Source organism: Mariniflexile soesokkakense (assembly GCF_039650365.1).
In the GTDB taxonomy this organism is placed as follows: domain Bacteria; phylum Bacteroidota; class Bacteroidia; order Flavobacteriales; family Flavobacteriaceae; genus Mariniflexile; species Mariniflexile soesokkakense.
Genome location: NZ_JAZHYP010000010.1, coordinates 57,672 through 101,598, shown reverse-complemented (window position 1 = coordinate 101,598; position 43,927 = coordinate 57,672). Strand labels below are relative to the sequence as shown.

The window sequence follows — 43,927 nt, the reverse complement described above, 5'->3', positions numbered from 1 at the left end:
GTTCTTTCTGTTTATATAATTAAATTTAAAACTTTATTAATAAAGCTAACTTAAGTTATACATAAACGTTACCCAACATTTGAAAAAAGCTACTTACATACAATTTAAAGTTCCAAAAACGGAACAAAAAACTCAATCAGACGGAATTGTTAAACGGACTTTTAAAAGTGCAATCGTCGGAATTTTGACCTTTATAATTCCCAAAGCGAATCCTGATTTTGAAAATAAAATTGACCTAGTAGAAAACTGGCTCATTGAATTGGATTTTGAAACTGGAATCCCAGAACGCGAAATCGGATTAAATAAAAATGGACAAGTGATTTTGAAAATGCCATTTAAGAATAATTATGGATATTGGACTGACAACAACTTAATGTTAAAAGATTTCAAAAAACATTTTAAAACTTCAGAAATCAATAATACGGATTTTGAAAAGTATTGGAATTTATTTGACCAAATAGCGGACAAAAAAAACGTTGGGTAACATTGTATAAAAATAATGCGTAAGTTTATTCCTAAATCTAAAGTTAGTGCTTGTTTGCTTGCATCTGATTTTCCTTCGGAAAATCCTCGCACTCAAACTACGCACTATTCTTATACGTAACCGTTAGCATTAATTTGATGAAAATCCTCAACTACTACAGAAAAGCTCTAAGTTATTTTTCAATTATAGTTTTCTCAATTTTATTATCGACTATAATTACTGGGAAATTTAATATGGGAATTGACGGATTTACTAATCTACTAATGTTAATTATAGGCTTATCCATTTTTCTTGGAACTTTACTCTTTATTTATGATAAATACTTTGGACCAAAACAACGGACTAAAAAATTAAAAACTGCAAAGTTTACTGATTTCCTCAAAGTTGGATTCAAAACAGAAAAGGATTATTTGATTGGAAAAATTAATGGTTATACTGTGATTATTAGCTACAATTGGAGAAACAAAAACGGAACAGAAAGTTTGATTACAATAATTCTTTTTGACCCCAGGATAAATGGCAAACATTTGAACAGTTACTTCCTCAACAAATGGCAAGAATCAATCAAAGACGATTATAATTATTGGGAATATGGAAGGCTTTTTACAGATTGGCCATATTTAAATGGAAATCCTAATCTCAAATCAGTTCTAAAAAAACTAGATAAAAACACTAAATTGATTTCAAGTAAAGGTTTACAAAAAATAGAATATTCGGAATGGGAAACTGAAATCAAAGATTATATCAATAAAATAGAAAAAACTAATGCTAACATTGTATAAAAATAATGCGTAAGTTTATTTCTAAACCAAAAGTTAGTGCTTGTTTGCTTGCATCTGATTTTCCTTCGGAAAATCCTCGCACTCAAACTACGCACTATTCTTATACGTAAACGTTGTGAGCAATATGAAAAAAACGCTATCGATATTAATTTTACTTCTGACTTTCTCTTGTACGCAAAGGAAATATAAAACAATTGACTTCGGACAATTTGAAATAAATGTTCCCGAAAATTGGAACGAATATGAGCGAAAAGGAATTGATAGTTATGTTGGGGGAATAATAACGGATACAAATGACAGTCTGAAATTTGATTTTGGTAGATATTCGGCTGATTTAAGTACACAAGATTTACCTATGGTTTATGACTCAATCGGATTAGCCGAATTGACCAAAAAAGAGCTTGAATTATTACCAAAAACCAAACATTTAATTGTAGACGATTTATTCAAAACAAACGTTGAATACAAAGAATATTTGAAATATCAATTTGAATTTGAATCAATTGACTGTTTTAAAGCAAAAATTATAACGCCAACTAACAAAGGTTATGGAGGAACTGGAATTTATATTGACAGTCTGAATGGAAAAGATTTAAGCATAGGGTTTTATGGCTGGTATCTGAACGATGCGGTTCAATCGGAATTTATAAAAGCTCTGAAAACACTAAAATTCAAAAAATACTGTGAATAAAATACTGCTCACAACAATATATAACCGCAATTACGGCGGATTCGACTACGTCCGAATCCACTCGAAATTGCTAAGGTCAGTGCTAAACCGAAAATTAACGCATATTAACCCGTAACTGCGGTTATACGAGCCGTTGTGCACAAGCTAAAAAACTGAATGAATAATAAAATAGGCCTACTAATATTAACCATATTTCTCTCTATAATTTTAGCTTCTATTTATGGAGTAATTCATAACCAGATTTCTTATTTAATATCTGAAGAATATTTTATAAATTTTAAATTTGAACAATTTGGATTATGGGAAAATGGTTATGGAGATGAGAGATTAAAAGTCTCTTTTGTTGGTACTTTATCAACTTGGTGGTTCGGTCTGATTTTCGGAATTATAAATGGATTAATCGGACTTACACAAAGCACCTTAAAAACAATGCGTGAAAGCATTTTTGGAGCTACGCTTCGGATTTTTATTTTCGCCACTTTATTTGGTTTAATTGGAGTTTTAATTGGTTTTTTTATAATTCCAAAATTTGGTTTTGACTGGAATATCCCAACCGACCTATTTGACCGACAAAGTTTTTTGACCGCTGGAACAATGCATACATTTAGTTATATTGGTGGAGTTATTGGAATAATATTCGGAATCAAATATCAATTAAAAATAAAAAAAGCCAGTGCACAACACAGTATATAAAAAATTGCTAGTTTTAGCTAAACCAATGTTAGTTGCTCGTTTGCTAGCTTCTGATTTTCCTTCGGAAAATCCTCGCACACAAACACGCAACGTTCCTTACACAAACACGTTGGCAACAAGCTGAAAAAACAGATGAACACAAGAAAATACATTTGGTTAATTATTATTTTGAGTTTAGTTTCCTGCAATTTTGACCATCCTCGAAAAAGTGACAAAATTAACGCTGATTTTATCCTCAAAATAAACGAATCCGAATTAAAAGATTTTGATAGTATAAACAGACTTTTAATATACAACAAAACAGATTTAGTTCCTCGATTAGAAAAAGATAATCCAGTTCCATTTGGAAAAGTTACTAATCATTATTTCACTAAAGTTCTTTTAAACAAATACCTTCCTGACAGTACTATAAATAAAGGATTTTTAAAACGTCATAATTTTTCTGTCAATCCAGAGAACACAATCAAAACCAAACCAAACCTAAATCTATTTTATTTACACTTCAATTTTGAAACAAATAAAGCAACATACACTTTATGGAATTCAAAAACAATAAGAGGAGAAAGAAGTTCTACTGAACCCGAAAAAAATTTTAACTACAGCATAGAGCAAAAACTATTGTTTAATTATAATTGTGATACAATTCAAAAAGAAAGAAATAATTTACTCTATACTAAAAAAATAAACAATGATTGGATTTACGTTATTGACTACATAAAAGTAGGTGACGATGATTATTATAAAGCAACAATTAAAGAAACAGAATATTTAAAAGAAAAGTATTTTAATTTTGATAAAAAAGAAAGCATAAAATAAAAAGCCAGTTGCCAACACAGTATATAAAAAATTGCTGTTTTGTGCTTAACCAATGTAAGTTGCTCGTTTGCTAGCTTCTGATTTTCCTTCGGAAAATCCTCGCACACAAACACGCAACATTTCATATACATAAACGTTGTAAAACATTTTGACCCGTCCTGAAATAAGGCTACATAATTTTAAACATTATGTACAAAAATGACAAAATAATCAGACGGTATTCAGAACCTTTTAAACTGAAAATTCTGGACGAAATCACAACGGGTAAACTAAACAAAAACCAACTGGGTAAACTTTACGGCATCGCTCCTACCACCATTAATGAATGGATCAGGAAGTACAACCGTAAAGACCTCATGAACACCAGAGTAAAAGTGGAAACAAAAGACGAGATAACACGAATCAAAGAGCTTCAAAAAGAGATTGAACAGCTTAAAAAGCTTCTCTTAAAAAAGGATCTGGATGCCATGGTATTGGATTCGTACCTGGAAGTAGCTGCCGAAGATCTAGGGTACAAATCTGTGGCTGAACTAAAAAAAAAGCTAAGTATAAAGCCTTAATCAAAGCCAAAGAAAAGTCTAAGGGATTTGCTTCTTTAACGACCATAACCAATTGTTTCGGACTTAAACGTGATGCACTGTACAAGTATAAACGTAGAGCTGATAAGCGTTTAAAACAAGAACAACGGATTGACCCGTCCTGAAATAAGGCTACATAATTTTAAACATTATGTATAGAAATGACAAAGTAATCAGACGGTATTCAGAACCTTTTAAACTGAAAATTTTAGACGAAATCACAACGGGCAAACTAAACAAAAATCAACTGGGTAAACTTTACGGCATCGCTCCTACCACTGACCCGTCCTGAAATAAGGCTACATAATTTCAATTATCCTATTAACTATCTTTTTTCCGCTTCTTTTAAATCGTAATCATAAATAAACTTATCTCCTGTTCCTAAAAGAAAAAAAAATGTTTTAAAATTTTAATTCACTAATTTTTGAGCTTATCAATCCGTTTTTATAATCTTTAGGGTTACTGGTTCTGTTAAATTAATTTTTAAGAAATACATCCCAGCAGGTTTATCTGTTATATCTAGTCCAAAGTTCTTTCCATTAAACTCATGTTTTTGACTTGAAATCAATGCCCCATTAATGTTATATAATTCGCTATTGATATCATTAATAGAAACAGGTAAATTTATATTGAAAATACCATTGGAAGGGTTTGGATAAATATTTATGCCTTCTGATATTTCCCTTTGAACAACGTTTAACGGCCCACCTGCATTTACCAATTGAATATTAGGAGATGGTGGTGTATCCATTCCGCCACCAAAATAAAACCCAAGATTTGGAGGCTGGTTATACGAATTGTTCTGCCATGCAATAGCTAACCTATAGTTAGGATCATGCATTAAAGTGTACATTCTTTGGTTAGTAGCGAAAGGACTAACAAAAACAATTAAACCTGTGTTGTCAGTACGTCTGTATATAACTTCTTCCCGCCAGTCACCCAAAATATCGGCCATAAGGCAAGGATTCGATTTAGTTGAATTATTATCGGAAATAGGTGCTACATTATACAATGTGGCTACCCTGTCGGTGCCGCTTCCATTCCATTTAGTTATTACCGTTCTGTCGAGTATTTCACGTTGAACATCACCATCCCACCAAACACCAAAATTATAAGAAGCCCCATTACCCGCAGTAGTTGGTATGGCATTTGATATAAGTTGACCTGTACAGCTGCGAAGGCCAGAACCATCAGACCCCCATATCTCCATACCAGGATAGTTTGGGTCTACATCGGCAGCCATACTTCTTCCAATATCGCCACTTGACCAATTGGCCCATTGTATGGTACCGTTCTCAGCATTTCTTAATGATAAACCCGGGATTGTTGTACCGTTAGCATACTCTTGACAGCTAAAATACTCCAAACCAGGAGTATCAGGATTAATATCTGCTAAATGAGCAGCATCGCCGTGACCAAAACCGGTAGAGTAAAGCCCATTACCATATTCATCAACCGCCATACCTCCATAAGTTATCTCGTCTCTCCCATCACCATCAACATCACCGGCAGCAAGATTATGGTTCCCTTGTCCGTGATAAGCAGTGGCTACACCATTAGGACTGCTATCCCAGGCCCACTCCTGTGTTAAAGTTCCGTTTCTAAAGTGCCATGCTTCAAGTTTTATGCGTTCATAAATTCCTCTGCCGATTACAAAGCTAGGATTTACACCATCAAGATAGGCCACTGCCCACATGCATTTGGTAGCCCTGTGGCCCAGTTGAGAAGCGTTTTGACCCGGACGCCCCCATTGTGCTATTGGTTCAAGACTGATGTAATAATCCCAGGCAATTTCTCCACCTGTTTCTCCATCAAATATTGATATGTAATCGGGCCCTTCGGTTCTGAACCAAAAAGGACCATTTTGTGCCGCTGAAGAACGATAATTGATTTTTCCGTCGCCATTTCTGTCGCCAATATTATTACCTAAGCCGTCAATCATACCATCTGAAGTTCTGGTAACAACTTCTGCCTTTCCATCGTTATCAAAATCGTATACCAAAAAGTTCACCTCTACCGCGTGTAACAAATTAGGTCCCAAATCAATGGCCCAAATAAAGGTGCCATCAAGTTCATAAGCTTCAAGATAGTGATTATGGGGTGAGGTAGGAGATTCATCATTTGAGAGTCTTTTTATAACAATTTCGTATTCCCCGTCTCCATCCAGGTCGCCAACAGAGGCATCATTCAGATTATGGGTAGTGTAACCACCGTTAATCGATCTGACCGGAATAGTGAAATACTCACGTCCTCTAATGCCTGTTGCAGCAGAAAGTGCTTGCTCTGTTCCACCAATAACAGCAGCTACACTATATGAATAATCAATACTGGTTGCATCAACATAATTTGAAACACTAAGATTGGAAGCAATTAGCGTTGACCCACGATATAGGTTGTAAGTAGCATTCTGGGTGTATTCGTCACCGGGAATTCGCCAACTTATTAGCACTGAATTAGTATTGGTTCGCATGGCAATTAATCCTCGATCAAGGTTTTCCATGTAACGTTGTCCGAAAAGTGAGCAACTCCAAAGAGTCATGATACTAATTAAAGATAGGCTCACAAACAACTTGTTCTCAAATATTTTTTTAACCGTGAATTGATGGACTAACAAGATATTTTTAACGGAAAGCTTTGTTTTCATAATTAGTTTAATTGGTTATTTTTTAAGCTGAAGTTTGGTTTTTCATAAATTTAAACAACACACTTATTAGAATGTAAACAAATATATTTTTAATATCTATTATAACTATCCTGTTCTTACATGTACAAAAAACGGGCATACTATACCACTAAGCTAACCCAAAAACCGAACTGTTTAAAACTTGTGAGGGTTTTTAGTTATTTAATCTTTAATTCCCCTCTAAACAAGAGCCACTTATCCTTATCACCATTTATAATATAGGTCTCTACTTTTTTTGGCAATGCAGTAAATCCTCCAATTATGCCTCCCCCAAGAGCTCCAATCCCACCAAATATGACAGCTCCTTCACCCGCTGTATATGGCAGAAACCAATCATCAGGGTCTGCTGATGATGCTCCTGCGATAGCACCAATAGTAGTTCCAGCTAATACACCAATAAGCACATTACTCCCAGCGGACCTTTTCGTTTTTATAAATCCAATTTCTTTTAAACTTATTTTTTTCTTTTCAATGCTGTTTTTCAATCCTAGAATAGAGTCGTTAATAAAAACAATAGAGCCTTTACTTATTTTTTTACCTTCCAAATTATACACTCTAACAAAAATGCTATGTGTTTTTAATTCATTTTGAGCATATATCCCCATGTTAAACATTAAAACAATGGTAAATACCAATATTTTAATTTGTTTTATTAGTGTTTTCATGATACTACAGTTTTTAAATTTGATTTTATTCTGGCAAATCTTTTAAATTAATGGTTACTGTGATTGTTTTTGAATCGAGTGTTTCTGTACTAAAATCTAATTTATATCTAACTAAATAAACAGTGACAGCAGATTTTATTACAGGGTTTGTTTCAAAATCAAAAAGGGCTGCATCGTTAACATATATTAAACCTGTTTCTGGGTAGTTAAGAATACTAATGGCTTTATCTGTTGCGGGAGACATTATTGAATAAATCAAAAATTTACTCGGGTCTACTTTACTTGAAATCTTACCTATTAATGAATTCGCTATTGGATTTTCATCAATAGTAATAGTAAAATCATTTACAATAAATAAGTCTGAAGAATCATCAGGCGAGCACGAGCTTGTTAGCCAAAAAATAAATAAACAGCTTAAAATAAGTTTTAAAATTGTTTTCATAACTGATAGTGTTTAAAATCACGAACTATAGTTAAAAATTCGCAATTGGTTAGTGATATAAATGTACTTTCTGAAATTCCAAAACCATTTGACTAAAACACAGATAATTAGAAAAAAAATTCTTAAATTTCACAAAGTCTTCCAAAAACCTACTTGTAATTTCTCGAAAAATGCAAGAGCAATTTATTAAGTATCTAAAGGAGAAAACACAAAACAACACCTCATTTGTTGACGAAATTGCTAGTGTTTTAGACATCGGGTACGACGCTGCTTACAGACGCATAAATTCGAAAACTAGCTTAACACTTGAAGAGGGCGTTAAACTTGCAAAACATTACAAAATATCATTAAATAATTTATTTGAGGTAGGTAGCCAAAACTCCATTCTTACAGAACTTTCACCACCAATACATAACAAAGAAGGTCTTGAACTCTACTTTAAGCAATCCCTTAGTAACGTTTTACCTTTAACACAATTGAAAAGTGCCTCCATAATTTATTCAGCCAAGGATATTCCGCTTTTTCACACGTTAAAAGATTCCTTTTTATCGCGTTATAAAATTTACGTTTGGTTAAAAGATGTTGATACTAATATGACTAAAAGCAAAGTTACTTTTGAAGATTTTATAAAAACCATTCCCGATTCTTTGCTAGAAAGTGCCTATAAATTAGGCGAAGTTTATAAAGACATAAATATTACCGAAATATGGAACAACACTACAATTAATGGTACAATACAACAAGTATTATATTATTTTGAATCTGGAACACTATCAAAAGAATTAGCCTTACTTATTTGCACGGACATCGAAGATGTTATTCGGCACGTAGAAAAACAAGCCATCCAACAGTCTATAATTGGTTCAAAAAACAAAGCCATTTATAACTTATATATTAATGACATTCATACCATGAGCAATACTATTATGGTAAAAACACCTTATAAAAAAGTATTCTTTACACCTTTTACAGTAATAAGTTATTTTAAAATAGAGCATCAACCAACCTGCGAACTTATGCACGAGTTTTTTGAAAAACAAATGAGCATTTCGAAGCTGTTAGTAAATGCCGGAGAAAAGGACCGATCGTTATTTTTTAATAGAATGCATCAAAAAATCAATAGATTAAGAAATCGCATTAACTTAAACAATGAAACTTTTGATTTTTAATAAAAAGTCAATCAAACGTTAAATGCTGTTAAAAATTTGTTTTTCTACTCATTTTCATTATATTATAAGCTATGATATATGAAGACAAAGCAAAATACTCAGCCATTTTAGAAAACTCCATCTCCTATTTACAAAATAGAGGTTTTGAAAATATTAAAGCAGATCTTAAGGGTTACGAAACCCCAAAATCTTATTCAAAATCGGGAAGCGATATTACTATCACACCAGACATTGTTGCAGAAAAGGAGGGTAGAAAACATTATTTTGATTTGAGCTTGAAATCTGAAAAGCCCAAACTATTAAAATCTAAATGGCTATTTCTTAATACATTGAGCACTTTAAAATCGTCTAGATTTAGACTTATCACAGCTCGTGGACATTATGCTTTCACTAAAGAAATGTTAGAGGCCATCAATCTAAATAACAAAACATTAATTAAGATTTAAGACTATTTTTTTACCACACACCGCATTAGGGATAGTATTGAAAAGCTTTTGGCGAGCGGACGCTTCGAGCCAAAACTTGTAAAGGATAGCCCGCCTTTTTGTATATCTACAAATTTATTGAACTGCTCTAATTACATTTACAAAAAGGAATGCCGTTAATATATCTATGCATAAAACACTAATTTATAGTGACTTTTTAAAAATCATGGAGTCCTATAAAGCATGATAAAAAAAATAATATAAAACTTTTTGTAACATTTTTTAATGTAGTTACGTATAACTACTGAATAACAATATTCAATTCAAAACTTAGAGGAACTTTAGATGAGACAACTTAAAATTACGAAGCAGGTTACCAATAGAGAAACCGCATCGTTAGACAAATATCTACAAGAAATTGGAAAAGTTGACTTAATTACCGCAGACGAAGAAGTAGAATTAGCACAACGTATTAAAGCTGGCGACCAAGCTGCTTTAGAGAAGTTGACCAAGGCTAATTTACGTTTCGTTGTATCGGTAGCTAAGCAATATCAAAACCAAGGTTTAACATTGCCCGATTTAATTAATGAAGGTAATTTAGGTTTAATTAAAGCGGCACAACGTTTTGATGAAACCCGTGGTTTTAAATTTATATCGTACGCCGTTTGGTGGATTCGTCAATCGATTCTTCAAGCTTTGGCTGAACAATCGCGTATTGTACGTTTGCCTTTAAACAAAATTGGCTCTATTAATAAAATCAATAAAACATTTGCGTTTTTAGAGCAAAGCCATGAGCGCCCGCCAAGTGCTGAAGAGATTGCAAAAGAATTGGACATGACTATTAACGATGTTAAAGAGTCTATGAAAAATTCTGGACGTCACGTAAGTATGGATGCCCCTTTAGTTGAAGGTGAAGATTCTAACTTATACGACGTATTAAATAGTGGCGAATCGCCTAACCCAGATAGAGAGTTATTACACGAATCGTTACGTACAGAAATTGAGCGTGCTTTAGAAACATTAACACCCCGTGAAGCAGACGTTATTCGTCTATACTTTGGTTTAGGAAACCAACACCCAATGACTTTAGAAGAAATTGGAGAAACGTTCGATTTAACCCGTGAGCGTGTACGCCAAATTAAAGAAAAAGCTATTAGAAGATTGAAACATACTTCTAGAAGCAAAATATTAAAAACATATTTAGGTTAGTAAGCTTTTTACAACTAAATTACAGTAACAAACAGTTACACATAACTGTTCGTTTTTTGATTGATGAAAGAACCCCCGGCTGATTACCGGGGGTTCATTTTTTTTTATCATCACCCTAAATCCCCCTCCAAAGGAAAGGGACTTTGAAAAGAGTTTTTCTATATTTGCAAAAACTTAACAAAACTTCATAATCTAATGGGTTCTAAACTAATTGCTCCTTCTTTACTGGCTGCGGATTTTGCAAACTTGCAGCGTGACATTGAAATGGTAAACCAAAGTGATGCCGATTGGTTTCATATTGATATTATGGATGGTGTTTTTGTGCCAAATATTTCTTTTGGCATGCCTGTTTTACAAGCTATAACGAAATACACAAAAAAGACGGTTGATGTGCATTTAATGATTGTTGATCCAGACAGGTACATAAAAACATTTGCAGATTTAGGAAGTAATATTTTAACGGTTCATTATGAAGCTTGTCCACATTTACACAGAACTTTACAAGCCATTAAAGCCGAAGGCATGAAAGCAGGTGTTTCATTAAATCCGCACACAAATGTGAGCTTATTGGAAGACACCATTTGCGACATAGATTTAGTGCTTATTATGAGTGTAAACCCTGGTTTTGGCGGCCAAAGCTTTATTGAAAACACGTATGATAAAGTAAGGCAATTAAAAGAATTAATTATACGTAAAGGTGCTTCAACCATTATAGAAATTGATGGCGGTGTAACAACCGCTAACGCCAAAGCACTAACCGATGCTGGTGCTGACGTTTTGGTTGCCGGAAGTTTTGTTTTTAAAAGTGACAATCAAATTGAAACTATTAAGCAATTAAGAGCTGTTGCAAACTCTTAAAACTGTTTTAGCAAATACTTTATAAGGTCCGTAGTGGTTACAATACCAACCAGTTTATTATTATCTACAACAGGTAAAGCATGAAACTCTTTGCTTGCTAATATTTCTGCTACGTCTTTTATTGAATTTGAAGTTGAAACTGTAATTATTTGCTGCTTCATTACCTGTTTTATTGTAAACATATTATAGACCATGGCATCGGCATTAGCATCAGAATCTGGGTTATCTGTAACATCTGCGAAACTAAGTCGAAGTAAATCTGTATAACTTAACATACCCACCACAACATTATCATTAACAACGGGTATATGCCTTATATGGTGTTTTTTAAAAAGTCGTTCTGCTGTTTCTAAACTATCCTTCTTTTTTAATGTAATAACAGGAGCGGTCATTATCATTGAAATTGGTGCTTTACGTATCATGTTTTTTAATTTCGTTTTTACTTTTACTAAAAGTATAAAATGGAGCCCTAAAAAAGTATGACAAAAATCATGTAACGCATTTAATAACCAGCCATAGTAAAATTCAGCATCTGTTTTACTTTACTGTACACATAAGGAAATTGTGCCTTAAAAGTTTGAGGGGTTTCTATAAAACTTTCAATAATAACTGCTAAAAACTCAAACTGATTGGTAAAGGCATATTTTCTAAAGTAATCCGATTCCATTAACTTATTTCTAAGTGTTTCATTTGAGGCCAACATAGATGACAATTCTTTAAACGAATCACTAAAAATAGTTGAACTTACATCGCGCTCTTTCATACTATTAATATGTATGGCATGGGTAAACTCATGTATTCCTAAATTAATATTATCTCTATGATTGCTAAACCCATTTTTAAAATCTTCCCATGAGAGCACCAAAGCGGCTAGTCTTGGGTTAAACTCTCCTTTATGATACGCTTTGTTAGTATTAGAATAAAATGCGCTTGGATATACAACGATTTTAGAAATTAAACCAATATAAAAATCACGAAACCCAAACGTAAGCATAACAGCTGTTGCAGAAATTAAAACCCTTATCTCGTCATTAATTACTATACCATCTCTACCAATAAAATCTTTATCTTTAATGAAGGATGCTACACGATGTTCAAAGTATCTTTTTTCTGTATTATTAAGTTTTTTATAAAAGGAAAATTGTTGTTGTAAAATATCCTTTTCGTTTTGTTTTAAACGTCTTAATCGGAAATAGAAATGGTTGTATAAAGGCTTTTTTTGCTTTAACACATAACCCATTTCTATCATTTTAAAGACATAGTTCAAAATAATATAGAACAATACGGCAACCAAAATTCCAATAATGATTTTGTTGCCCAAAGTGAAGTCTTTAGTAACCAGTAGGTTTAACATGAAGTAAAATCGCCTATTTCAAAAATAATTACACATTAAAACTTAAAAGTACAAAACCTGAGCTTAAAATATTAGATTTTATTTTAAGGTTTAAGTTATTACAAATTGCAGCGAGGTTGATTTATGGTTTCTTAAATGCATCGTTTTAAAAAAAAAAAATGACTTTTTATAAGGAGGACTATCTAGTTACTTATGGCAGTGTGTCTATAGATGTACTTTTGAATATTTATATAAGTTATTGGTTGGAGACAACTGCCCCTATTGCAAAAGGAAAAAAATATCAATATTAATTCTGGAAGCAAAACAACTAATAATATATTTACTGGTTATAATAAAAAAACATTGCTTACAACTAAACCAGACAAGCCTGTTTCACTAAAAACAAACGTAAAAGGAAATGAAAAGTAAAAAAAAAAAAAAAAAATGATTTATGCTTTGAGAATGTTTTAGAAGTGCATTTAAATAATTAATCTTTTATATATTAACACAAAAATGTTTATACAAAACTAACAACTTGCTAAATTATATTATTTTGAAAAAGAAAACCCTATTTAAAATTATTAGCATTTCACTGCCTTTCATATTCGTTTTACTTATGGAGCTCATCCTAAGGATAACGGGCTATGGAGATAATTATCAACTATTCAATAAGGTAAAAGTTGAGAACAGACCAGAATATCTTATTATGAATTCTGGTGTTTCTAAGAAATATTTTAAAAACACCAGATTTCATTCAGATAATCAATCCGACTTATTTCTTAGAACAAAAACAGACAGTACATTTAGAATTTTTGTACAAGGAGCTTCAACAGTTGTTGGCTTTCCTTTTTATCACGGTGGCTCTTTTCCTCGTTTGTTAAAACAGAGGTTATCTGAAACATTTCCAGAGAAAAACATAGAAGTTGTAAACACAGGAATTACAGCAGTAAACTCTTATACTTTATTGGATTTGACAGATAAAATAATAGACCAAAAACCAGATCTTGTTATCATATATGCCGGCCACAACGAGTATTATGGTGCATTGGGAGTTGGTTCGGCTAGCTCTTTTGGAAGTCATCCTGTGGTGGTAAGATCCTTTCTTTTTCTTAAAAATTTCCGTTTCTTTCAATTATTAGACAACACTTATACTAAGCTTTTTAGCCAAAAAAAAGACACCCCTAAAGTTACTGAAACAACCTTAATGGAAGTTATGGCAAAGGAGCAGCGTATCCCTTTAAATTCGGAGGTTTACCATGCAGGAACAAACCAATTTGAGGGTAATTTGGAAAAAATTTTAAAGACCTACAAAAAAAATGATATCCCTGTTATTATTTCTACAATTGTATCTAATGAGAAAGATATAAAGCCTTTTATTAGCGATGCCATTGAAGATGAAACTAAATTTAATAAAACTTTACAAGATGGTAATTTTGAAGCTAACAAAATGGCAAAGAATAATGCCATGGCTGCATATACACTTGGTCGTTATTATCTTTACAAAAACCAAGATACTGCAAAAAAATACTTGCATCTAGCTAAAGAATTAGATTTTTTAAGATTTCGGGCACCAGAAAAAATGAATGAGGTCATTAAGAATTTATCAAAAAAATACAATTGTTCTTTAGTAGATATGAAAGCTATTTTTTCATCTCATTCTTCAGAAGGTATAATTGGAAGTGAACTACTTACAGAACATTTACACCCTAATATCAAAGGGTATTTTATAATGGCAGATGCTTTTTATAACAAAATGAAAGAATTAAAATATATAGGCAATTGGGATAATTACATATCATATGATGAGGCTTTTGAATATATTCCAATAACACAAATTGATTCTCTTAGGGGTAAATTTCTTATCGATGATTTAAAAAAATCATGGCCATATGATTTAAGTATGTCTAAAAATCGACCATTATCTTCTTATCATTATATACAAAACCCTTCGTATGAAGAAAGAAGAGCCATAGAAATTCATACAAATCAAGTAATAGACTGGAGAGATATTATGTATGAATCTTATAACAGATACAATCGTGAAAAAGCATATAAAAAAGGCCTTCAAGTAGCACAATCTTTAATTTTTGAATTTCCAGAAGAGGCAGATGTTTATAGGCTAGCTGCAAATATGTGCTTGAAACTAGCTAAATTAGACAAAGCAGCCTATTACTATTTTAAATATAATGAACTTGATAAAAGTAGTTTGTCAGCTCAAAATCTTGCATCAACTTACATTGAATTAAACAAGATTGATTTGGCTCTTAAAACACTTTTAGACGCAAAGAATAGAGGTTTTAATAATGAAGCAATTAATGGTTTGCTTAACAGCATCACTATAAAGAAGAATTAAATGAAAAAAAAAAAAAAAATCACCACGGATGTTCAATGTCTTTTCTAACATACAAATGATTCCGCTTAACAAAGTGAGAATCAAACTCGCCCTTTTTCAATATTTGATTTCTGCCAAAAAAACGTTGAAAAAATGATAATGGGCATAGAAATAAATAAAATATAATGAACATTATTACATAATTCATTACAATTCCTAAATATTCAGAAAAACCAAACCATCCTTTACCTATTAGAGTTGTTAGTTTTTTAGAGATAAATGATATAGACAACAATCCAATTGATATATAAATAAGCCAACTAGCACTAAACCACAAAGAAGCAACAAGCGATGCTAAAGCTAAAACAATAATGGTTTCAAGAGATTTTTCCCACTTCATTAAAATAAAGAATAAATAAATGGTGCTAATGCAGAACCACTAGTTATAAATATTAATGCACCAAAAATCATGAAGATTAAAATTAAAGGCAAAAGCCACCATTTTTTTCTTTCCTTTAAAAAAATAAAAAAATCTTTAATAAACTCCATCTATTTTTCAATTATATAATTCTCTAAAACCAACACATCCATACCGGATTTCATAAAACAAAGATAAGCATCTTCTGGGGTATTAACTATAGGTTCGTCTTTAACGTTAAAACTAGTATTTATCAGCACTCCTATTCCTGTACGCTCTTTATAAGCCTGAATTAAATTCCATAATGCAGGGTTTAAATCTTTATTTACTACTTGAACCCTCGCTGAAAAATCAATATGCGTAATGGCAGGTAAATCAGACTTTATTAACTTACGCTTTTCTTCTAAGCTATATTTTTCAAAGTCTTCTGGTAAATCTTTTCTTAATGATTTTTTCACTTTACTTGTAAACAACATGTAATATGAATGTTTCCCATGCTCAAAATAATCATTATAATCTTCCTCACAAACAACAGGTGCAAAGGGTCTAAAACCTTCTCTAAATTTAATTTTCATATTTAAAGTATATTGCATTTCTGGAACTGTTGGGTCCGCTAATATACTTCTGTTACCTAAGGCTCTTGGCCCAAATTCTGTTCTGCCTCTATACCAACCAACAACTTTTTTTTCGCCTATGTATTGAGCAGTTACTTTAGCCAGTTCATCTTTACTTTCAAAATGCCTGAAATTGCATTTATATTTCCTTAAAAGCCTTCCAATATCTTGATTTGAGCTCTTAGAACCTAAATAAACATTGAAGGGTTTATTTAGACCTTGAAAGTTTAAATCTTGCTTAATATAAGCTACAGCCAATGCTGCTCCTATAGCACCACCAGAATCACCCGCAGCTGGTTGCACATATATATCTTTAAAAATATTTTGTTGAAATAGTATTGAATTTGCAACACAGTTTAGCGCTACCCCTCCAGCCAGACACAAGTAGCTTTCATTTGTTTCTTGTTTTACAAATTTAATTAGTTTAATTAGCACTTCTTCAGTAACTTTTTGTGCTGCAAGCGCTAAATCAGCATGTATCTGTACTAATTTTTCATCTGGTAATCGTTTCTTTAATCCAAATAACAGTTCCCATTTTTCAGGATTTACCATGTGTAAACCCACAGGATATTCAAAATAAACCATGTTAAGTTTTACGGAACCATCTGGTTTAATATCTATCAATTTTTCTTTTATAATTTCAATAAAATAAGAAACCGATTTTGAATTAGAGTTTCCATAAGGAGCTAGTCCCATCATTTTATATTCACCAGAATTCACCTTAAATCCTAAAAAATAAGTGAACGATGAATAAAACAACCCAAGTGAATTTGGAAAATGTAATTCACCTAATACTTTAACACCTTTTTCACCACATGCAATACCATACGAAGTAGTTGCCCATTCCCCTACTCCATCTACGGTTAAGTAGGCACATTTTTTAAATGGAGATGTATAAAAAGCACTAGCAGCATGAGACAAATGATGCTCTGGGAAATTTATTGGTATTTTTATTTTTTTAGATTTACTTAAAGCTATAATTCTTTTGTTTATAAACTGCTTAATAAAAAGCTTTTTCTTTAACCAAACTGGCATGGCTTTGGCAAATGATTTGAAACCCTTTGGAGCAAATGCGTAATAAGTTTCTAATAACCTTTCAAATTTCAAAAAAGGCTTATCATAAAAAGATATAAGATCTATATCTTCAAAACTTAACCCAGCTTCATAAAGACAGAACTCAATTGCCTTTTCCGGGAATGATGCGTCATTTTTTATTCTTGAGAACCGCTCTTCTTGAGCTGCATATAATACCTTACCATTATCGATTATGGCTGCAGCAGAGTCATGGTAATATGCGGAAATTCCTAAAATAATCATTTAAGCAAATGTAGTTTATCTATTATTATAAATTAAGGAATAAAAATTTCAGCAAAAATAAGCAAATTTCAACACAATCGATTGCGCGATTAAAAATTAATTTATATGTTTGTTTTAAATTGACAATAATATGAATGTTTTTTTGATATATTAAAATAAACAAAAAATAAAATTATCATATCCTAAATTAAACCTCAGTTCACATTATTCTATTGTTTTCAGGATTAAAAATTTAAAATTATAATAAAATGTTAAAAAAATTAACGCAATCGGTTGTGTTTTGAAAAATTATTTTATACATTTGATTAAAATTGAATATAATTAAGATAATATAGTATATAATTAAATTAAATAACTACTAAATAATCATTACTAACTTTATTACAATTCTAAACACAAATTTTATGACAAACTATTTATTTTTTAAAAGCCAACACATTAAACAGATGGGATTTCTTTTTCTCCTGTTTATGTTTTGCACGGGAATGGATGCGCAGAACACAGTTACCGGAACAGTCATTAGCTCTGATGGTCCAATACCTGGTGCGAATGTAATTTTAAAAGGCACTAAAAATGGTGCTGCTACTAATTTTGATGGCGAATTCACATTAAATAATGTGCCATCTAATGGTGTACTAGTTATTAGCTTTTTGGGATATAAAACCAAAGAAGTATCCGTAAACAATCAAAAAACAATCAATATTTCGCTTGATTTAGACACGGCTGCATTAGACGAGGTTGTAGTAATAGGATATGGCACCCAAAGAAAAGAATCTGTAACAGGCTCTGTTGCTTCTATTAAAGGGGAAGCGCTACTTGAAGTACCATCTCCTAATATATCCCAATCGCTTCAAGGTAGGGTGTCAGGAGTTGAATTCGCACAAAGTTCAACAAAACCAGGAGCCTCTATGCAAATTCGTGTTCGTGGTACACGTTCATTAAACGCAAGTAACGATCCATTGATTGTATTAGATGGTATTCCTTTTGCTGGTTCTATTACAGACCTTAACCCAACTGATATTAAAAGCGTTGATATTCTAAAAGATGCATCGGCAACTGCTATTTATGGTTCTCGTGGGGCAAATGGTGTTATTTTAGTTACCACCAATAAAGGTAGTAAAGGACAAGAGGCTAAAATAAACTATACCAGCTATTTTGGTGTTAAGAATATTTTTGCCAAATACCCTATGATGAATGGTGAAGAATTTACTAAACTTCGTACAGAAGCAAATATTTATCAAACACCAGGTCTTGATGAAGAGGTTGGCGTTAATACTGATTGGCAAGACTTACTTTTTGGTACTGCAACAGTAACTAGTCATGATATAGGTATCTCTGGTGGTGGAGAAAAAAGCAACTACAATTTTGGTTTAGGTTATTATAAAGATGAATCTGTACTTCCTGGTCAGGATTACGAACGTATTTCATTACGAGCGTCTATCGATCAAGAAATTGGAGATCACCTTAAAGTTGGTTTCACAACAAACAACAGCTATGCTGTTAACAATGGAAATAGTTTAGGAATCTACGGTACTTTAAATTCCACGCCTATAGCAAATCCTTATAATGCAGACGGTTCACTAAAAAGAGTTGTACAAATGCCTTTAGATACGCAATGGGTTTATACGAGAGCAAGTATAGAAGCTTTAGGCGATAGTTACATAGATCAAACTAAAAATTTCGGATCGTACAACTCGATATATGGGGTTTTACAAATTCCTGGAATCGAAGGATTGAGCTATCGTTTAAATCTTGGTCTAAATTACCGTCAATCCAACGGTGGTTATTATCAAGGTGAAGGTGTTTTTAGTGATAACCCAACAACAAAATCATCAGCATCTATAAGTAACTCGCAAACTACAAGCTGGACCATTGAAAATATACTATCTTACGACCGTACTTTTGCAGAAAAACATAGTTTTAATGCATTAGCCTTATACTCATCTGAAGAAAACTCATACAATAGATCTAGAGTTACTGCTACCGATATTCCAGCAGATTCTTTTCAATTTTATAATTTAGGACGCGCTAATGACCAACCAATTGTTGACCCAAGTCAGCAATGGTACACGGTAAGTGGTTTACAATCTGTAATGGGGCGTTTAATGTATTCATATGATAACCGCTATATGCTTTCTGCAAGTTACAGAACCGATGGGTCTTCAAGATTAGCACCCGGGCATAAGTGGGTTTCTTATCCTGCGATTTCTGTTGGATGGAATATTCACAATGAATCTTTTATGGAGAATATTAGTTTAATAAACTCATTAAAAATACGTGCTGGTTATGGTACAACTTCCAACCAATCTATCGATCCTTACTCTACTCTTGGGCGTTTAGGAACAACGCCTTATAACTTTGGAGATACTTACACAACAGGTTTCAGTGTTTCCGAATTACCAAATCCAAATTTAGGGTGGGAAAAATCTACCACAATGAACTACGGTTTAGATTTTAGCATGCTAAATAACAGATTATCCGGTACCGTAGATTATTATGCTACTAAAACCACCGATTTATTATTTAGAGTTGGTTTACCACAAACATCTGGAGTTAGCAGTTACATGGCAAACATAGGTGAGTCTGAAAACAAAGGTCTAGAATTTGCACTTAACGGCGTTTTGATAGACAATCCAGATGGTTTTACTTGGGAGGCAGGCCTTAATGTTTACACCAACCGTAACAAGCTTACCAAATTAGCCTCTGGCTTAGATAGAGACGAAAGTAACTGGTGGTTTGTAGGACAGCCTATTGATGTAATTTATGATTACAAAGCAGTAGGACTTTGGAATCAAGACGATCCTCAATATCAATATTTAAACACCTTCGAACCAGGTGGTAATGAAGGCATGGTTAAAGTTGAATATACTGGAGACTACAATTCTGATGGCTCTCCGGTTAGAGCTATTGGACCTGCTGATAGGCAAATTATGAGTATGCAAGCAGATTTTCAAGGTGGTTTTAATACACGTTTAGCTTATAAAGGCATCGATTTTAGTATTGTTGGCGCATTTAAAAGTGGCGGATTACTTATAGCAACTCCTTATGGCGCTAATGGATATCTTAATATTTTAACCGGACGTAGAGGAAATATAGACGTAGATTACTGGACACCAGACAACACCGATGCTAAATTTCCAAAACCAGGCGGTATAGGAGGGGACCAACCAAAATATTTGAATTCACTTTCATACTTTGATGCTTCATATGTAAAAATAAGAACCATTACATTAGGTTATAATTTTGATCAAAGTAAATGGTTTAAAAACACAGGAATTGACAGATTAAGACTTTATGTAACGGCGCAAAACCCATTCGTGTTTTTCTCGCCCTATAAAAAACAGTCTGGTATGGATCCTGAAACAAATTCATTTGCTAATGAAAATTCGGCTGTTACTTTTGGACAAAATGACCAAAGAAAACGTTTGCTAACTATTGGTACAAACACACCAACCACTACTAACTATGTTATAGGTCTTAATATCACATTTTAAAAAAATAATTATGAAAAGAACACTAATTAAAACTTTTATAGCATCAACAACCTTAATGGTGTTGGTCTTGCTTGGTTGCTCGGATATTTTAGAGGAACAACCTCGTAGTATTTATACACCAGAATATTTCAAAACTGAAAAAGGTGTATTAGGAGGATTAACGGCATTGTATGCCCATACGCGTAACTTTTACGGTAGCGGTTATTATTTAGCAGGAGTACAATCTGGTACCGATGAGAGTACTTGGGGACAAAACGTTAACAATGATGCAAAAAATGCCGATTTTTCAGGGGTAGGAAATCTGTCGTCTCAAAATAATCCATATGCTGGTATTTGGGGTGTTTTCCCAAACATTAACACAGCAAGTGGTATTATTGAAAATGCTGAAGCTGTTGGCACCATATCGGATGCCCTTGTTGCAGAAGCTAGATTTTTTAGAGCATTTGATTACTTCTTGTTAGTTCAGACATTCGGTGGTGTACCTTTAGATCTTGGAGCTGGAGCGTTAAAATTTAATACTTCTACTGTTCGCACATCTGTACGTAACACGGTGCCAGAAGTTTATACCCAAGCTATTTTCCCAGATTTAATAAAAGCGGTAGCAGATTTACCTAATGAAAACACCCGAGCTACAGGAACAGTGAACAAAACCGTTGCACGTTTGTATTTATCTCAAGCTTATTTAACGTATGCCTGGTGGTTACAAAACCCAAATAATGTTCCAACATATCCTGCTACTCCTAGAACAGATCCAGATGGTCATGATGCCAACTGGTATTTTCAACAAGCTTATAACATAGCTGTTGATGGTATTGATATGAGACCTAGTTCTATAGGATTGCTAGATTATTTCTATGACGTAAATGAAGGATCTAACGACCGAAATAAAGAAATGTTATTGTACGCAGACCATACTGAAGGTAGCGATCTTTATAACGGAGCTCCAGTAACCGGCTGGGGTTCGGGCAGTTCTCCTGGTAATTTTGCTGGATGGCTAGCAACATGGAATTATACTGAAATAAGAAGTTCAGCAACAGCTGGTGGTTCTTATAATATTTCATCTGTTGGCCGTGAAGCTACGCAACCTCATGGACGTCCATGGACAGGCTTCACTCCTACGCATCAAACCATTAAAAACACATTTGCAGATAAAATTAACGATTCAAGATACGATGGCACTTTTACAACAGTATATCGTGGTAACTGGCTAAGAGGAACCTCAACTGTTACAACCTTGTACAATGCCAATAACTTACCTGTTCAAATGGAAGACCCCATGTTAACTTTTATAGATACTGATAATCCTGCTGTAGTTTATCCAAGTGGAGCTGGCAGTAGTGGTGTTGGTGCAGGTGTATTACCAGGAAGAGCTGATTGGATTGTTACACCAACAGGTATAAGCAGATTAATGTATCCGGGGTTATGGAAATTAGGGCCTTATCGTACAGATAACGGAAACACCTTAGGGCAAGCAAATGTTACTTACACTCGCCCGTTTCCAATTGCTAAGTTTTCAGAGTTATACTTTATAGCTGCTGAAGCTGCAGTTAAAGGAGCAACACCTCAATCTGGAAAAAGTGCTAGAGAGTTAATAAACGTTATTCGCGCCCGTGCAGGAAAATGGTATTATGATAATAATGGTAAAGCAGCAAAAGTTCAAGATAACAGTGCCGATATGGTAGCAGCAACACCAGCAAGCATAACCATAGATTATATTTTAGATGAGCGTACTCGTGAATATTATGGAGAGGGGAAACGTTGGTATGATTTAGCACGCACGCAAACATGGCATATTAGATCTGCTTCTTATACCATATGCGGAACGTCAAAAGGAGACCATACTCCTGTAACTGTTAACCGCACAATACCACTAACAGCGTATTTACGCCCAATTCCACAAAGTCAATTTGATCGTATGGAAGGTACTGATGCAGATATAGCTGCATATCAAAACCCTGGATATAATTAAAACTTTTTGAGTTAGTTTATATTGTTTGTTTAGTTTTTACTACTGCCTGTATTGTTTAATTTTAAAAACATACAGGCAGTATTTTTATTATTAAAACATTATTCAAGATTAAAAATAATGTAACCATTCCTCCTCATGATAAAAACAAATAAATCGTTCTCATTTTATAAGATCAATTTTATGAAAAACAATCATCAATTCCTCTATATATTTATAATACTTGTAGTTATAATATCTTGCTCTACCCTTAAATCATCAACAAAAAATGAACAAATAGCTTATCAAAAAAACAGTTCGTATAAACCAAGAATTATTAATACAACGGATCTTGGTGCAGATCCGGACGACGAGCAATCCATGGTTCGACAATTGGTAAGTGCCAATGAATATGACATTGAAGGGTTAATTGTTGCAACTGGTTGTTGGAAAAAAACACAAAAAACTACAGCAATGTTGGACAAAATTGTAGACACTTATACTGATGTATATCCTAATTTAAAAGCACATGCAAAAGGTTTTCCAACTCCTGAATACCTTAAATCTATTTCCGTAATGGGACAAACAGGATATGGTATGAGTGATATTGGTGCTGGTAAAGATAGCCCAGGTTCGAACCTAATTATTGCAAGTGTAGATAAAGATGACCCACGACCAGTCTGGGTAATGGGTTGGGGAGGTATGAATACTATTGCCCAGGCTATATGGAATGTAAAAGAATCTAGAACCCCCGAAGAATTAAAAAAATTCTTAAGTAAATTAAGATTATATGATGTGTTAGGGCAAGATGATTCTGGAGCTTGGATTGCTAAAAATTTTCCTGAAGTTTTTTATATTAGAGCAACAGGAGTTTATGGATGGCAACCTACTAAAAATGGTGTTTATTATCAAGAAAACATCCAAAATCATGGGCCATTAGGGGCTGTGTATCCAGATACAAAATACGCTCCAGAAGGTGATACACCTGCATTTATGCATGTGTATCCCAATGGCTTAAATGATCCCGATCAAATAGACCAAGGTGGTTGGGGAGGTCGCTTTAGTTTCACCAAAAAAGCTGCAATACGTAGTATGTCTGAAGTACCCAAAATTAAAGAAGATGGTGAAACCAGATATGACCCATATTACATGTATGGAAATACTTCTGAAGGTTCCGAAGCTATAAAAAAATGGCATAATGGTTACAATAATGATTTTGCTGCTCGTATGGATTGGAGCGTAACTTCAAATTACAAAGATGCCAATCACCACCCAATTGCAATTTTAAATGGGGATAAATCAAGACAAGTTTTAGAAACAATAGCATCTGTGGGAGAAATAATTAAATTAAATGCAAATGGATCTATTGATCCTGATGATAATGCATTAGCTTATTCCTGGTTTTTTTATAAGGAACCAAGTTCTTATATTAATGAAATAACAATTGAAAATAATACTTCTTCTCTGGCTTCTTTCAAAATTCCAAACGATGCCGTTGGTAAAAATATACATATTATATTAGAGTTACATGATGATGGAAATCCTAATTTATATGCATATCGACGTTTAATAATTAATGTTAAATAAAAAATATTAATGCAGCTCTATACCTCAATAATATAAAAATTTAAGAAATTGAAATATTATATAAAACCCATTGTTCTTCTGCTTTTAACAATAACAGCTTGCAAACCATTGGTATCTCAGGAAACTACGCCCAACAATAGGCATCGTATTATTGTTACCTCAGATTTCCCCCCATTTCCTGTAACCAATAGCGACCCAGATGATGTACAGTCTATCGTACGGTTTCTTCTATATTCTAATGAATTTGATGTTGAAGGATTGATTGTTTCCGCAGGAACTTTTGATATGATAGCTGAAAAGAGAAACATGCTAGCGGCACTTGATGAATACGATAAGGTTGATGAAAACTTAAGAAAACATGATCCCAAATTCCCAACAGCCAACGCTTTACGAGCCGTTACCTACGAAGGAAAAGGAAATAATAACGGAATTGCCATAAAATGGGGCTGCGGAAAACAACCTGTTAACGAGATTATTGGCGAAGGACTAGATAGCGAAGCATCTAACGCTATTATAGCTGCGGCCGATAAGCCAGATTCAAGGCCGTTATGGATTAGTGTTTGGGGAGGCCCAAGAGAAGTTGCCCAAGCCATTTGGGATGTTAAAAATTCACGAAATGAAAAGGAATTAAAAGCTTTCATTAGCAAACTGCGAATATTTCTTATTGCTTGTCAAGACGCCTCGCATGAATGGTTGATGCAAGAATTTCCAGATTTATTTATAATCGAATCAAGAAAAACGTATCATGGAATTTTCCGAAGTGACAGTCAAGAGTGGGCAGAAGAAAACATCATTAATAACCATGGACCACTTTGTGCCATATATCCGCCAAAAGCCATTGCAGGGCCTGGTGTAATAGAAGGTGATTCACCTGCTTTCTTATACCTTGTTAGTGCGAATCGCGGTATAAATAATTCTGAGGATCCAACGCAACCAAGTTGGGGCGGTCAATATATTCGTAAAGAAAAAACTAACCATTATGTTGATGGATTAGGAGCAACAACAATTTCCAAATGGAAAAATGATTTTCAAGCGGAATTTAAAGAACGAGCAAATTGGTGTATTGAATAAAGGTTTTATATTTGTAGCATTTATTTGTAATTCCAAAAAAATGATCAATAATATTAATGATAAAACAATCTTAAACAATGGCGTAAAAATGCCATGGCTAGGTTTTGGTGTATATTTGATTGAAGATGGTGCTGCAGTTAATAATGCCGTTCGTAAAGCCCTTGAAACAGGATACAGAAGTATTGATACTGCAGCAGTATACAAAAACGAAATTGGTGTAGGGAAAGCTATAAATGAAAGTGGTATTGCTAGAGAAGATATTTTTTTAACCACCAAAGTTTGGAATGATAATCTTCGCAAAAAAAGAGTATCAGAAGCGTTTGAAGAAAGTCTAAAAAAGTTAAATACTGATTATGTAGATTTGTATTTAATACACTGGCCTGTTAATAATTTTTATTTGGATGCTTGGAATGAAATGGAAAAAATCTATAAATCTGGCCGTGCAAAAGCTATTGGTGTAAGTAATTTTATGATTCCACATCTACAAAATATACTTAACGTTTGTGAAGTAAAACCTGCTGTAAACCAAATTGAATTTCACCCCTTATTAGTTCAACCCGAATTGTTGAAATTTTGTAAAGAACAGCATATACAATTGGAGGCTTGGAGTCCTTTAATACAAGGACAAGTTACAGAAATAAATGCTATTAGTGAACTTGCTAAAAAATATGGCAAAAGTGCTGCACAAATTGTTTTGCGATGGAATTTACAACATGGTGTGGTAACCATACCAAAGTCATCAAAACCAGATAGAATTGTAGAAAACTCTGAACTTTTCGATTTTGAACTTTCAAATTTAGATATGGAACTTCTAAATTCTCTTAATGAAGGGAAACGTATAGGTCCAGATCCATATAATTTTGATTTTTAAATTGAGGTCGAGCTCTATTGAGTACTAAAAAATCAAATTGTCTTATATTTTATGACCATTTACCAAGTTTTCATTTTTAAATAATTTTTGTAAGCTATTATTTATAAGGATTTAAAGTATTTATAGTTCCGTCCTCATTATATGTTATTTCGGCTACTTTTACAGATCTTAAGTGCGTTATACCTTTTGACAAACTTGAGTCGTGATAAAACAAATACCACTTATCATCAAATTTACAAATAGAATGATGCGACGTCCAACCAATTACAGGATTTAAAATTCTTCCTGCATATGTAAATGGTCCGTAAGGACTATCACCGATAGCATAGCAAATAAAATGTGTATCGCCCGTTGAATATGAGAAATAATATTTGCCCTTATATTTATGAACCCAAGAAGCTTCAAAAAAACGCCGATCATTATCTCCTTCTAGAAGTGGGTTTCCAAAGGCATCAAGTATTTTAATTTCCTTTGGTTCCTCTGCAAATTGCAACAAATCGTCCGTCATTTTTGCCACTATAGGTCCTAAAGCGGTTTCGTTCGCTTTAGGCAATTCATTAGCCTCATCATACTTATTATTACGAAATTTTTGTAATTGACCACCCCAAATGCCACCAAAATAACAATAAAAACTTCCATCTTCATCTTCAAAAACAGCAGGATCTATACTGTAACTTCCTTTTATTGGCAAGGGCTCTGCTTTAAATGGCCCTGTTGGAGAATCGCTAACAGCAACCCCTATTTGAAAAATCCCTCGCTTATTTCTAGCTGGAAACACCAAATAATATTTACCATTTTTATAAGCAGCATCTGGTGCCCACATTTGCTTTTCTGCCCAAAGGACATCGTTAACATGAAGTGCAACGCCATTATCAACCGCATCACTATCTATTGTATCCATAGAAATAACATGATAGTCTTCCATACCAAAATGGTCTCCATTGTCATTAAAAGGAATTCCTGCATCTATATCATGTGATGGATATATATATATTTTATTATTAAAAACATGAGCAGACGGATCTGCGGTATATATATGAGTTACAATAGGCTTAGAAATAGCACTATCTATTAATTCTTCTATCTTTACCTGTTTCAAATTATTCTGATGCATTTAAATGTATTTATAATATTAACAAAAACTAGTTGGTTGCTTTCAACCTTCTTTCTTTTAAATCAAACTCAATCTTCACTTCCATTTTCTTATTAATCTCATATAAAAACAAGAGCCCTACCCCAATTATAAATGGAATAGCCGGAAAAACACTTACTAACAATTTAATGCCGTTAATTGCAGTAACTGGCTGAGTTAATGAATTGGGCACGTAACCATAAACACCTAAAAACAAAGATGTTAATGCTCCACCTATGCTTAATCCAGCCTTTAAACCAACCATCATGGCAGTAAATATGATGGCTGTAGCTCGACGATTATTTTTCCATTCAGAAAAATCTGCAACATCTGCAATCATTGCCCAAAGTATAGGAATAGTAATTCCGTAGAAAAAGCCATGCAAAATTTGAGAAAGAAATATGAGTATGATAGATGTTGGTGGAAAGAAATAAAATGCAAAAATAAATAAGGCTGAAATAAACAGGAACAATGTAAATACATCTCTTTTCCCATATTTATCGGCTAGTCCCTTAGAAAACGTAATCCCTACTATCATAAAAATAATACCACCAGCATTAAACAGTCCAAATCCAGCAGAAATAGGATCATCTCCAAAAAGGTCTAATCCTACTGAAATTAAAAAATCCAGTATTGGTTGAATAAAAGTTGCTAAACTCTCCTTATCCACATAGTTTTCAAAATAATAAACATAGGCGCCTCCTTTCATGGCAAGGGTAATAAATACCAGAGTTGTTAGCGTTAGCATAATAAGCCATGGTTTATTCTTTTTTAAATCGCCTAAATCTTCTTTAATACTTGATCTTTGTTCCGGTTTGGGTATAATACGCTCTTTTGTTGTAAAAAAAGTGATTAACAGCATAATGGTTCCAGCAATTGCCAATACGGTCATGACCTTTTCAATTCCAACAGCTTTGTCACCATCACCAGCACTTTTAATGATTCCTAGCATAAATACTTGCACGAAAAATTGAGCAAACATAACCGCCACAAATCGATAAGATGACAAACTATTTCTTTCTCGCATATCACCAGTTATAACACCGCTTAGTGCAGAATATGGCAAATTATTACCTGCATATAATAACAATAATAAAGTATAAGTTACTACGGCATATATTAGTTTTCCTTTATAAGTAAAATCTGGTGTGGTGAAAGCTAATAACGATATAATGCCTAAAGGAACAGCTGTCCATAAAATCCATGGTCTAAATTTCCCCCATTTTGTACTTGTTCTGTCAGCTAAAACTCCAATAATTGGATTAAAACCAAAAGCTGCGATAAGCCCCACTGTTAGCATTATTGCTGATGCATCTTTTGGGGAGAGACCATAAATATCCGTATAAAAATAAGCTAAATACGTTACCAATGTTTGAAACACCAAATTTGCAGCAAGGTCTCCTAAACTATATCCAACTTTTTCTTTAATGGATAATTTTTGTGAATTTGAATTCATGTACTTCTATTTAGTTAATTCGTTTTTTTAGGCTCATAATGCTATCATAAGCTTTTTTAGGTTTGTGTTGTTTATCAAAAAGCAAGGGATAATTAGTTCGTCCTTTTATGGGCCAATCGTTAAGCCAAGATTGACTGTCGTTAACGCCCCAAAAGGTAACTCTGCTTATTTTATCTTGATGTTTTAAGAACAGTTTAAAAATATCCTGATACCTATTAGCTAATTTTATTTGAACTGAGTCATGTAAGGATTTTGGATAAGGGTTCATTTTTTCATTGCCCTCAAAGTTTTGGCTAACTTCCGCTCCTACCAACTCCCAAGGACTAGGCAATACATTAATATCAAGTTCGGTAATAGCTACTTTTACCCCTAACGCAGCATAGTCCAATATACTTTTTTCAATTTCCTGAAGCGATGGTCTTTCTAAGCTCCAATGCCCTTGCATACCTATTCCATCTATCTTTATGCCTTTTTCTTGAATATGTTTCACCAACTTAATAGCCCCGTTTCTTTTTTCAGCATTGGTCATATTATAATCGTTATAATACAAATCTGTGTTCGGGTCTACTTCAGATGCCCATTTGAAGGCTAATGATAAATAATCTTCTCCAACGGTTTTTAAAAATACAGATTGTCGTAATGTTCCGTCTTCGTTAAGTGCTTCGTTTACAACATCCCATGAATGTATTCTTCCCTTATACTTACTTACAATAGTTTTAATGTGGTTTTCCATTTCTGTTACCATTGAAACACTATCTTTTAACATAGAAAACCATGGAGCTAATTGACTATGCCATATTAAAGTATGCCCATGAATAAACATATTATGCTTTTCGCCAAACCCAACATATTTATCTGTCATTTTAAAATCAAATGTATCTTTAGAAGGGTGAATAAACATGGATTTCATAATATTTTCAGCAGTTATGCTATTAAACTGATTAGATACTAGGCCAGTTTCCAATGAGTCCATTTCCAATATTTGATTCTCATTAATAGCTACGCCTATAAAAAAGTTTTCATTAAATGCATCTTTAAGCATAACATCTTTAGATGACTTATGTTGATTGGTTTCTTTACAATTGTATGCAAAAATCAGTATCGCTAAGGTTAACAGGAATTGTTTTAATGTCTTCATTTTTGTGTTTCGTTATTTAATTAATCCTTCAAGAAAACCAAAATAGGCATCCTTATAACTGTAATTTGAATAAAATAGCAACGGCCATTCATTAGGATTATTATTGAAATTCAATAACCAACTATCGTAATCTCTCATACCCCAAAAAGTGATGCCGTATCTTTGCAATTCAGGAATGGTTTTATATAAAGCTGCAATTTTATTATATCTTTCTTTTTGGTCATTAGATCTTTGTGATGTTAAAGATGAAAGTGTTTTGTCTTTATTCACTGTCATGTCTAATTCAGAAAAATGAATTAACAATCCTGTATCTTTAAGTATTTTTAAATTATCAGTCAAGGTGCTTAAGTCTGGATATTGGTAGTCTATATGCATTTGCATACCAATACCGTCTATTGGCGTTGAGTTGTTTTTGAAATTGTTAACCATGTCTACAACTTGAGAAGCTTTATAGTTTTGGCTTCCTAAATTATAGTCGTTATAAAATAATTTTATATTTGGATCTGCTTCACGTGCCCATGTAAAACATTTAGAAACATAATTAACACCCATACGGGTATTAAAAACAGCTGTAGTTGCATCGCTTGTAAAATGTTCATTAACTACATCCCAACTTTCAACAACAGATTTGCCTTCTGAGTTTTTAATAGATGCAAAGTGAACTACCGTGGCTTTAATATAGCCTTTAACCTGAGCTTCAAATTCAGCATCGCTTCCAGCATAATTTTTTAACCAATTTGGTATAGATGCATGCCAAACCAAAGCATGACCATGAACTCTAAACCCATTCTTTTTTGCGTAAGCAACAATAGCATCTCCTTTACTAAAATCATAAGTATCTGGGCCTGTAAACATAGAAGCCATTTTCATGTCATTTTCAGCAGTTATACTATTGAATTCTTTGTTTAATAAAATTCGAAAGTCAACATCAGAACCTGACAATCTACTTGCAGAAACTATATTTCCTATAGGGAAACTAACGGCTTTCTTTAATGTTGTTGTTGTTGTTGTTGTTGTTGTTGTTGTTGTTGTTGTTGTTGGGTCAGGTTCTTTAGCAGTAGACACTTTTACTTCATCTTCATCAGACGAAACACTACAATTAAAAAAAATTGCAAGAAGTATTATTAGAAGTAAAAATTTAATTGTCTTCATAGTTAATTACTCAGCTTTATAACTTTCTGAAGGCCCCAAATAAGAATCTCTTAAGATGCTATTTTCAGTTTCTATAATAATTTGTTGAAGTACCAACCCCTCATCAACCCTAAAATAATTCAAAGTATGGTTTCCTGCTTTATCAATTTCAAATTCTGTGGTAATAATTTTAATATTATCTGCTACGTTTAAGTGCCAATTACTTGGTACTTTCCCATTGTAATTGAAAATATTTGGGTCTGAATCATAATTTACTTGGGTTGGTTTCTCATTATTGAACGATAAACCAAAATACATCCCTTCTCTTGGTGCATAATTAATAGTTGGAGAAAAATGCATGTGTACTTTTACTTTTCCCTTGTTCTGAAAATTAACATGGTATGATAACTTGGGTGATTTTTTTGAAAGCGCTACCCTACCTTTTTTTATTGGTAGAGAAATTACAGCAGCATCTTTTTTTCCTAGATTTTCAACAACTTTCCATTGGAATTCCTTTGGTTCGTGTTTCTTCGAGAATTTTTTTGCATTAATTGAAATGAATCCATTGTTTTCAACAAAACCCACTATATTTGATGGATTTAGGTTGTTTATTTTAATATAAACTGGTACTTGCTTCCCAGCTCCCACAACATTTATAACAGCGTTTTGAGCACCCTTTGGAGCCTTATCCCAATCAATACTTATAGTTATGGTCTTTTCATTTTCTATAGTACCATTTGGCTCTGATACTTTTATCCAAGAATCATTAGTATTAATTTCATAAGAAAAACTACTCTTCCCTCTATTAAAAATTTCAATAGGATACTTTTGGTTATTGAAAGAATCGAAAATTGGCAGTATAGCATCTTCATTATTACCAGACCACCACTCCTTAGATCCTTCAATGGAAACCCCCATTTCTGGATCATCGGCTTCATCAATTTTATAGGTTTCGGGTATCTTATTAAATTTAGGTTCTTGCCAAATTTCGTAACCAATATGGGTTTGAGACATCATGTGGTTCCATTTTCCATTAGCCATTTCTTTATGGTAATAGTTAGTTAATTCTTTGTCTTTATTAAATAGCTCTTTTACCTTTTCTGCATAAAAATTTGTAGCTGCTCGCCCTTGTTTTGCATATAGATTGTTTTTTGCAGTGCTTACATAAAGCTCATTAAGGTTTGCGCTTGCTAATACAGGAAAAAGCACTAATTGGTAGTAAGCATCTTTATATGTTTCTGGTAGTAGGTCGTTTATTGCTTGTGCCTTTTTTGCAAGGGCATTATACTCCTCTACAACATTATTGGCTTCGTTATAATTATGTAAACTATATGTTGATGCATCTATTAATTCGTGTTTTCTTCTCGCGTTATACTTGGTGTATTTTTTCATGATATCTGCAATGGCTTCTGTTTGAATACCTCCAAAAACCTCTTTTGCCCATATTGTGTAATAATCTTGTAAATTGTCTGCATGCCATTTTTCGGGATCCCAAGCATAGTCAAAGAAAAATTGTGTTGGAAATTCCATTGGTTTAATGTCGCCAACATTTACAATCCAAACTTTATCTACACCATGTTCGTATGCCAAATGCATTTGTTCCCAAGTACGCTCTATTTGATTTGTGTTAAGCCATTTATAGTTTCGAGGCCCACCAACATAATCGAAATGATAATAAATACCATAACCACCTTTACGAGGTTTTGCATCTAGACTAGGTAGTTTTCTTAAGTTCCCCCAGTTATCGTCGCAAAGCAATAATGTAACATCATCTGGAACTTGCATGCCTTTATCATAATAATCTTGTACTTCCTTATAAAGCGCCCAGATTTGAGGTGTCTCTTCAGCAGGTTTTCCTGTTACATTTGCAATAATTTCACGTTGTTCTTTAACTATTGTTTCAAGTAAATCTGTTGCAGTACCTTCACTCATAGCTTCATCACCATCACCGCGCATACCAATAGTTACAAGAGTTTCTTTAGTTCCCATGCGTTCCATGCCACCTTTCCAGAATTCTTTTAAACCATCTGCATTGGTATTGAAATCCCATTTGCCGTTAACTTTTGAATTCCATTCGGCATGCGCACGTGTTAAAGGTTCGTGGTGTGAAGTTCCCATGACAATGCCATATTCATCTGCAAGAATTGCATTCTGAGAATCATCTTCATTAAATTTTCTTGGTGGCCACATGGCAGGCCATAAATAATTCCCTTTCATTCTAAGAATAAGTTCAAAAACTTTATCATAGAACTCTGCATTAAAATCACCATACTTTTCATAAACCCAACCTGTTAAAGCAGGTGCTTCATCGTTTATAAAAAAGCCTCTGTATTTTACTTTAGGCTCTCCCAAAGTATGAATACCGGGAAGCACGTGTAATTCAGATTGTTTTTTTACAGGAACATCTGCCCAAAAATACCAAGGCGAAACTCCTATTTGGCTTGAAAGATCATAAATACCATAAATAGTCCCTCGTTTATCTGAACCAGTAATAACCAATGCTTTTTTAACTCCAGGAAAAGGGTTTTCTATAACTTGGGTGATGAATTTTTCCCATTTACCTTTTAATTGAGAACCATCTATTTTACCTTCTTTAGCTAATTGATTAATTATTGAACTTTTACCTAAAGTACCAATGATAATAACATAATCTTCATTCGGAATAGAATTAGTTATCATTTTTGGACGTACTGAGGTTACATTAAAAATGTCATTTTGAAGATGTTCTGCCACACGTAAAACACCTTTGAAGTCAGTATCGCTCACTATAATTGATGCAGCTTTTTCTTTAGAAACTACAGGAAAACTTTTGCTAGATGCTGAAGAAACAACGTAATTACCAATATTATTAGCAAAAACAACATTACTTATTAAAATTAACAATATTAAAGATTGTCCCTTTTTTAATAGATTCATGACTATAAGTGATTTTTAATTTAAATTTAATTTATACTGGATCCCCATTTCCAATCCTCTAATTTCTGCCAACCCTTTAAGTCTTCCTACTAAAGAATAGCCTGGATATTGTTCTTTTCCTTCTTCAATGGAATGTAAAAAGCCATGGTCTGGCCGCATTGGCAAACTAACGTTTCTCTTCTGCATCAATAGAACCAATTTTTCCATGATACTTTCAATAGGGTTATCGCCATTAAGATGTTCAGATTCCCTAAAAACATCTTTATTTTCTCTTTTTACATTTCTAATGTGTAAAAAATGAATTCGGTCTCCATAATCGTCAATTATTTGTTCAAGATTGTTATTTGGTTCTGCACCTAATGAACCCGTACAATAACAAAGTCCGTTGGCGTTTAAAGGCATTGCACTAAAAATAGAATTTAAGTCTTTTTCTGTACTAACAACCCTTGGCAAACCTAGTACTGAAAAAGGAGGATCGTCTGGGTGAATGGCTAATTTTACCCCAAATTCTTCTGCTACAGGGGCAACTTCTGATAAGAAATAAATTAAATTATCTCTTAGTTTATCGTTATTTATGCCTTTATAATTTTCAAGTAGCAAAAGAATCTGCTCTCTTGTAAAATTTACTTTGCTTCCTGGTAACCCTAGCAGCACATTTTTAAATAACAATTCTTTATCTGATTGCGAAAGTGTGTTTCCGTAATTTATAGCAATTTGTTTTTCTTCATCAGAATAATCGTTCTCAACATTTGGTCTTTTTAATAAAAAAAGATCGAAATAATTAAAAGCCACTTGATTGTACAATAAAGCTTTGCTTCCATCAGCATTTTCAAATGCGTGATTGGTACGTACCCAATCTAAAATAGGCATGAAATTATATGTGATTATAGTAATACCACAGGCTGCCAGATTTCTTAAACTGATTTTATAATTTTCAATGTATTGCAAATATGCTCCATTCGCTTTTTTTATATCTTCATGAACAGGTAAACTTTCAACTACCGTCCATTCCATACCTGCTTTCCTGATAGTTTCCTGACGCGTTTTTATCGCTTCAACAGTCCAAATATCTCCTACAGGTATTTCATGTAAAGCTGTTACAATGCCTTCAACACCACATTGCCTAATATCTTTTAGGGAAATGGCATCATTTGGACCAAACCATCGCATTGTTTGTTGCATTTTTTTCATTTCAATAGCTATTAAAAACCAATACTGTTACCACCATCAACTGGTAATATGGTGCCTGTTACAAATTTTGATTCGGCTGAAGCGAAATAGTATACAGCATCGCCAATATCTGATGGGTCTCCTAAAATTCCCATTGGAGTTCTAGAAAGCACTTTGTTTTTTCTTTCTGGATCATTATCTAATGCCTTGGCAGACATTTTGGTTTTTATAAAACCTGGGGCTACACAATTTACTCTTATACCATACTGAGCCAATTCCACCGCCATGGCACGCGTCATCGCTTCAATAGCTCCTTTACTTGCTGTATATGCAATAACTTTTGGTATACCGTACTGAGAAGCCATGGAACTAATATTAACAATGTTACCTCCACCATGGTTCTTCATTATTTTAACTACTTCTCTTGTTATTGAAAAAACACTTTTAATATTAGTGTGAATAATGGCATCAAACTCTTCATCTGTAACATCTATTAGTTCTTTTTTAGCGTTGATCCCTGCATTATTTACAAGAATATCAATATTTCCTTCTTTTGCTATTTGAGCGATTATAGCTGGAATTCCTTCTAAATTGTTTAAATCGAAAATAACAGGTAGGGCATTTACGCCAATTTCAGCACAGGCTTCTTCCGTTTTTTCTTTAGTTCTACCAATTATGTAAGTTTTAATGCCATGATCACATAATTTTTTTGCGGTTGCATATCCTAGTCCCGAATTACCGCCAGTTACTACTGCTATTTTTTGTTTCATATTACTTTGTCTTAATTCCCTGGTGCAAAAGGAAATTTTAATGATTTAAAGTATTCTAAAGTTTGAGTTGGTTTTTCAACACCATCAGGCAATGGTTTTCCTGAAAATTGTTGAAAATATAATAAGCAGGCATCTCGCCACCATTTTGCTTCTTTAAACTGGATATTTAATAACATTTTCACTTCATTAAATCGTCCCGAATCTATATAAGCTTCCATGGTATCCCACGTTTTTCCCATGTGTTCAACTTGATTTACACCTTCTTGATATTTTAATGCCATACCGTCCCAAAGCGTTTTTCCGTTTTTTAATCTATAGTCCCATGGAACATGGTGAAACCACAATAAATCTTCTTCCGGACAGGTATTTATATTATTAAATTTTGCAGCTACTTCATCCGCATATTGTTCGGTGGCATTGCTTCCCGTTGGTGTGCGATCAAACCCAATACCATTCTTATCTGCTTTATGATAGTAAACAGGATTCCATTCTGGACGTGAAAGATTAGAAACCCAAGGTCCTGGCCCATAATGATGCCCAGTATCCATAATGTGATGCAATCCTAAAGGCGTCATGTAATTAACCACAGCTTCTTTAGAATCCAACATCATATTTTTAACGGGTTTTATAAAGCTTTCATTGGTGGAAAAAGTTAACACTAACCACTCGTCTGCAATTTCATTTGCACTTAAATACGGATTCCATGCAAGTCTTCCGTACCCATACCAATTGGCTTGTAACATGGTGTTCCCTGTCCAATTAATATCACTTCCTATATTGCTTACACCAGCTATTCCTGTTAATCTTTTGTTATGAAGCGATCCATCTATATCTTTGGCAATAGTTGAACCCTTTCCTTTTCTATAGGTATCTGCTTTTAAAACTTCCTCAAATAATTTTGGCAGGAATATAGAATGTGTACTAAAACCCAAATACTCTTGGGTAATTTGAAACTCCATCATTAATGGTGTTTTAGGCATGGCGCCAAACATAGGATGAAAAGGTTCCCGCGGTTGAAAATCGATTGCTCCGTTTTTCACTTGCACAAGTACGTTATCTTTAAACTGTCCGTCATAAGGTACAAATTCAGAATAAGCCTGTTTAGCTCTATCGGTAGTATCATGCTCTGAATACACAAAAGCTCGCCACATAACAATTCCTTTAAAAGGAGCGACAGCATTTGCCATCATATTAGCTCCATCTACATGGTTTCTTCCATAATTTTGTGGTCCTGGTTGTCCTTCTGAGTTTGCTTTTACCAAAAAGCCACCAAAATCTGGAATTCTTGTATAAATCTCCTTGGCTTTTTCTTGCCACCATTTAATAACATCCAAATCTAATGGGTCGGCAGTTGGCAAACCTCCAATTTCTATTGGAGCGGAAAAACGGGCGGTTAAGTAAACCTTAATGCCATAAGGTCTAAATATATTGGCTAATACCTCTACTTTTTCTAAATATTGCGGCGTTAAAATGAGCGCATTGGCATTTACATTGTTTAAAACAGTTCCGTTAATACCTATGGAGGCATTCGCTCGTGCATAATCAACATAACGTTGGTCGATATAATCTGGCAAACGATGCCAATCCCAAATAGAGAAACCTGCATAACCACGCTCTACGGTTCTGTCCAAATTATCCCAGTGGTTTAATACTCTAACCTTTAGTTTTGGCGAATCGACAATTTTCAATTGCTCGATTGGTTTATGGCTTTGCAATAACTGTAAAAAATGATAGACTCCGTAAAGAACGCCAACATCGGTATTACCTGTTATAACAATTTGATTTTTCCCTTTTATAGAAATTGATTTAATTATAAAACCTTCGTCGTTTATATTATTAAAATCACTCTCTAATTGAATAGAAATGTCTTTTGATAAATTAGATTTTTCACCAAAAATTAAAGATTTTTCACCAACACCCGGTTTAGATAAAAAGTCCAAACCAAGCATACCTTTAAGACCTAATTCAAGCTCTTTTTCAGCAACTTCAATAGTTTTAGAATCGCCTAAAGGCATTAATTTATTAATATACGAACGGTAGTTTCCCCTTAACGCTTCGTTTTCAACAAAACGATACTGTAACCACAATTTATAACCATCATTTCCAAAACTTTTTGAACAAACTACAAATAGCAACAACAGCGCTAAATGATGTTTATTTAATCTTACTTTTTTAAGCATAATACTAATTTCAATTAAAAAAAATGATTTAAATTCACTATTCATAAAAATCAACCTAATTTGTTGTAAAGATAATATTTTTTTTTAATTTGCAACCGATTGCGTAAAAATAAATAATGTGCATCAAAGTTTTAATATTTTCAATTTAACAAACAAAACAGCCAACTATTATGTCACAACTAACTTGCCTTTTTTTTAAAAAAACTGCTTTTATATTACTAATCCTAGTGCTAATATCTTGTAAAAATGAAAACTCAAAGACAACCAAGGTAGGTTTTGATAAAAGTTCATCAACAAGTTTTGAATTTCCTTTTCAAAACCCATTACTTACAATGGATGAAAGGGTTGAGGATTTAATTTCAAGATTAACACTTGAAGAAAAAATTGCTCAAATGGTAAATGGTACTCCAGCTATTGAACGATTAAAAATTCCACCTTACGATTATTGGAACGAAGCATTACATGGCATTGGGCGTTCTTGTGCAGCTACCGTGTTTCCTCAAGCCATTGGATTAGGAGCTACATTTGATGAAGATTTAGCTTTCAGAGTTTCTTCTGCCATTTCAGATGAAGCTAGAGCCATATACAATGCAACAGCTGAAAAAGGCTATTATAATCAATATAATGGTTTAACATTTTGGACGCCTAATATCAATATTTTTAGAGATCCTCGTTGGGGTCGTGGACAAGAAACTTATGGTGAAGACCCTTATTTAACGTCAATCTTGGGATCTGCATTTGTTAAAGGCTTACAAGGAGACAACCCAAATTACTTAAAGACAGCTGCTTGTGCTAAACATTTTGCAGTGCATAGTGGTCCAGAAAAAGTAAGACACGAATTTAATGCAGAAGTAAATCAAAAAGATTTATGGGAAACCTATCTTCCAGCATTTAAAGCTTTGGTAGATGTAAATGTGGAATCTGTAATGTGCGCATACAACAGTACAAACGGTGAACCATGTTGTACTAACAACCATTTAATTAAAGACATTTTAAGAGATAAATGGCAATTTAAGGGTCATGTTTTAACAGATTGTTGGGCTTTAGTTGATTTATTTAACCAACCTAGCGAAGGCGGTCATGGACGCGTAAAAACTGCTGCTGAAGCTGCTGCATTAGCGATAAAAACAGGTATTAGCCTTAACTGTGGTGTTACTTATAATTCTTTAGGTGATGCTATAAAAGAAGGATTAATTACTGAAAAAGATATTGATGCTCAATTAGCCATTTTATTAAAAACACGATTTAAACTTGGTTTATTCGACCCAAAAGGAAGTAATCCTTATGACGATATACCTTTCGATGTTGTTAATAGTAATGCACATAGAACGTTGTCTAAAGAAGCTGCTCAAAAAAGCATCGTACTTTTAAAAAACAATGGTATTTTGCCATTAAAAAACAACTTACCTAAATACTTTGTTACTGGACCAAATGCGGCAAGCATCGAAATACTTTTAGGAAATTACTATGGTGTAAACCCCAATATGGTCACTATTTTAGAAGGTATTAGCTCTGCTATAGAACCTACTAGTCAATTGCAATTTCGATTAGGTGCCATGCTTAACAAGCCATCAATAAACCCCATAAACTATGCAACAGGAAATGCGGGAAATAGCGATGTAACTATTGTAGTATTGGGCGTTTCTAGTCAGTTAGAAGGTGAAGAAGGCGACTCTATAGATTCTAATACAGCAGGAGATCGATTAGATTACGATTTACCAAAAAATCAAATCGATTATTTAAAGGATTTAAGAGAAAAAGCTGACGAAAACCCCAAAGACAAAAAACCAATTGTTACAATAATTACAGGAGGAAGCCCAATAAACCTTACTGAAGTAGAGGCATTATCAGATGCTGTTTTGTTTGTATGGTATCCTGGTGAAGAAGGTGGTACAGCCGTAGCTGATATTCTTTTTGGAAAAGTTTCTCCGTCAGGAAGATTACCTATTACCTTCCCAAAATCGTTAAACCAATTACCTGCTTTTGATAATTATTCTATGAAAGGAAGAACATATAAATATATGAATGATGACCCAATGTATCCGTTTGGTTTTGGGTTAAGCTATACCGCTTTTGCTTATAACAATATTAAAGCATCATCATCTTCAATTTCAAAAACCGAACACGTTACTTTAGAAGTTAACATTACAAATACAGGCAAAGTAAAATCTGACGAAATCGTACAAGTTTATATTTCAGACCTAGAAGCTTCAGTGGCAGTACCAAATTCTCAACTAATTAAAACAAAACGGATTACTTTAGAAGCTGGTGCTTCACAAAAAATTGTATTTGAGTTAACTCCAAAAGATTTTGAGATAGTTAACAATGATGGAACTACAATTATAGAATCTGGTGATTTTAAAATCCATATTGGTGGTTCTTCTCCAATGAAAAGAAGTTTTGATCTTGGAGCCCCTAAAATGTCTGAAATAATAATTTCTGTAAAATAATTTAATGAAATGAAAAAACTTAAAACTTTAATTATTGTACTCTTATTAATTCTGTCAAATAGTTTAACAGCACAAATAAAACTTCCCCGTTTAATAAGTGATGGCGTTATTTTACAGAGAGATGAAAAAATAAAGATATGGGGATGGGCCTCTCCAAATGAGAAAATCAATTTAACATTCAAGTCAAAAAATTATGAAACAGTAGCTAATGACAGTGGTGATTGGCACATTATTTTACCTGCCCAAAAGGCTGGGGGTCCCTTTGAAATGGTTTTAAAAGCTAGTAATGAGATAAAAATAAAAGACATATTATTTGGTGATGTATGGATTTGTTCTGGCCAGTCGAATATGGAGCTTACTATGGAACGCCTTAAGGAACGGTATGGAGATATTATAAAAAATGCTGAAAATAGAAATATTCGTCAGTTTTTAGTTCCAGACAAATATGATTTTAAAAAGGAACAAACTGATTTTGATTCAGGGAATTGGATCGCTGCAAACTCTAATACTGTACTTGATTTTTCGGGTGTAGCCTACTTTTTTGCAAAAAACATTTACGAAAAGCACCACATCCCAATTGGTTTAATAAATACTGCTTTGGGTGGGTCTCCAGTAGAAGCATGGATGAGCGATAAAGCACTAAAAGCATTTCCAGAAGCTTACAATGAAGCACAACAATTTAAAGATGATGACTTCATAAAAAGTATAGAAATAAGCGATCAAAAGCGAAGTGATGATTGGTATGCTCTTGCAAACGCTAATGACACAGGTCTTTTAGAAGGTAATGAATGGCATAATTCTAACATAAATGATAGTGATTGGGAGCAAATGGAAATTCCAGGAAATTGGGCAGACACATCACTTGGAAACATAAACGGAATTGTTTGGTTTAGAAAAGACATAGACATACCTAAATCTATGGTTGGTAAGCCCGCTAAACTATTTATGGGCCGTATTGTAGATCAAGATTTTGTATATATAAATGGTGAGTTTGTTGGAACTACTGGGTATCAATACCCACCACGACGCTATGATATGAAACCAACGGTTTTGAAAGAAGGCAAAAACACAATTGCCATAAGGGTTATTAATAATATAGGTTATGGAGGCTTTGTTTTGGATAAGCCATATTTTTTAGCTGTTGAGAATGACACCATAGACCTAAAAGGTACTTGGAAGTATAAACTAGGCACTAAAATGAAGCCTTTGCAAGGCCCGACATTTATTAGATGGAAACCTGAAGGACTATATAATGCCATGGTAGCACCCCTTCTTAATTTGAAAATAAAAGGTGCTTTATGGTATCAAGGAGAATCAAACACCCGTAACCCAAAGGAATATGCCAAAACTTTACCCGCACTTATAAAGGATTGGAGAACGAATTGGAACCAAGGTGAATTCCCTTTTTTAATTGTTCAACTTACAAATTTCATGGAATCCAATTCAGAACCAACAGAAAGTAATTGGGCACAATTGAGGCAATCACAATTAGAAACCCTAAGTGTTCCTAATACAGGAATGGCCGTTACCATTGATTTAGGTGAATGGAACGATATCCACCCACTAAATAAAGAAGATGTTGGCAAAAGGTTAGCTTTATTGGCTAGGAAATTAGCGTACAAAGAAAATAATATTACAGCATCAAGTCCAGTGCCTAGTAAAACCACATTTAAAGAAAATAAAATAATTATTTCATTTAATAACGTAGGCAGTGGATTAATATCCAATGATGGTGAAGCCTTAAAGGAATTTGCCATAGCAGGGGAAGACAAAAAATTTGTATGGGCAAATGCTAAAATAGAAGGAGATAAAGTAGTTGTTTGGAGTGACGATATAGAGAATCCTAAATATGTGCGCTATGCTTGGGCAGATAACCCAGACAACCCAAACTTATACAATAAAGAAGGCCTACCTGCATCACCTTTTGAAACAAACTAATTTGCGAATATCATTCTTAATAAAATAATTATGAGAGTTTTTTTTATTTTTATTTCAATTTTATCATTGTCTTTTTTTCAATCTCTTTCTGCTCAAACAAATGAAAAAAACAGAGTCATTATTCTTTCGGATATTGAAGCAGATCCTGATGACACACAATCTTTTGTACGCTTATTTTTATATTCAAACCAAATTGATATTAAAGGCATGGTTGCAACAACATCTTGTTGGCACAAAACAAGTGTGGATCCCATTTTTATTAACAAGATTATAAATGCTTATGGTAAAGTGCAACCTAATCTTTTAAAACATGAAACTGGATTTCCTAGTGAAAAACACCTTTTATCTCTTGTAAAAAGTGGCTTGCCAAAATATGGTATGCTAGGGGTTGGTGATGGAAAAGATTCTGAGGGCTCCGATTGGATTATTAAAACCCTTGAAGATAATGATGAACGTCCTTTATGGATATCGGTTTGGGGAGGTGTAAACACACTTGCTCAAGCTTTACATAAAATTGATAATACGAAATCTAAAAAAGAAGCCAAAAAACTTATTTCGAAACTTAGAGTATATACGATTTCCGATCAGGATGATAGTGGCATATGGATACGAAATAAATATCCAGATTTGTTTTATATTGTTAGTCCTGGTGATGATTATGGAAGCGCTACATGGACTGGCATTAATACTTTTTTCAAAGGAATCAATAACGAGGTTATTAGCAATAAATGGATTGCTGAAAATATACAACAAGGCCATGGGCCATTAGGCGCAGAATATCCCGATGTAGCCTGGGGTGTTTAAGGCGATACACCTGCATTTTTATCATTAATTCCTAATGGATTAAACAATGCAGAGCATCCGGAATGGGGCGCTTGGGGAGGTCGTTATGAATTGTATAAACCCGATTTTTCTAAAACTAAAAAAGGAGGATCAGATGTTCAAATAGCACCAGAAACAAGAACAATTTGGACAAATACTAACGATAATTACACGCCATATATCTATAGCGAATATGGAAGAGCAATAAAAAAAGATACGGTTACATTTAACGATTACAAAATAACTTTAGCACGCTGGCGCGAAGACTTTCAAAATGATTTTGCTGCACGTATGGATTGGTGTTTAAGTTCGTATGAAGAAGCGAACCATGCACCTATTCCTGTTTT

36 protein-coding genes and 1 pseudogene (1 of these 37 running past the window's edge) are annotated in these 43,927 nt (G+C 33.5%); 21 read left to right on the top strand and 16 right to left on the bottom strand.

Features of this window, described 5'->3' with window-relative positions; all coding sequences use genetic code 11:
• Positions 1-79 precede the first annotated feature (79 nt).
• From VP395_RS15220 to VP395_RS15195, 6 genes are all read left to right on the top strand, one after another.
• Positions 80-484 carry a hypothetical protein gene (locus VP395_RS15220; RefSeq protein ID WP_346242882.1) on the top strand — a complete coding sequence of 135 codons (405 nt, stop codon included), beginning with the start codon at positions 80-82 and terminating at the stop codon, positions 482-484.
• A 137-nt stretch (positions 485-621) separates the two neighbouring features.
• On the top strand, positions 622-1,266 hold the full coding sequence (locus VP395_RS15215) for a hypothetical protein (protein ID WP_346242881.1): 645 nt from the start codon (positions 622-624) through the stop codon (positions 1,264-1,266).
• Positions 1,267-1,390: 124 nt separating this feature from the next.
• Positions 1,391-1,957, top strand: coding sequence for a hypothetical protein (locus VP395_RS15210; protein ID WP_346242880.1), 567 nt, complete (start codon positions 1,391-1,393; stop codon positions 1,955-1,957).
• A 156-nt stretch (positions 1,958-2,113) separates the two neighbouring features.
• Entirely contained in the window at positions 2,114-2,650 is a 537-nt protein-coding gene (locus tag VP395_RS15205; protein ID WP_346242879.1) for a hypothetical protein, read from the top strand.
• Positions 2,651-2,782: 132 nt separating this feature from the next.
• On the top strand, positions 2,783-3,466 hold the full coding sequence (locus VP395_RS15200; RefSeq protein ID WP_346242878.1) for a hypothetical protein: 684 nt from the start codon (positions 2,783-2,785) through the stop codon (positions 3,464-3,466).
• 188 nt (positions 3,467-3,654) lie between these two features.
• The gene (locus VP395_RS15195) at positions 3,655-4,026 is read left to right on the top strand and encodes a transposase (RefSeq protein ID WP_346242877.1); all 372 of its coding nucleotides are present in this window, start codon (positions 3,655-3,657) and stop codon (positions 4,024-4,026) included.
• 451 nt (positions 4,027-4,477) lie between these two features.
• Here VP395_RS15195 and VP395_RS15190 read toward each other — a convergent pair whose 3' ends face one another.
• From VP395_RS15190 to VP395_RS15180, 3 genes are all read right to left on the bottom strand, one after another.
• Positions 4,478-6,688 (bottom strand): rhamnogalacturonan lyase family protein, encoded by a 2,211-nt coding sequence (locus VP395_RS15190; protein WP_346242876.1) that lies wholly within the window; start codon positions 6,686-6,688, stop codon positions 4,478-4,480.
• A 197-nt stretch (positions 6,689-6,885) separates the two neighbouring features.
• The gene (locus VP395_RS15185) at positions 6,886-7,392 is read right to left on the bottom strand and encodes a hypothetical protein (protein WP_346242875.1); all 507 of its coding nucleotides are present in this window, start codon (positions 7,390-7,392) and stop codon (positions 6,886-6,888) included.
• A 25-nt stretch (positions 7,393-7,417) separates the two neighbouring features.
• Complete coding sequence (locus VP395_RS15180; protein WP_346242874.1) at positions 7,418-7,834, bottom strand: hypothetical protein; 417 nt, start codon at positions 7,832-7,834, stop codon at positions 7,418-7,420.
• A 170-nt stretch (positions 7,835-8,004) separates the two neighbouring features.
• On the opposite strand from VP395_RS15180, the gene VP395_RS15175 reads away from it, so the two are divergent.
• The 4 genes from VP395_RS15175 (at position 8,005) to rpe (ending at position 11,495) form a co-directional block, all read left to right on the top strand.
• A complete protein-coding gene (locus VP395_RS15175; protein WP_346242873.1) occupies positions 8,005-9,003 on the top strand; it encodes a hypothetical protein in 999 nt (332 codons plus the stop codon).
• Positions 9,004-9,074: 71 nt separating this feature from the next.
• Positions 9,075-9,449, top strand: coding sequence for a hypothetical protein (locus tag VP395_RS15170; protein WP_346242872.1), 375 nt, complete (start codon positions 9,075-9,077; stop codon positions 9,447-9,449).
• A gap of 324 nt (positions 9,450-9,773) precedes the next feature.
• On the top strand, positions 9,774-10,637 hold the full coding sequence (locus VP395_RS15165) for a sigma-70 family RNA polymerase sigma factor (protein WP_100610046.1): 864 nt from the start codon (positions 9,774-9,776) through the stop codon (positions 10,635-10,637).
• A gap of 195 nt (positions 10,638-10,832) precedes the next feature.
• Positions 10,833-11,495, top strand: coding sequence for a ribulose-phosphate 3-epimerase (gene rpe, locus VP395_RS15160; RefSeq protein ID WP_346242871.1), 663 nt, complete (start codon positions 10,833-10,835; stop codon positions 11,493-11,495).
• On the opposite strand, the gene VP395_RS15155 is transcribed toward rpe, so the two are convergent.
• Entirely contained in the window at positions 11,492-11,917 is a 426-nt protein-coding gene (locus VP395_RS15155) for a CBS domain-containing protein (protein ID WP_346242870.1), read from the bottom strand. The genes rpe and VP395_RS15155 overlap by 4 nt on opposite strands.
• Positions 11,918-11,997: 80 nt before the next feature.
• The gene (locus VP395_RS15150) at positions 11,998-12,849 is read right to left on the bottom strand and encodes a zinc-dependent peptidase (RefSeq protein WP_346242869.1); all 852 of its coding nucleotides are present in this window, start codon (positions 12,847-12,849) and stop codon (positions 11,998-12,000) included.
• Positions 12,850-13,007: 158 nt separating this feature from the next.
• On the opposite strand from VP395_RS15150, the gene VP395_RS15145 reads away from it, so the two are divergent.
• Both VP395_RS15145 and VP395_RS15140 read left to right on the top strand, forming a co-directional pair.
• On the top strand, positions 13,008-13,139 hold the full coding sequence (locus VP395_RS15145) for a hypothetical protein (protein ID WP_346242868.1): 132 nt from the start codon (positions 13,008-13,010) through the stop codon (positions 13,137-13,139).
• A gap of 305 nt (positions 13,140-13,444) precedes the next feature.
• The gene (locus VP395_RS15140; protein ID WP_346242867.1) at positions 13,445-15,181 is read left to right on the top strand and encodes an SGNH/GDSL hydrolase family protein; all 1,737 of its coding nucleotides are present in this window, start codon (positions 13,445-13,447) and stop codon (positions 15,179-15,181) included.
• 19 nt (positions 15,182-15,200) lie between these two features.
• On the opposite strand, the gene VP395_RS15135 is transcribed toward VP395_RS15140, so the two are convergent.
• Genes VP395_RS15135 through VP395_RS15125 form a run of 3 tightly spaced genes read right to left on the bottom strand, consistent with a single transcriptional unit; the run spans position 15,201 to position 17,509 of the window.
• Positions 15,201-15,560 (bottom strand): hypothetical protein, encoded by a 360-nt coding sequence (locus VP395_RS15135; RefSeq protein WP_346242866.1) that lies wholly within the window; start codon positions 15,558-15,560, stop codon positions 15,201-15,203.
• Entirely contained in the window at positions 15,560-15,709 is a 150-nt protein-coding gene (locus VP395_RS15130) for a DUF5989 family protein (protein WP_346242865.1), read from the bottom strand. Before VP395_RS15130 ends, VP395_RS15135 begins: the two co-directional genes overlap by 1 nt.
• Complete coding sequence (locus VP395_RS15125) at positions 15,710-17,509, bottom strand: carbamoyltransferase family protein (RefSeq protein ID WP_346242864.1); 1,800 nt, start codon at positions 17,507-17,509, stop codon at positions 15,710-15,712. It abuts the gene before it with no gap.
• 446 nt (positions 17,510-17,955) lie between these two features.
• Here VP395_RS15125 and VP395_RS15120 point away from each other — a divergent pair, with 446 nt between their 5' ends.
• The 5 genes from VP395_RS15120 to VP395_RS15100 all read left to right on the top strand — a co-directional run bounded on the left by VP395_RS15120 (position 17,956) and on the right by VP395_RS15100 (position 26,477).
• Complete coding sequence (locus tag VP395_RS15120) at positions 17,956-21,003, top strand: SusC/RagA family TonB-linked outer membrane protein (protein ID WP_346242863.1); 3,048 nt, start codon at positions 17,956-17,958, stop codon at positions 21,001-21,003.
• A 10-nt stretch (positions 21,004-21,013) separates the two neighbouring features.
• Positions 21,014-22,972 (top strand): RagB/SusD family nutrient uptake outer membrane protein, encoded by a 1,959-nt coding sequence (locus VP395_RS15115; protein ID WP_346242862.1) that lies wholly within the window; start codon positions 21,014-21,016, stop codon positions 22,970-22,972.
• 180 nt (positions 22,973-23,152) lie between these two features.
• A complete protein-coding gene (locus VP395_RS15110; RefSeq protein WP_346242861.1) occupies positions 23,153-24,535 on the top strand; it encodes a nucleoside hydrolase-like domain-containing protein in 1,383 nt (460 codons plus the stop codon).
• 48 nt (positions 24,536-24,583) lie between these two features.
• Entirely contained in the window at positions 24,584-25,606 is a 1,023-nt protein-coding gene (locus tag VP395_RS15105) for a DUF1593 domain-containing protein (protein ID WP_346242860.1), read from the top strand.
• A 40-nt stretch (positions 25,607-25,646) separates the two neighbouring features.
• On the top strand, positions 25,647-26,477 hold the full coding sequence (locus tag VP395_RS15100; RefSeq protein WP_346242859.1) for an aldo/keto reductase: 831 nt from the start codon (positions 25,647-25,649) through the stop codon (positions 26,475-26,477).
• Between the two features lie 97 nt (positions 26,478-26,574).
• Here VP395_RS15100 and VP395_RS15095 read toward each other — a convergent pair whose 3' ends face one another.
• Genes VP395_RS15095 through VP395_RS15060 form a run of 8 tightly spaced genes read right to left on the bottom strand, consistent with a single transcriptional unit; the run spans position 26,575 to position 38,370 of the window.
• On the bottom strand, positions 26,575-27,591 hold the full coding sequence (locus VP395_RS15095) for a glycoside hydrolase family 43 protein (protein WP_346242858.1): 1,017 nt from the start codon (positions 27,589-27,591) through the stop codon (positions 26,575-26,577).
• A 28-nt stretch (positions 27,592-27,619) separates the two neighbouring features.
• A complete protein-coding gene (locus tag VP395_RS15090) occupies positions 27,620-29,065 on the bottom strand; it encodes an MFS transporter (protein ID WP_346242857.1) in 1,446 nt (481 codons plus the stop codon).
• 10 nt (positions 29,066-29,075) lie between these two features.
• Positions 29,076-30,203 (bottom strand): endo-1,4-beta-xylanase, encoded by a 1,128-nt coding sequence (locus VP395_RS15085; RefSeq protein ID WP_346242856.1) that lies wholly within the window; start codon positions 30,201-30,203, stop codon positions 29,076-29,078.
• Between the two features lie 12 nt (positions 30,204-30,215).
• Positions 30,216-31,355, bottom strand: a complete 1,140-nt coding sequence (locus VP395_RS15080) for an endo-1,4-beta-xylanase (protein WP_346242855.1) — start codon at positions 31,353-31,355, stop codon at positions 30,216-30,218.
• Between the two features lie 6 nt (positions 31,356-31,361).
• A complete protein-coding gene (locus tag VP395_RS15075) occupies positions 31,362-34,250 on the bottom strand; it encodes a glycosyl hydrolase 115 family protein (protein ID WP_346242854.1) in 2,889 nt (962 codons plus the stop codon).
• Positions 34,251-34,265: 15 nt separating this feature from the next.
• Positions 34,266-35,432 carry a mannonate dehydratase gene (gene uxuA, locus VP395_RS15070; protein WP_346242886.1) on the bottom strand — a complete coding sequence of 389 codons (1,167 nt, stop codon included), beginning with the start codon at positions 35,430-35,432 and terminating at the stop codon, positions 34,266-34,268.
• Between the two features lie 20 nt (positions 35,433-35,452).
• The gene (locus VP395_RS15065; RefSeq protein ID WP_346242853.1) at positions 35,453-36,190 is read right to left on the bottom strand and encodes an SDR family NAD(P)-dependent oxidoreductase; all 738 of its coding nucleotides are present in this window, start codon (positions 36,188-36,190) and stop codon (positions 35,453-35,455) included.
• Positions 36,191-36,201: 11 nt separating this feature from the next.
• Positions 36,202-38,370, bottom strand: coding sequence for an alpha-glucuronidase family glycosyl hydrolase (locus tag VP395_RS15060; protein WP_346242852.1), 2,169 nt, complete (start codon positions 38,368-38,370; stop codon positions 36,202-36,204).
• A gap of 332 nt (positions 38,371-38,702) precedes the next feature.
• On the opposite strand from VP395_RS15060, the gene VP395_RS15055 reads away from it, so the two are divergent.
• The 4 genes and pseudogenes from VP395_RS15055 to VP395_RS15040 all read left to right on the top strand — a co-directional run.
• Positions 38,703-40,820, top strand: coding sequence for a glycoside hydrolase family 3 C-terminal domain-containing protein (locus tag VP395_RS15055; protein WP_346242851.1), 2,118 nt, complete (start codon positions 38,703-38,705; stop codon positions 40,818-40,820).
• Positions 40,821-40,829: 9 nt separating this feature from the next.
• Positions 40,830-42,758 carry a sialate O-acetylesterase gene (locus tag VP395_RS15050; RefSeq protein WP_346242850.1) on the top strand — a complete coding sequence of 643 codons (1,929 nt, stop codon included), beginning with the start codon at positions 40,830-40,832 and terminating at the stop codon, positions 42,756-42,758.
• 30 nt (positions 42,759-42,788) lie between these two features.
• Positions 42,789-43,637, top strand: a pseudogene (locus VP395_RS15045) (DUF1593 domain-containing protein); the annotation flags it as partial.
• A 15-nt stretch (positions 43,638-43,652) separates the two neighbouring features.
• Positions 43,653-43,927 carry the 5' end (the start) of a hypothetical protein gene (locus tag VP395_RS15040; protein ID WP_346242885.1) on the top strand. 295 nt of this gene lie beyond the right edge of the window, so the window shows 275 of its 570 coding nt (coding positions 1-275); the start codon lies at positions 43,653-43,655; its stop codon lies off the right edge, out of view.

Coding starts and splice junctions, on each gene's coding strand:
- VP395_RS15215 (WP_346242881.1), top strand. CDS start 622: ATGAAAATCCTCAACTACTACAGAAAAGCTCTAAGTTATTTTTCAATT.
- VP395_RS15210 (WP_346242880.1), top strand. CDS start 1,391: ATGAAAAAAACGCTATCGATATTAATTTTACTTCTGACTTTCTCTTGT.
- VP395_RS15205 (WP_346242879.1), top strand. CDS start 2,114: ATGAATAATAAAATAGGCCTACTAATATTAACCATATTTCTCTCTATA.
- VP395_RS15200 (WP_346242878.1), top strand. CDS start 2,783: ATGAACACAAGAAAATACATTTGGTTAATTATTATTTTGAGTTTAGTT.
- VP395_RS15195 (WP_346242877.1), top strand. CDS start 3,655: ATGTACAAAAATGACAAAATAATCAGACGGTATTCAGAACCTTTTAAA.
- VP395_RS15190 (WP_346242876.1), bottom strand. CDS start 6,688: ATGAAAACAAAGCTTTCCGTTAAAAATATCTTGTTAGTCCATCAATTC.
- VP395_RS15185 (WP_346242875.1), bottom strand. CDS start 7,392: ATGAAAACACTAATAAAACAAATTAAAATATTGGTATTTACCATTGTT.
- VP395_RS15180 (WP_346242874.1), bottom strand. CDS start 7,834: ATGAAAACAATTTTAAAACTTATTTTAAGCTGTTTATTTATTTTTTGG.
- VP395_RS15175 (WP_346242873.1), top strand. CDS start 8,005: ATGCAAGAGCAATTTATTAAGTATCTAAAGGAGAAAACACAAAACAAC.
- VP395_RS15170 (WP_346242872.1), top strand. CDS start 9,075: ATGATATATGAAGACAAAGCAAAATACTCAGCCATTTTAGAAAACTCC.
- VP395_RS15165 (WP_100610046.1), top strand. CDS start 9,774: ATGAGACAACTTAAAATTACGAAGCAGGTTACCAATAGAGAAACCGCA.
- rpe (WP_346242871.1), top strand. CDS start 10,833: ATGGGTTCTAAACTAATTGCTCCTTCTTTACTGGCTGCGGATTTTGCA.
- VP395_RS15155 (WP_346242870.1), bottom strand. CDS start 11,917: ATGATACGTAAAGCACCAATTTCAATGATAATGACCGCTCCTGTTATT.
- VP395_RS15150 (WP_346242869.1), bottom strand. CDS start 12,849: ATGTTAAACCTACTGGTTACTAAAGACTTCACTTTGGGCAACAAAATC.
- VP395_RS15145 (WP_346242868.1), top strand. CDS start 13,008: ATGACTTTTTATAAGGAGGACTATCTAGTTACTTATGGCAGTGTGTCT.
- VP395_RS15140 (WP_346242867.1), top strand. CDS start 13,445: ATGGAGCTCATCCTAAGGATAACGGGCTATGGAGATAATTATCAACTA.
- VP395_RS15135 (WP_346242866.1), bottom strand. CDS start 15,560: ATGAAGTGGGAAAAATCTCTTGAAACCATTATTGTTTTAGCTTTAGCA.
- VP395_RS15130 (WP_346242865.1), bottom strand. CDS start 15,709: ATGGAGTTTATTAAAGATTTTTTTATTTTTTTAAAGGAAAGAAAAAAA.
- VP395_RS15125 (WP_346242864.1), bottom strand. CDS start 17,509: ATGATTATTTTAGGAATTTCCGCATATTACCATGACTCTGCTGCAGCC.
- VP395_RS15120 (WP_346242863.1), top strand. CDS start 17,956: ATGGGATTTCTTTTTCTCCTGTTTATGTTTTGCACGGGAATGGATGCG.
- VP395_RS15115 (WP_346242862.1), top strand. CDS start 21,014: ATGAAAAGAACACTAATTAAAACTTTTATAGCATCAACAACCTTAATG.
- VP395_RS15110 (WP_346242861.1), top strand. CDS start 23,153: ATGAAAAACAATCATCAATTCCTCTATATATTTATAATACTTGTAGTT.
- VP395_RS15100 (WP_346242859.1), top strand. CDS start 25,647: ATGATCAATAATATTAATGATAAAACAATCTTAAACAATGGCGTAAAA.
- VP395_RS15095 (WP_346242858.1), bottom strand. CDS start 27,591: ATGCATCAGAATAATTTGAAACAGGTAAAGATAGAAGAATTAATAGAT.
- VP395_RS15090 (WP_346242857.1), bottom strand. CDS start 29,065: ATGAATTCAAATTCACAAAAATTATCCATTAAAGAAAAAGTTGGATAT.
- VP395_RS15085 (WP_346242856.1), bottom strand. CDS start 30,203: ATGAAGACATTAAAACAATTCCTGTTAACCTTAGCGATACTGATTTTT.
- VP395_RS15080 (WP_346242855.1), bottom strand. CDS start 31,355: ATGAAGACAATTAAATTTTTACTTCTAATAATACTTCTTGCAATTTTT.
- VP395_RS15075 (WP_346242854.1), bottom strand. CDS start 34,250: ATGAATCTATTAAAAAAGGGACAATCTTTAATATTGTTAATTTTAATA.
- uxuA (WP_346242886.1), bottom strand. CDS start 35,432: ATGCAACAAACAATGCGATGGTTTGGTCCAAATGATGCCATTTCCCTA.
- VP395_RS15065 (WP_346242853.1), bottom strand. CDS start 36,190: ATGAAACAAAAAATAGCAGTAGTAACTGGCGGTAATTCGGGACTAGGA.
- VP395_RS15060 (WP_346242852.1), bottom strand. CDS start 38,370: ATGCTTAAAAAAGTAAGATTAAATAAACATCATTTAGCGCTGTTGTTG.
- VP395_RS15055 (WP_346242851.1), top strand. CDS start 38,703: ATGGATGAAAGGGTTGAGGATTTAATTTCAAGATTAACACTTGAAGAA.
- VP395_RS15050 (WP_346242850.1), top strand. CDS start 40,830: ATGAAAAAACTTAAAACTTTAATTATTGTACTCTTATTAATTCTGTCA.